General features: G+C 44.2%; 61 protein-coding genes (1 of these 61 cut by a window edge). All 61 read right to left on the bottom strand.

The window, feature by feature from the left end:
* Nucleotides 1-78: 78 nt before the first annotated feature.
* Nucleotides 79-300, bottom strand: a complete 222-nt coding sequence (locus tag QMA13_RS13250) for a YlzJ-like family protein (protein WP_282941910.1) — start codon at nt 298-300, stop codon at nt 79-81.
* Nucleotides 297-1,034 (bottom strand): ClpP family protease, encoded by a 738-nt coding sequence (locus tag QMA13_RS13245; protein WP_282941908.1) that lies wholly within the window; start codon nt 1,032-1,034, stop codon nt 297-299. The genes QMA13_RS13250 and QMA13_RS13245 overlap by 4 nt, the downstream gene beginning before the upstream one ends.
* A gap of 214 nt (nt 1,035-1,248) precedes the next feature.
* Nucleotides 1,249-2,925: a ribonuclease J gene (locus tag QMA13_RS13240; protein ID WP_282941906.1), complete on the bottom strand. Its 1,677-nt coding sequence runs from the start codon at nt 2,923-2,925 to the stop codon at nt 1,249-1,251.
* Nucleotides 2,926-3,113: 188 nt separating this feature from the next.
* Nucleotides 3,114-3,989, bottom strand: a complete 876-nt coding sequence (gene dapA / locus QMA13_RS13235) for a 4-hydroxy-tetrahydrodipicolinate synthase (protein ID WP_282941904.1) — start codon at nt 3,987-3,989, stop codon at nt 3,114-3,116.
* Between the two features lie 22 nt (nt 3,990-4,011).
* Entirely contained in the window at nt 4,012-5,229 is a 1,218-nt protein-coding gene (dapG, locus tag QMA13_RS13230; protein WP_282941902.1) for an aspartate kinase, read from the bottom strand.
* A 263-nt stretch (nt 5,230-5,492) separates the two neighbouring features.
* A complete protein-coding gene (locus QMA13_RS13225) occupies nt 5,493-6,533 on the bottom strand; it encodes an aspartate-semialdehyde dehydrogenase (protein ID WP_282941901.1) in 1,041 nt (346 codons plus the stop codon).
* Nucleotides 6,534-6,566: 33 nt separating this feature from the next.
* On the bottom strand, nt 6,567-7,160 hold the full coding sequence (locus QMA13_RS13220; protein WP_282941900.1) for a dipicolinate synthase subunit B: 594 nt from the start codon (nt 7,158-7,160) through the stop codon (nt 6,567-6,569).
* Nucleotides 7,157-8,056 carry a dipicolinate synthase subunit DpsA gene (gene dpsA, locus QMA13_RS13215; protein ID WP_282941898.1) on the bottom strand — a complete coding sequence of 300 codons (900 nt, stop codon included), beginning with the start codon at nt 8,054-8,056 and terminating at the stop codon, nt 7,157-7,159. Before dpsA ends, QMA13_RS13220 begins: the two co-directional genes overlap by 4 nt.
* Before the next feature lie 216 nt (nt 8,057-8,272).
* The gene (gene dut / locus QMA13_RS13210; RefSeq protein ID WP_282941896.1) at nt 8,273-8,719 is read right to left on the bottom strand and encodes a dUTP diphosphatase; all 447 of its coding nucleotides are present in this window, start codon (nt 8,717-8,719) and stop codon (nt 8,273-8,275) included.
* Entirely contained in the window at nt 8,712-9,962 is a 1,251-nt protein-coding gene (locus QMA13_RS13205) for a M16 family metallopeptidase (RefSeq protein ID WP_282941894.1), read from the bottom strand. Before QMA13_RS13205 ends, dut begins: the two co-directional genes overlap by 8 nt.
* Before the next feature lie 51 nt (nt 9,963-10,013).
* On the bottom strand, nt 10,014-11,063 hold the full coding sequence (locus tag QMA13_RS13200) for a polysaccharide deacetylase family protein (RefSeq protein ID WP_282941892.1): 1,050 nt from the start codon (nt 11,061-11,063) through the stop codon (nt 10,014-10,016).
* A gap of 145 nt (nt 11,064-11,208) precedes the next feature.
* Nucleotides 11,209-13,311, bottom strand: a complete 2,103-nt coding sequence (pnp, locus tag QMA13_RS13195) for a polyribonucleotide nucleotidyltransferase (RefSeq protein WP_282941890.1) — start codon at nt 13,309-13,311, stop codon at nt 11,209-11,211.
* Between the two features lie 76 nt (nt 13,312-13,387).
* Nucleotides 13,388-13,564, bottom strand: coding sequence for a hypothetical protein (locus QMA13_RS13190; RefSeq protein ID WP_282941888.1), 177 nt, complete (start codon nt 13,562-13,564; stop codon nt 13,388-13,390).
* Nucleotides 13,565-13,569: 5 nt separating this feature from the next.
* Nucleotides 13,570-13,839, bottom strand: coding sequence for a 30S ribosomal protein S15 (gene rpsO / locus QMA13_RS13185; protein WP_028550472.1), 270 nt, complete (start codon nt 13,837-13,839; stop codon nt 13,570-13,572).
* 155 nt (nt 13,840-13,994) lie between these two features.
* Nucleotides 13,995-14,945, bottom strand: a complete 951-nt coding sequence (locus QMA13_RS13180; RefSeq protein WP_282941885.1) for a bifunctional riboflavin kinase/FAD synthetase — start codon at nt 14,943-14,945, stop codon at nt 13,995-13,997.
* A gap of 37 nt (nt 14,946-14,982) precedes the next feature.
* A complete protein-coding gene (gene truB / locus QMA13_RS13175; protein ID WP_282941883.1) occupies nt 14,983-15,909 on the bottom strand; it encodes a tRNA pseudouridine(55) synthase TruB in 927 nt (308 codons plus the stop codon).
* A complete protein-coding gene (locus tag QMA13_RS13170; protein WP_282941881.1) occupies nt 15,906-16,910 on the bottom strand; it encodes a DHH family phosphoesterase in 1,005 nt (334 codons plus the stop codon). Before QMA13_RS13170 ends, truB begins: the two co-directional genes overlap by 4 nt.
* On the bottom strand, nt 16,907-17,263 hold the full coding sequence (rbfA, locus tag QMA13_RS13165; RefSeq protein ID WP_282941879.1) for a 30S ribosome-binding factor RbfA: 357 nt from the start codon (nt 17,261-17,263) through the stop codon (nt 16,907-16,909). The genes QMA13_RS13170 and rbfA overlap by 4 nt, the downstream gene beginning before the upstream one ends.
* 5 nt (nt 17,264-17,268) lie before the next feature.
* Nucleotides 17,269-20,097: a translation initiation factor IF-2 gene (infB, locus tag QMA13_RS13160; RefSeq protein ID WP_282941877.1), complete on the bottom strand. Its 2,829-nt coding sequence runs from the start codon at nt 20,095-20,097 to the stop codon at nt 17,269-17,271.
* The gene (locus tag QMA13_RS13155; protein WP_282941875.1) at nt 20,090-20,452 is read right to left on the bottom strand and encodes a YlxQ family RNA-binding protein; all 363 of its coding nucleotides are present in this window, start codon (nt 20,450-20,452) and stop codon (nt 20,090-20,092) included. The genes infB and QMA13_RS13155 overlap by 8 nt, the downstream gene beginning before the upstream one ends.
* The gene (gene rnpM, locus QMA13_RS13150; protein WP_028550466.1) at nt 20,409-20,720 is read right to left on the bottom strand and encodes an RNase P modulator RnpM; all 312 of its coding nucleotides are present in this window, start codon (nt 20,718-20,720) and stop codon (nt 20,409-20,411) included. The genes QMA13_RS13155 and rnpM overlap by 44 nt, the downstream gene beginning before the upstream one ends.
* A 34-nt stretch (nt 20,721-20,754) precedes the next feature.
* Nucleotides 20,755-21,852 carry a transcription termination factor NusA gene (nusA, locus tag QMA13_RS13145; RefSeq protein ID WP_282941872.1) on the bottom strand — a complete coding sequence of 366 codons (1,098 nt, stop codon included), beginning with the start codon at nt 21,850-21,852 and terminating at the stop codon, nt 20,755-20,757.
* A gap of 39 nt (nt 21,853-21,891) precedes the next feature.
* Nucleotides 21,892-22,368, bottom strand: coding sequence for a ribosome maturation factor RimP (gene rimP / locus QMA13_RS13140; protein WP_282941870.1), 477 nt, complete (start codon nt 22,366-22,368; stop codon nt 21,892-21,894).
* A 165-nt stretch (nt 22,369-22,533) separates the two neighbouring features.
* Nucleotides 22,534-26,838, bottom strand: coding sequence for a PolC-type DNA polymerase III (locus QMA13_RS13135; protein ID WP_282941868.1), 4,305 nt, complete (start codon nt 26,836-26,838; stop codon nt 22,534-22,536).
* 77 nt (nt 26,839-26,915) lie between these two features.
* Nucleotides 26,916-28,154: a proline--tRNA ligase gene (proS, locus tag QMA13_RS13130; protein WP_282943387.1), complete on the bottom strand. Its 1,239-nt coding sequence runs from the start codon at nt 28,152-28,154 to the stop codon at nt 26,916-26,918.
* Nucleotides 28,070-28,363 (bottom strand): class-II aminoacyl-tRNA synthetase family protein, encoded by a 294-nt coding sequence (locus QMA13_RS13125; RefSeq protein ID WP_282941866.1) that lies wholly within the window; start codon nt 28,361-28,363, stop codon nt 28,070-28,072. The genes proS and QMA13_RS13125 overlap by 85 nt, the downstream gene beginning before the upstream one ends.
* 110 nt (nt 28,364-28,473) lie before the next feature.
* Nucleotides 28,474-29,727 carry an RIP metalloprotease RseP gene (gene rseP / locus QMA13_RS13120; protein ID WP_282941864.1) on the bottom strand — a complete coding sequence of 418 codons (1,254 nt, stop codon included), beginning with the start codon at nt 29,725-29,727 and terminating at the stop codon, nt 28,474-28,476.
* 171 nt (nt 29,728-29,898) lie between these two features.
* Entirely contained in the window at nt 29,899-31,041 is a 1,143-nt protein-coding gene (locus tag QMA13_RS13115) for a 1-deoxy-D-xylulose-5-phosphate reductoisomerase (protein ID WP_282941862.1), read from the bottom strand.
* 21 nt (nt 31,042-31,062) lie between these two features.
* The gene (locus QMA13_RS13110; RefSeq protein ID WP_282941860.1) at nt 31,063-31,860 is read right to left on the bottom strand and encodes a phosphatidate cytidylyltransferase; all 798 of its coding nucleotides are present in this window, start codon (nt 31,858-31,860) and stop codon (nt 31,063-31,065) included.
* Between the two features lie 20 nt (nt 31,861-31,880).
* On the bottom strand, nt 31,881-32,648 hold the full coding sequence (locus tag QMA13_RS13105) for an undecaprenyl pyrophosphate synthase (RefSeq protein WP_282941858.1): 768 nt from the start codon (nt 32,646-32,648) through the stop codon (nt 31,881-31,883).
* A gap of 58 nt (nt 32,649-32,706) precedes the next feature.
* Nucleotides 32,707-33,261: a ribosome recycling factor gene (gene frr / locus QMA13_RS13100; protein ID WP_282941856.1), complete on the bottom strand. Its 555-nt coding sequence runs from the start codon at nt 33,259-33,261 to the stop codon at nt 32,707-32,709.
* A gap of 5 nt (nt 33,262-33,266) precedes the next feature.
* Nucleotides 33,267-33,992, bottom strand: coding sequence for a UMP kinase (gene pyrH / locus QMA13_RS13095; protein ID WP_282941854.1), 726 nt, complete (start codon nt 33,990-33,992; stop codon nt 33,267-33,269).
* 196 nt (nt 33,993-34,188) lie between these two features.
* Nucleotides 34,189-34,839: a translation elongation factor Ts gene (gene tsf, locus QMA13_RS13090; RefSeq protein WP_282941852.1), complete on the bottom strand. Its 651-nt coding sequence runs from the start codon at nt 34,837-34,839 to the stop codon at nt 34,189-34,191.
* A gap of 90 nt (nt 34,840-34,929) precedes the next feature.
* Nucleotides 34,930-35,628 carry a 30S ribosomal protein S2 gene (gene rpsB / locus QMA13_RS13085; protein WP_028550454.1) on the bottom strand — a complete coding sequence of 233 codons (699 nt, stop codon included), beginning with the start codon at nt 35,626-35,628 and terminating at the stop codon, nt 34,930-34,932.
* 205 nt (nt 35,629-35,833) lie between these two features.
* On the bottom strand, nt 35,834-36,337 hold the full coding sequence (locus tag QMA13_RS13080) for a hypothetical protein (RefSeq protein WP_282941850.1): 504 nt from the start codon (nt 36,335-36,337) through the stop codon (nt 35,834-35,836).
* The gene (locus tag QMA13_RS13075; protein WP_282941848.1) at nt 36,324-36,914 is read right to left on the bottom strand and encodes a DUF6115 domain-containing protein; all 591 of its coding nucleotides are present in this window, start codon (nt 36,912-36,914) and stop codon (nt 36,324-36,326) included. The genes QMA13_RS13080 and QMA13_RS13075 overlap by 14 nt, the downstream gene beginning before the upstream one ends.
* Nucleotides 36,915-36,956: 42 nt before the next feature.
* Nucleotides 36,957-37,223: a hypothetical protein gene (locus tag QMA13_RS13070; protein WP_282941847.1), complete on the bottom strand. Its 267-nt coding sequence runs from the start codon at nt 37,221-37,223 to the stop codon at nt 36,957-36,959.
* An 86-nt stretch (nt 37,224-37,309) separates the two neighbouring features.
* Entirely contained in the window at nt 37,310-38,716 is a 1,407-nt protein-coding gene (locus QMA13_RS13065; RefSeq protein WP_282941845.1) for a flagellar assembly protein A, read from the bottom strand.
* Nucleotides 38,717-38,740: 24 nt separating this feature from the next.
* Nucleotides 38,741-39,526, bottom strand: coding sequence for a FliA/WhiG family RNA polymerase sigma factor (locus QMA13_RS13060; RefSeq protein ID WP_282941844.1), 786 nt, complete (start codon nt 39,524-39,526; stop codon nt 38,741-38,743).
* Between the two features lie 18 nt (nt 39,527-39,544).
* Nucleotides 39,545-39,970 (bottom strand): hypothetical protein, encoded by a 426-nt coding sequence (locus tag QMA13_RS13055; RefSeq protein ID WP_282941843.1) that lies wholly within the window; start codon nt 39,968-39,970, stop codon nt 39,545-39,547.
* 3 nt (nt 39,971-39,973) lie between these two features.
* The gene (locus QMA13_RS13050; RefSeq protein ID WP_282941842.1) at nt 39,974-40,468 is read right to left on the bottom strand and encodes a chemotaxis protein CheD; all 495 of its coding nucleotides are present in this window, start codon (nt 40,466-40,468) and stop codon (nt 39,974-39,976) included.
* The gene (locus tag QMA13_RS13045) at nt 40,465-41,085 is read right to left on the bottom strand and encodes a chemotaxis protein CheC (RefSeq protein ID WP_282941840.1); all 621 of its coding nucleotides are present in this window, start codon (nt 41,083-41,085) and stop codon (nt 40,465-40,467) included. Before QMA13_RS13045 ends, QMA13_RS13050 begins: the two co-directional genes overlap by 4 nt.
* Nucleotides 41,086-41,089: 4 nt before the next feature.
* Entirely contained in the window at nt 41,090-41,551 is a 462-nt protein-coding gene (locus QMA13_RS13040; RefSeq protein WP_282941838.1) for a chemotaxis protein CheW, read from the bottom strand.
* A 54-nt stretch (nt 41,552-41,605) separates the two neighbouring features.
* Nucleotides 41,606-43,663, bottom strand: coding sequence for a chemotaxis protein CheA (locus QMA13_RS13035; RefSeq protein ID WP_282941836.1), 2,058 nt, complete (start codon nt 43,661-43,663; stop codon nt 41,606-41,608).
* Between the two features lie 57 nt (nt 43,664-43,720).
* Nucleotides 43,721-44,845 carry a protein-glutamate methylesterase/protein-glutamine glutaminase gene (locus QMA13_RS13030; protein ID WP_282941835.1) on the bottom strand — a complete coding sequence of 375 codons (1,125 nt, stop codon included), beginning with the start codon at nt 44,843-44,845 and terminating at the stop codon, nt 43,721-43,723.
* Nucleotides 44,846-44,893: 48 nt separating this feature from the next.
* A complete protein-coding gene (locus tag QMA13_RS13025) occupies nt 44,894-45,775 on the bottom strand; it encodes a MinD/ParA family protein (RefSeq protein WP_282941834.1) in 882 nt (293 codons plus the stop codon).
* Nucleotides 45,768-47,081 carry a flagellar biosynthesis GTPase FlhF gene (gene flhF / locus QMA13_RS13020; RefSeq protein ID WP_282941833.1) on the bottom strand — a complete coding sequence of 438 codons (1,314 nt, stop codon included), beginning with the start codon at nt 47,079-47,081 and terminating at the stop codon, nt 45,768-45,770. The genes QMA13_RS13025 and flhF overlap by 8 nt, the downstream gene beginning before the upstream one ends.
* Nucleotides 47,078-49,111 carry a flagellar biosynthesis protein FlhA gene (gene flhA / locus QMA13_RS13015; protein ID WP_282941832.1) on the bottom strand — a complete coding sequence of 678 codons (2,034 nt, stop codon included), beginning with the start codon at nt 49,109-49,111 and terminating at the stop codon, nt 47,078-47,080. The genes flhF and flhA overlap by 4 nt, the downstream gene beginning before the upstream one ends.
* A 23-nt stretch (nt 49,112-49,134) precedes the next feature.
* Nucleotides 49,135-50,226, bottom strand: a complete 1,092-nt coding sequence (gene flhB / locus QMA13_RS13010; RefSeq protein ID WP_282941831.1) for a flagellar biosynthesis protein FlhB — start codon at nt 50,224-50,226, stop codon at nt 49,135-49,137.
* Nucleotides 50,227-50,245: 19 nt separating this feature from the next.
* Nucleotides 50,246-51,025, bottom strand: a complete 780-nt coding sequence (gene fliR, locus QMA13_RS13005) for a flagellar biosynthetic protein FliR (RefSeq protein WP_282941830.1) — start codon at nt 51,023-51,025, stop codon at nt 50,246-50,248.
* Between the two features lie 11 nt (nt 51,026-51,036).
* A complete protein-coding gene (fliQ, locus tag QMA13_RS13000; protein ID WP_282941829.1) occupies nt 51,037-51,306 on the bottom strand; it encodes a flagellar biosynthesis protein FliQ in 270 nt (89 codons plus the stop codon).
* A 34-nt stretch (nt 51,307-51,340) separates the two neighbouring features.
* Nucleotides 51,341-52,072, bottom strand: coding sequence for a flagellar type III secretion system pore protein FliP (fliP, locus tag QMA13_RS12995; RefSeq protein ID WP_282943386.1), 732 nt, complete (start codon nt 52,070-52,072; stop codon nt 51,341-51,343).
* A gap of 26 nt (nt 52,073-52,098) precedes the next feature.
* A complete protein-coding gene (locus QMA13_RS12990; protein WP_282941828.1) occupies nt 52,099-52,740 on the bottom strand; it encodes a flagellar biosynthetic protein FliO in 642 nt (213 codons plus the stop codon).
* A gap of 46 nt (nt 52,741-52,786) precedes the next feature.
* A complete protein-coding gene (locus QMA13_RS12985) occupies nt 52,787-53,149 on the bottom strand; it encodes a response regulator (RefSeq protein WP_028550434.1) in 363 nt (120 codons plus the stop codon).
* A 29-nt stretch (nt 53,150-53,178) separates the two neighbouring features.
* A complete protein-coding gene (fliY, locus tag QMA13_RS12980) occupies nt 53,179-54,435 on the bottom strand; it encodes a flagellar motor switch phosphatase FliY (protein WP_282941825.1) in 1,257 nt (418 codons plus the stop codon).
* Nucleotides 54,425-55,423, bottom strand: a complete 999-nt coding sequence (fliM, locus tag QMA13_RS12975) for a flagellar motor switch protein FliM (RefSeq protein WP_282941823.1) — start codon at nt 55,421-55,423, stop codon at nt 54,425-54,427. Before fliM ends, fliY begins: the two co-directional genes overlap by 11 nt.
* 38 nt (nt 55,424-55,461) lie before the next feature.
* The gene (locus QMA13_RS12970) at nt 55,462-55,938 is read right to left on the bottom strand and encodes a flagellar basal body-associated FliL family protein (RefSeq protein ID WP_282941821.1); all 477 of its coding nucleotides are present in this window, start codon (nt 55,936-55,938) and stop codon (nt 55,462-55,464) included.
* Nucleotides 55,939-56,160 carry a flagellar FlbD family protein gene (locus QMA13_RS12965; protein ID WP_282941819.1) on the bottom strand — a complete coding sequence of 74 codons (222 nt, stop codon included), beginning with the start codon at nt 56,158-56,160 and terminating at the stop codon, nt 55,939-55,941.
* A gap of 61 nt (nt 56,161-56,221) precedes the next feature.
* Nucleotides 56,222-57,043 (bottom strand): flagellar basal body rod protein FlgG, encoded by an 822-nt coding sequence (gene flgG / locus QMA13_RS12960; protein ID WP_282941817.1) that lies wholly within the window; start codon nt 57,041-57,043, stop codon nt 56,222-56,224.
* Between the two features lie 90 nt (nt 57,044-57,133).
* Nucleotides 57,134-57,511: a TIGR02530 family flagellar biosynthesis protein gene (locus QMA13_RS12955; RefSeq protein ID WP_282941815.1), complete on the bottom strand. Its 378-nt coding sequence runs from the start codon at nt 57,509-57,511 to the stop codon at nt 57,134-57,136.
* On the bottom strand, nt 57,508-57,671 hold the 3' portion of the coding sequence (gene flgD, locus QMA13_RS12950) for a flagellar hook assembly protein FlgD (RefSeq protein WP_282941814.1). It continues 286 nt past the right edge of the window; 164 of the gene's 450 nt are visible here — the last part of the coding sequence; its start codon lies beyond the right edge, outside the window — the gene reads right to left on this strand; it ends in the stop codon at nt 57,508-57,510. The genes QMA13_RS12955 and flgD overlap by 4 nt, the downstream gene beginning before the upstream one ends.

The raw sequence follows: 57,671 nt of genomic DNA, 5'->3' as shown, positions 1-57,671 counted from the left end.
GCGGCTCACCCCCAAGTACAAATTATACCATACTTTGGATAGAACCTTAATATGATGGCAAAACATCAGACCTAAGAACTAGAAAACAGGTTGAAATTCAATAATTCGACCTGGTGTGTACTGCGGATTTAAATAATCCTGCGGGTTTCCGCTAATTAACCGGACAATCGTTGCTTGATTCGAATTCAACGGCTGCACCTGCATCGTAACTCCATTCACAACAATCTCCACCTGATTGGCTTCCATTTCCTCGATGCCTTCCATCACTACCTCCAAAGGCATTACGGTATAATGAATCATTGCACCATTCCCCCGCTCAGAGAGTTACGTTTCTCCTCTATCCGAAGGTTTAATTCACGGATGGCATCGCCAATTCCGCCTATGGCGTTTATTAAACCATATTTAACGGCATCAGGCCCGATAACGGTAGTCCCAATATCTCTCGTTAGCTCTCCGGTTTTAAACATCAATTCCTTCAGCTTCTCTTCAGTTACTCTAGAGTGCCTCGTAATAAATCGATTAACCCGTTCCTGCATTTTATCCAAATATTCAAAGGTTTGAGGTACACCAATAACCAATCCATTCAAACGAATGGGGTGAATCGTCATAGTCGCTGTTTCGGCAATGATGGAATAATTCGAGGAGACCGCTATTGGGACACCTATGGAGTGACCTCCACCTAAAACCAACGTTACAGTAGGCTTGGAGAGGGTTGCAATCATTTCGGCAATAGCCAGTCCTGCTTCAACGTCACCGCCAACCGTATTCAAAATAATCAGAACACCTTCAATTTTAGAGTTTTGCTCTGCTGCTACTAACTGTGGGATCAAGTGTTCGTATTTTGTCGTTTTGTTTTGCGGTGGGAGTACCAGGTGTCCCTCAACTTGTCCTATGATCGTCATGCAAAAAATATTGGATTCTGCTGCAGGTGTAACGGTTTGACCTAGTTGCTGGATGTTTTCGACCGTCGGATTTCTTTTGGCTTCGTCCGGATTTGGCTGTTGGGGCTGAGTATCTTGAGTGAAATTGTTCATATAAGGAAAATCCTCCCTATTCTATGGTTACATCATCTCCCATAGTATGGATCGAAAGGTGAAAAATATGCAGGTATGCATATATCGCACATCCCTTAATTCCAACAAAAAAAAAGACCACATAGACAAATTCTCTACGTGATCTCTTTATAGTGATCGAATGCAAACACCTGTATTAAATGAAGGTTTCAAGCTATTGACTGGTGGTTTTTGATCATACTTCCATAATAATTGGAAGGATCATAGGTCTTCTTCTGGTTTGTTCGTACAAAAATCGTCCAAGAGCATCTTTTACATGGGTTTTCAATGAAGCCCATTCATTTACATTTTCATTCATTAAACGATTCAGTGTGCTTGTCACGATCCGGTTTGCTTCATCCAGCAAGCCTTCCGATTCTCTAACATACACGAAACCTCGGGATATAATATCAGGCCCGGATAAAATGGCACCGTCTTGTTTGCTAAGCGTCACAACTACGACTAGAATACCATCTTGCGAGAGCAGCTTCCGGTCGCGAAGAACAATATTCCCTACATCACCGACTCCAAGACCATCAATTAGAATATTACCCGCTGTAACTTTGGAACCTTTACGGGCAACGCCGTCTTGAATCTCAACCGTTTCACCATTGTCCACGATAAAAATGTCTTCTTTGGCGATACCTACAGACTCGGCAAGGGTGCCGTGTTGACGCAGCATACGGTATTCACCGTGGATCGGAATAAAGTATTTAGGCTTCATGATATTTAACATAAGCTTTAATTCTTCTTGGCTTCCGTGTCCGGAAACGTGAACTCCCGTAACTGAACCAGGACCATAAATAACGTGAGCGCCAATACGCATTAATTCATCGACGGTTCTGCCCACATAACGTTCATTTCCTGGAATCGGTGTTGCCGCAATGATAACGGTATCTCCCGGTAAAATATCCACTTTACGATGTGTGGATCTTGCCATCCGCGTAAGCGCAGACATAGGCTCACCCTGACTACCTGTTGAAAGGATAACAACACGATCCGCGGCAAGCTTGTTTACTTCCTCCGGCTCGATCATCATGCCATCAGGGATACGTAAATATCCGAGCTCGTGAGCAATTCCTACGACATTGACCATACTGCGGCCAATGACGGTCATCTTTCTCCGAGTAGCTTCACAAGCATCAATGACTTGTTGAATCCGATGAATATTCGAAGCAAAAGTGGCAATGATAACACGCTGCTTTGCTTTACGGAATATTTCCTCGATTTGAATGCCTACACTTCTTTCTGAACCTGTATAGCCAGGGCGCTCTGCATTCGTGCTGTCCGAGAGAAGCGCCAATACGCCTCTTTTCCCGATAGCCGCCATACTATGCAAATCCGCATATTGTTCATTAACAGGAGTTTGATCGAATTTGAAGTCTCCCGTATGAACAACATTACCTTCCGGAGTTTCAAGGCATACACCTACGGAATCAGGAATACTATGATTTGTTTTGAAGAAGGTAGCTGTAATGGTTCCAAGCTTTAATTCGCTTTCAGAATTAATGAGAATTCGTTTTGTTTCGCCTAACAAATTCGCTTCCTTAAGCTTCGTTTCAATTAATCCGAGCGTTAGCTTGGTACCGTATACAGGAACATTCAAATGCTTGAGAACATAAGGCAATCCACCAATGTGGTCCTCGTGTCCGTGCGTTATGATAATTCCTCTGACCTTGTCCCGGTTTTCCGATAAGTACGTGATATCAGGAATGACGATATCAATACCGAGCATGTCCTCCTCAGGGAACTTCAAACCACAATCGACAACCACAATATCATTGGCATACTGAATAACATACATATTTTTTCCGATTTCGCCCACGCCGCCCAGAGCAAAGATCGAAAGCTTATCAATATTTTTCTTTGACAAAGAAATACCTCCTAATTCAAATTGACGACGAATTTTTGTATGAACTAAAAACCAAAAACCGCACCAGTCACTTGCCACCATTATACATGAAGAAAAACTGCAATTACAAGTTCACCCTTTTTTTCACCCTATTGTTACCTAAAAAAATAAAACCGATGCCAAAAAACGCACCGATTTTCTTAGACATCTCACTCAAATAACGAAGTAATGAATCGTCCTTCTTCTTCGGTTACATTTATTAACGGTAAACGAACTCCTCCGACTTCAATCCCCTTATGGTTCAAAGCAAACTTCACAGGGGCTGGGTTTGGAACACGGTGAGGACATTCGAACAGTCCTTTGAATATAGGGTGAAGTCTGGAATGGATTTGTACTGCTTCACGAACATCTCCTTGCAAATAACAGTTTATCATATTCTTCATATCTTTTCCAATCACATGACTTGCAACACTGATGATTCCATAGGCTCCAATAGAAAGAGCAGGCAGTGTCATGTTATCTTCCCCACTGTACACGAGAAAACCTGGAGCAGCGCCATGAGCAATTTGTGTAAGCTGATCAAGATCGGCGCAATCTTTTGTAGCTACGATATTCGGAATGTGCGATAAACGAATCGTCGTGTCAACATTAACGTTAACTCCGGTTCGACCTTGCACATTATATATTATGCAAGGCAGTGAAACTGCCTCGGCAATCGCTTTGTAATGCTGGAAAATGCCTTCTTGTGAAGGACGATTGTAGTAAGGAGCTACCAACAACAAGGCATCTACGCCTAACTTCTCAGCTTCCTTGGACAAATGGATGGAATGAGCCGTATCGTTGCTTCCTGTACCGGCAATAATTTTGCAGCGTCCGTTAGCATGTTTTACAGCAAATTGAAACAATTTCAGCTTCTCTTCTTCAGTCAATGTTGGCGACTCCCCGGTAGTACCGTTAATCACCAAGCTGTCGCTTGCTTGTTCTTCAATCAGATAGTCCATCAGTTTTCCAACTTGACCCCAATCAATTTCTAGGTTGGCATCAAATGGCGTAACCATTGCCGTAATGAGTCTTCCGAAATCCACGACTAACTCCTCCTACTGTCTTTTATCGATGTAATTCAAACTTCCTGTGTAATGCGCGAACGGCTCTCACCATATCAATACCTTGTACGAGTACCCATATGGTCGTGTTGGAGTCCGCCGACTGCAAAATGCTTATATCTTCTTCCGTCAACGCTTCGACAATTTGTGCCATTATCCCTGGCACTCCATTCATGCCTCCGCCGATAATCGAAACCTTGGCACAATTGGAAGTACATTGCGGTTTATATCCAAGTTCATTTAAAATATGGACGGCCCTATCCAATTCATGATCATAAACCGTATAGACGACGCCAGACGGATTTACGTTTATGAAATCTACACTGATATGGTGTTGCGCCATCGCTTTGAAAACCTGCAGCTGTAAATCATAGACGCCTTCACCTGCAGCCACTTGTATTTGTGAAGTATTCGAAAAGCTCGCGATCCCCGTAACGAAGCGGTCTTGAATCGCATTCCTGTCTTGAGTAATGGCATCAGGATGCGTTACTAGGGTTCCTTGGTCCTTACTGAAGGTAGATCGTACCCGGATAGGAATACTGGCGTTCATAGCCACTTCTACCGCACGCGGATGTATCACCTTGGCTCCATGATGAGCCATATTGCATATTTCTGAATAGGACACGATGGAAAGACGTCTGGCATCCTCGACGATTCGTGGATCTGCCGTTAATATTCCGTCCACATCCGTAAATATATCGACAACTTCCGCTTTTAATGCGGCGCCTAATGCAGTTGCAGTCGTATCGCTGCCGCCTCTGCCTAAAGTCGTGTAATCATGCGTTTTGGTCTGACCCTGGAAACCAGTCACTATAACGACTTGGCCGGCTTCTAACAGTTCCAAAATTCTCCCTGGTTGAATGGAAATGATTTGGGCATTGCCAAAATCATTATTGGTTGTAATACCTGCTTGTGCTCCGGTTAAAGCACTTGCAGGAATACCTTTTGCGCAAAGCAAGCTGCACAAAGTTGCTGCCGAGATGATTTCTCCACAGCAAAGCAGCATGTCTTTCTCACGCGGTGGCAAATGGTTGCCGTTCTGATTTATAAAATCAATCAAAGTATCTGTTGCATAGGGCTCGCCTTTTCTCCCCATTGCCGATACGACGACTACTAGCTTGTATGCTTGTGCTAAGGCATCTTCGATATGTTCTAGGACTTGTGCTCTTGCTTCGACATTGGAAAGGGACGTGCCTCCGAATTTCTGAACCAGAATTTTCATGAGGTCCCTCCTAAGGGCTTTCGAAAGAAAGCTGTCTTCGTAAGCATTTATACCGCTCTCATAAGGAAGCTGCCTTCTTCCCTGATAGCAGAAAAGGATGTGAATAACGTCTATCGACGAATTTTTAAGAGATGTATGAAGACGTTCATAAGTAGAGTTTTATCGCCAATAGCTAACGTTCATCACAACGCTAACGCTTTAACGAAGTTAATCATACCTATGATGAAATAGAAGCTAGGCTTCCGTTAGGAAGCCTGCCTCGATTAATTCTGCTCGATAGCTATATATTCTGCAATTTGCACGGCATTCCAAGCTGCACCTTTTAAAAGGTTGTCAGAAACGATCCACATATTCAAAGCACGTGGATTGCTCAAATCGCGGCGTACACGACCAACGAATGTGTCGAGCTTGCCAGCAGCATCCGTTGCAAGCGGATACTGTTGCTCGGCAGGGTTATCCTGAAGTACAATACCCGGAGCTTCAGAAATTAATTGTTTAACTTCCTCAATGTCAAAATGTTCTTTCAATTCGACATAAACCGACTCCGAATGCCCGTAAACGACAGGGATGCGCACACAAGTAGCCGTAACTTCTAGTGTATCGTCACCCATAATTTTTTTCGTTTCGTTGATCATTTTCATTTCTTCGTAAGTAAATCCATTTTCTGTAAATTTGTCGATCTGCGGAATCGCATTAAATGCGATTTGGTGTTTAACCGGCAATGCACCTACTGGCAATATTTGCGGATCAACTGGATTTCCAGCCAAAGCCTCTTTGGACTGACGCAGCATTTCATCAATAGCACGCGCTCCGGCACCAGATACTGCCTGATAGGTAGAAACAATAATACGAGTAATACCATAGCGGTCATATAATGGTTTCAAAGCAGCAACCATTTGAATCGTTGAGCAGTTAGGATTTGCAATGACCCCTTTGTGCTCATTGATTTTATCGATATTTACTTCTGGGACAACAAGCGGAGTATCAGGATCCATACGGTATGCGCTAGTATTGTCGATACAAACCGTTCCATGTTCAATGGCTTGCGGAATCAATTCAAGGCTGACACTGCCGCCAGCACTAAACAAGGCGATATCCACGCCTTTAAAGCTATCCGCTGTGGCCTCTTGAACAGTGATTTCTTGACCCTTAAATATTAGCTTTGTTCCAGCAGAACGAGCCGAAGACAATAACTTTAGTTCATGAATAGGGAAGTTGCGTTCTTCCAACAAACGAAGGATCTGCTCTCCTACTGCTCCTGTTGCTCCAACCACCGCAACGTTGAATAATTTTTGACTCGACATCTTGTTCGTCTCTCCCTATGCAAATAATCAATATCAGTAATTGAACCGTTCGATTACCATCGGTTGAAGCTGTTTTCCTTCTAATGCCTCTTCACAGGTTTCCATAATCAGATCCATACGTGCAACAAGAGAATTAGGTTTAGCTACCGGAGCATCTTGACCGAACGGGACAAAATATATGTTTTTGGTTATTAGCAGCTTGCTGATGTTCATAGCATTAAGACCTAGACCGTCATTAGTCGATATAGCCAAAACAACAGGCCGTTGATTGCGCATCTGCGCTTTCGCGGCCATTAAGACAGGACTCTCTGTCATTGCATTAGCGAGTTTGCTCGTCGTATTCCCTGTGCAAGGCGCAATGACAAGTACATCCAGCAATTTGGACGGCCCCAGTGGTTCCGCATCTACAATTGACGCAATGATATCATTCCCTGTTATCTCTTTCAATTGATTCTGCCAATTCTCAGAAGTACCAAAACGTGTATCTGTTGTAAGTATCGTAAACGAAACGATCGGAACCACTTTGGCTCCGGCGTCTACAAATCGTTGGATTTGCGGCATTACTTCAGCAAACGTACAATGCGATCCAGTTAAGGCAAAACCCACAGTCTTTCCCTGCCAATTCATTCCACATTCCTCCTCTGTCCTGCATCCTCAAGAATAATTCGGCTCAAGGTGTCGGCTATGATGCGACCGGCTGTTTTCGGCGCAACAATTCCAGGGAGTCCTGGCGCAAGCAAAGCCTTGATCCCCCGCTTCTCAGCAAAACGAAAATCCGTTCCGCCAGGCTTTGAGGCCAAGTCAATGATCACTGCACGATGTGGAATATTGGCAATAATCTGTGCTGTGATTATCATAGACGGAATTGTATTAAAAAGCAAGTCAATATTCGCCACCTGAGCATTCAAATCCTGCGTGTAAAAAGGGATGAAGCCCATTTCCCAAGCCCTTGCGTAGTATTCCGGTTTGTTAACTCCTACCCTTACTTTTGCCCCTAAACCTTGTAAAGTTCTTGCAACCGTGATACCGGTTCTGCCAAATCCGAGTACCATGGAATTAGAGCCGTGGATAGTAAAATCCGTGTTTTGAATGGCCATCATGATGGCCCCCTCAGCCGTTGGAATGGAGTTGTAGATAGCTACATCATCCCTATCGAACAGTTCGACCAGTCGGATGGAGAACTGCGAGCACAGCTTTCGCAAATAAGGCTTTGCCATTCCCGTAAATACTCTGGCATGCTTAGGCAAAGCTTTGAAATGTTCTTCTGTAAGACGTAATTCTGACGTAGAAAAAATACTTTCTACATTCCCGTGATCATCGGTACCTACAGCGGGTAGTATGATTGCATCCAATGACTCCAGAGCTTCAGGGCTAAGCTCCGTCTTGGTGATGCCGCTAAATTGATTTTGCAGATTATCAAAGCCGATCAACATAATGGAAGCATCAAGCTCAGAACATTTATGAATAACTTCAAGCTGGCGTGCATCGCCACCGATGAGAGCCACTTGAATTCCTGTAAGCATTCAATCTCACCTCTTTCTAAGTCGCTTTCGATAACTCATCTTATGCGGCCGCCTATAGATGGGTTACAGACATGAGGTTTATGCCTAGGAATAAAATAACCCCACAAAGTGGAGCCTTTAGCTTCGAAGCTACTCAGGTACTTTGTGGGGTGCCCCCGAAACTTATAAATTCTATATGTATAAAAAAACACCTCCCTTAACAGGAAGGTGTTCGCATTATTTGGTTCCAGTATGCCCAAAGCCTCCGGCGCCCCGCACGGTCTCAGACAGTTCGTCTACCTCCGACAATTGGACAGCAGGCACGACTTGAAAAACCATTTGGGCAATCCTTTCGTTTCTCTCTATCGTAAAAGGCTCTCTGCCGTGATTAATAAGAAGTACTTTCACTTCTCCGCGATAATCGGCATCAATGGTACCTGGTGAATTCAATGTAGTAATGCCATTCTTGTATGCAAGCCCGCTTCTCGGGCGAATTTGTGCTTCCAGTTCATCCGGCATCGCAAGCGCAAATCCAGTTGGTATTAGCATCCGGTCTCCCGGCTGTAATGTCACCGGTTCATTTACAGCCGCATGCAGATCGAATCCGCTTGCCAAGGACGACATCTTCTGCGGAAGCTGAATATCCTCGCTGCCTGGCAGACGCTTGATTTGAACATTAAACAAGTTGATCCCTCCTGAAGCCATCGATGACATCGTTTTTTTGTCCGACCATCGCAAGCGCGAACGGTACCGACATCATATGACGAGCCATATCTTGAATATCCGTAAGCTGTACATTTTCGATTCGTTCAATAATTTCATCCATCGTATTATGCTTACCGAGCATCAGCTCGTTTTTCCCTAATCGGTTCATCCTGCTGCTCGTGCTCTCGAGGCTCAGGATTAAGCTGCCTTTCATTTGCTCTTTCCCTTTTTTCAACTCAGCAGCCGTCAGACCCTTTTCTTTGATCTCGCTTAATATTTCCATTGTTACTTTCAGAACATCCGCTGTCTGCTTCGGTGCCGTACCCGTATAGACCGTAAACATACCGCCATCTTGATATGAAGTATGGTAAGAATAAACGGAGTACGCCATGCCTCTTTTTTCACGAATTTCCTGGAACAGCCTGGAGCTCATGCCCCCACCGATCGCATTATTCAATAATACCATGGCGTATAAACGGTCATCTTTGGCAGACAAGCCTGGTAAAGAGAGGCAAATATGGTTTTGCTCGGACTTTTTCTCATGATACATAAGGTTTCCTGCGAATGATGGGGTGACTAGCGTCTGCTCCACTCCACTGTTGTGGAATGCCCCGAAATGCTTTTCTATCAAAGTCATCAAGCTATCATCCACATTGCCAGCGATAGCAATAACTGTACGATCAATGGAGTATTGTTCCTTCATATATTGGCGGAGGGTATCCGAATTCATCGCACTTAGGTTGTCTTCCGTACCTATGATGGTGTGACCCAAGGAATGATCATCGAAAGTCGCTTTTGCAATCAAATCATGAACCATGTCATCCGGAGTATCCTCGTACATGGAAATCTCTTCGAAGATAACATTTTTCTCTTTTTCAAGCTCTGTCGGATCAAAGGAAGAACGGAAAAACATATCGGCAAGAACCTCTACCGCGATAGGTAAATGCTCATCGAGCACTTTGGCATAATAGCATGTATATTCTTTGGAAGTGAACGCGTTCACGTTCCCGCCAATGCCATCAAATATTTCAGCAATATCTTTGGCGGAATATTGGTCTGTCCCCTTGAACAGCATATGTTCGATAAAATGGGAGATTCCGTTGTTCTGCGCATCTTCATTACGCGAACCCGTCTTCACCCAAATCCCAAAAGATACGGAGCGGCACGTAGGAATCGGTTCCACGATGACCCGCAGCCCATTGTTCAATACGTATTTATTCAATGAAAGGAGCCTCCTCGGAAATTCTCTGAATGTATCTTAATGATATTACCATTATTGTGGAGCAGACTCAACTTCAGGAACACGATTCGAAGAAATTAACTCGCTAACTGTGCCCAAAACAAGCCCCTTGCTTTTGATAACTTCAATCATTTGCTGAAGCGCATTGCTTGAGGATGCCGTAGGATGCATCAAAATTAAGGAGCCTGGTTCCACTCGAGTAGATATTTTGCGGACGATAGTCATAGGCTCAGGTTTTTGCCAATCTACAGTATCCAATGTCCAGAGAATCGTGTGCAGGTTGAGCCCATGAGCAATGTTCACCGTTTCTTGATCAAAATCACCAGATGGTGGAGCAAACAGCTTGTTTTGAACTCCTAACTCTTTCTCAAGCAAAAGCTGCGTCTTTGTTATCTCTTCAGAAGCTTTAGTACTCGACAGCTCGCTCATGTTTTTATGAGAATAAGCATGATTGGACAGTTCATGGCCTTTTTCTTTTATTCGGAGTGCCGTCGGAACGTTATTTTTTAACCAGCTTCCATCAAAAAAGAACGTTGCATGCACCCTCTCCTTTTCCAGCACATCGAGCATTTTATCTACATACTCATTACCCCAAGCAACATTAATCATCAAGGAGACCATGGGCTTATTCGGATTTCCTTTATAAATCGGTTGTGCCCCGAGCTGCTCCAATCCAATAGCAGGCTTGATCTCTTTGGTTACAATTTTCAGGTTGTCCGTATTCGGCTGCTGTTCGGTCAATGCAAGCGATTGCTCCATATCGACCTCAAGCCCGTTATAACCGGGAATCGCTTTCCACACGCGGTCTATCTTGGCATTGATCGGAGCCACATAGCGCTTCTGTGCTTCCAAGCGTATCCTCTCTTCAAGGACCTCGCGCCGCTCCTGCTGCTGTTTCTTCGTCCCGCCCCAAACGGATGCTGCCGCTGATGAAATATCCCATTGATGAGGAATAGACGCAGCGGACAATGCGTTTTGAAGCTTTGCATTTTGAACAAAGAGCTGGAGATTCTCAGACTGCTGTATACCCAAAAATACGGCTGCAAAAAGTCCGGACAATACTAACACCTGAACTCGTTTCATAACCTTGCTCCTGTCGTTAGATCGTTTGTCCCATTCATATGCCTTTTCGGACAAGATTATGACAGATTGAGTTACTTTATTTAGGCAAAACAAAAAGAGACAGACGACTCTGACTCTTTATCGTTCTTGCTATGGGTAAAGTACATTAGGATTGGGCAGGCACTTGCGCTGCCAGTACAGCTTTACGAGACAGGTTGACACGGCCTTGCTGATCGATTTCGGTCACTTTTACAGTAATGGTATCCCCTACTGCTACAACGTCCTCAACCTTAGCCACTCGCTCTGTAGAAAGCTGTGAAATGTGAACCAGACCTTCTTTGCCAGGTAAAATTTCTACGAAGGCTCCGAATTTCTCAACGCGCTTCACTGTACCTAGATACGTTTCTCCAACAACGACTTCTTTCACGATACCTTCAATAATTTGACGAGCTCTATCATTCATCTGCTCATTGGAAGATGCGATAAATACTCGGCCATCTTGTTCAATATCGATTTTCACGCCGGTTTCTTCAATAATCTTGTTAATGATTTTGCCACCTGCGCCGATAACGTCGCGGATTTTATCCGGATTGATATGCATGGTAAGAATTTTCGGTGCGTAAGGAGATAACTGCGACTTAGGCTGTTGAATTCGTTCGAGCATTTTACCCAAGATGTGCATACGGCCTGTTTTCGCTTGTTCTAACGCTTGTGTCAGAATGGCACGATCAATACCGTCAATTTTGATATCCATTTGAAGTGCTGTTACTCCACTTGCAGTACCTGCTACTTTAAAGTCCATATCACCGAGGTGGTCTTCCATACCTTGAATGTCCGTCAAAATTGAGAAATGCTCTCCATCCTTAATCAGACCCATGGCAACACCGGCTACAGGAGCTTTAATAGGAACACCCGCATCCATCATGGCCAATGTACTTGCGCAAATACTTGCCTGCGAAGTAGACCCATTGGATTCCAATACCTCGGATACAAGACGAATGGTGTATGGGAAATCGGTTTCCGAAGGTATAATTGGCTCAAGTGCACGCTCTCCCAATGCTCCGTGACCAATTTCGCGGCGGCCTGGAGGACGAAGCGGTCTTGCTTCCCCTACGCTGAACGGCGGGAAATTGTAATGATGCATGAAGCGTTTGGTTTCTTCCAGATCCAAGCCATCAAGAATTTGTACATCGCCCAAAGCGCCAAGAGTACAAATGCTTAATGCTTGTGTCTGACCACGAGTGAACAATCCAGACCCGTGAGTACGAGGAAGCAGATTGATGTCGCATTCTATCGGACGAATTTCGTCAAGTCCACGACCGTCTGGTCTTACTTTATCGTGAGTAATCAAACGACGAACTTCTTCTTTAACGATGTCATACAGAGTCTCTTTAACATCCTTCAGCTTCTCAGGAGTTTCCTCATATTGCACACTAAAATGCTCTACCGTTTCAGCATTGATAGCGTCAATAGCTTCTTGTCTTGCGTGCTTTTCCGCAATTTTAACAGCTTCAACCAAGCGATCTTGTGCGTACGCACGAACATCGCGATTAACATTCTCTTCTACGCTATGTAGCTTAACTTCCATCTTCGGCTTACCAGCAAGCTGGACCAATTCTTCTTGAGTAGCGACAATCTTGCGGATTTCGTCATGACCAAACATGATAGCTTCAAGCATAACTTCTTCCGGTACTTCATCGGCACCTGCTTCAACCATCATAATAGCGTCCTTGGTTCCTGCTACTACGAGATGAATATCGCTTTTCTCTGCTTGCTCCAAAGTAGGATTGATGACGAATTGTCCATCAACACGACCCACAATAACACCGCCAACGGGTCCGTTGAACGGAACGTCGGAGATGCTAAGCGCTGCGGAAACCCCTATCATCGCAGCAATCTCAGGCGAGCATTCTTGGTCTACGCTCATGACGATAGCAACGACTTGTACATCGTTACGGAATCCTTCAGGGAATAACGGACGAATCGGACGGTCTGTCAAACGGCTTGCAAGAATCGCCTTTTCACTTGGACGCCCTTCGCGTTTAATAAATCCCCCAGGGATTTTCCCTACTGAATACAGACGCTCTTCATAGTTCACAGTCAAAGGAAAGAAATCAAGATCCTTTGGCTCCGCCGAAGCCGTAACGGTACAAAGCACTACCGTATCCCCGTAACGTACGGTTACAGCAGCATTCGCCTGTTTAGCTAAACGACCGGTTTCAAGAATGAACGGACGTCCGCCCAAATCCATTTGTACTCTTTTTTCCATAAAATCCTCCTAAGAGTTTCTGCTAAGAAACTTTCTACGTAAGCGATAGCTTCCGTTCAACTAAGAAACTTTCTTCCTACACGCTGCTGAATGGTTCTACTAACACTTCTTCATAATGCCTAGTATTTCCTTCTTTTTCGAAATAAATCTCGCTGCTGCTAAAAGAAACATACGAAAAAGCAACCGCGCTGCCTCTGTCCAAGCCCAAACTGGACTCGAACAGCAGACAACCGTGGTTGCTCCTTGAAGTCATTCCTATTATCTACGAAGACCAAGCTTCTCGATAAGGGCGCTGTAACGTTTAACGTCTTTGTTTTTCAAATAAGTTAAAAGTTTACGGCGTTGACCTACCATTTTCAAAAGACCGCGACGAGAATGGTGATCCTTCTTGTGCGTTTTCAAATGGCCAGTCAAGTTCACAATATTTTCAGTAAGAATTGCGATTTGCACTTCAGGAGATCCTGTATCGGACTCATGAGTTTTGTGCGTTTGGATCAACTCTTGCTTACGCTCTTGTGTCAATGCCATTGTTCATTCACCTCCATCATTGGATATCCCCTATGGCCCAGAGAGCGCCGGAGTACTCGATTCTCCATGCCATGGTTCATGCCGAACCCCTAGTGGTTCGACAACGTTTTATAGTATAGCACAGGTGTACTATAAAAGTAAAATAGAGAAAAGAATTATTGTTCGTTTTGCGTTAAAATGGTTCGGGCCTTGTCTGCATCCGTACGAATTTGGGTAACCAATTCATCCACTGACCCGAATTTTCGTTCGGGACGAAGAAAGGTAATAAACTCTACAGAAACTGCGCTTCCGTAAATCGAACGGGAGAAATCAAACAGATGGGCTTCCAACGTAGGCTTTTCCAAATCCTCAACAAACGTAGGCTTCTTTCCTACATTCATTACTGCGTTATAAACTTCGCCATCCACAGTAACCTTAACGGCATATACGCCTAGCGCCGGAATGACAAAGGATTCCGACATTTCAATATTAGCCGTTGGAAAACCAATCGTACGGCCTCGACCATCACCTGTGACAACAGTTCCTGTGATGGTGTAAGGACGTCCCAGCAGGCGGTTAGCTTCTTCTAATTTTGCATTTTGCAGACACTCTCGGACAAGCGTGCTGCTTACCTTGCAGCCATTTAGCTGAAACGGTCTTATCACTTCTACTGCAAACCGTCCAGCTGCAAGCTCGCATAATGTATCTGGTGTTCCAGCACCTCGAAAGCCAAAGGTGAAATCAAAACCTACGATCACGGTGTTCACATTCATAGGAATCAACATATTCTCAACAAATTCTTCGGGTGTCACCTTCATAAAATCGGAGTCAAAAGCTATAAGATAGCTTTTATCCAATCCCATTTCGGAAAGCACCTGCTCCTTTTGCTTGGAAGGAGTAAGCAGTTGAGTATATTTTTGTTGTCCCAGCACTTCTTTGGGATGCGGATGAAATGTCATGATCGAAGCGGGAATGTGCATTCGTTGTGCCGTCTGCAGCGCCCGTCTGATCACTTCCTGATGACCGAGATGAATCCCGTCAAATTCCCCGATCGCCAGCACTTGCGGCCCCATCGCTTTCGTATCTTTACCTTCAACTATGGGGTAGTTCAAATGTATAGATTGCATCGAATATGTCACCTGCATTCTTTTCAGACGAAGCTTGCTACGAAAATACTTTAACAGGCTGCAGTTCCCGTTTATCGCGATCCCATTGAAATATCCCAATAAATTGAGAGGTTTCACTATACACCGCATAATTAAGCTCGGCAGCGTCCATCAAAGCCGTCTGCTCCGAAGGAGTCAAGGTCAGTTTTTGCCCAAGCAAAGCCTTGCGAGTCTGCTCTTCACTCAAACGCACCGTAGGCATGTGAGCTAATGCAATCTCGGCAGGAATCAGCTTGTCCGATACCCCACCCTGCTGTTGAAGCAGCTCCAGCTGCTCCAAGGTAAGGCATTGCTCCCGTCCCATGCTGCCTGTGGAAGTACGCACTAGCTCCGACATCACTGCCGGATATCCGAGTGCTTTTCCTACGTCCACACATAAAGTGCGGATATAGGTTCCTTTGGAGCATTGCACACGGAAGCGAATTTCCGGGTGGTCCATAGTAAGATCCATATCCAGGATCTCAATATTGTATATTGTCACCTTACGTGATTTGCGCTCTACTTCAATCCCTTGACGGGCTAACTCATATAGGCGCTTACCATCCACTTTAACTGCCGAGTACATGGGTGGGACTTGCTCGATGTCACCAACAAAGGATTCCAGTGTTTCTCGCACTTGAGCTTCTGTCAAATGAACTTGATCCACTTGTTCAATCACTTGACCGCCAGCATCTTCCGTGTCGGTAGCAAGTCCGATTTTCAAGGTAGCCTCGTACTCCTTAGGAAGCTCCTGGATATACTCTACAAGCCTCGTTGCCCGCCCTATGCAAAGCGGTAGTACGCCGGTTACCTGAGGATCCAAGGTACCCGTGTGACCGATTCTTTTAATTCGAAGAATACGCCTGGCTTTGGCCACCACATCATGGGATGTAAATCCAACAGGCTTCCAAATAGGGAGTATTCCTTCCAACATTTCATTTGTCATGCAAGCGCCAAACCTACTTCCTTAACGACACGTTCAATAGCTTCGTTCAATGTTCCTTTAACGGCACATCCTGCTGCTCGCATATGACCTCCGCCGCCAAACGATTTGGCAACTTGAGCGACATCCACTTTTCCATTGGAGCGCAAGCTCACCTTCACGATATCTTCCCGTTCCTTGAACAAAATGCCAACCTCTACACCCTCTACATTTCTAGGGTAGTTGACCAATCCGTCCAAATCCTCATTGCTCGCACCGCTCTGCTCAAGCTCCGATAAAGTAACGGAAACCCAAGCCACTTGGTTTTGATGAGCAAAGGATAACGTAGACAAGCTGCTTTTAATGAGTGAGATTTGTGGATGCGACAGCTTCTCCAACAAATGCTCAGCCAGTTCATGGCCTTTAACTCCACGCTGCAGCATATCCGCTGCAATGCGCATCACCTTAGGTGAGGCATTGGAGTAGCGGAATCCGCCCGTATCTGTCAACAATCCCGAATAAATGCAGACATTAAGCTCATGTGTAAAAGGAATATCCATTGCAGAACACAGATCGTATAATACTTCAACCGTTGCCGCGGCATCATCTACTACAAGATTGCAGCTGCCAAAGCGATCGTTCGTTGCGTGATGATCAATATTCAGCAATTGTACACCCTCAGCAAACAGCTTGCTGACGCTGCCCATTCGGGAAAAGTCAGCACAATCCACACTAATAACATGTGTAAATTGATCTTTCATCGTACTTGCAGAAGCTTCGTAATCGATAATCGGCAGCTTCCCGGCAGCCATATACCTGTATTTCTCAGGCATGCTGCCTTCGTTGATAAGAGTGAACTTTTTGCCTAAAGAGGTCAGCAACCATCCTACGGCAAATGTAGAGCCGGCGGCATCCCCATCCGGATGAATATGGGATACCACCAGAAAATCATCATTAGCATGAATGAAGTGTGCTGCTGCATTCAATTGAACAGCATAATCATCCTGCTTGGAAAATGCCGTCATGGTTGCGCATTCTCCCCATTGATTTGGCTCAACAATTTCTCGATATGACTACCATAATCGATAGATGCATCGAAACGGAAGATCAGATCTGGAATTTTGCGCAAGCGAATTCTTTTGCCAAGCTCCGAACGAATAAACCCGCTTCCGCGACCCAGCGCTTTAAGCGTTTCTTCCTTTTGCTCGTCCGTACCCAAAACACTCAGGTAAATCTTGGCTTGAGACAAATCATTCGTTACCTCAACACCTGTAACCGTAATAAATCCGATACGAGGGTCTTTCAGCTCTGACTGAATGATTTGACTTAGTTCTTTTTTAATTTGTTCTCCGACTCTACCTACGCGAATGCGCGCCATTCAAATCACCTCTCAACAGTCTCCATTACGAAGGCTTCGATAATATCCCCTTCTTTAATATCGTTGTATTTTTCTAGAGATATACCACATTCGTAACCTTGAGCCACTTCCTTGGCATCGTCCTTGAAACGTTTGAGGGAATCGATATTGCCTTCGAACACTACGATTCCGCTGCGGATCAGACGCATTTTGGCATTGCGGGCAATTTTACCGGAAATGACCATGCAACCAGCAATAACGCCGATTTTGGAGACTTTGAAGATGTTACGGACTTCAGCTTGCCCGATAACCACTTCTTTAAAGACAGGATCAAGCATCCCTTTCATGGCTTGCTCGATTTCTTCGATAACTTTGTAAATGATACTATGCAGACGAATGTCCACTTTCTCTTGATCCGCAGTGTTTTTAGCTTGCGGCTCAGGGCGAACATTAAAGCCGATAACGATAGCATTAGATGCTGAAGCCAAAATTACGTCGGATTCAGTAATCGCGCCTACGCCGTTATGCAAGATTTTAACGCGAACGCCTTCGATATCGATTTTCTCAAGAGAACCGCGCAGCGCTTCAACCGATCCTTGAACGTCCCCTTTAATGATCACGTTCAAATCTTTGATTTCGCCGTCTTTAATATGTTTATACAGATCGTCCAAGGTTACGCGAACATTCGCTCCCATTTCCGATTGTCTCAAGGTAATAGCACGTTTTTCGGCAATAGCTCTTGCTTTACGTTCGTCCTCGAAACAAATGAACGGATCGCCTGCTTGAGGAACTTCGGTCAAGCCCGTAATTTCTACAGGAGTAGATGGACCCGCTTCCTTCAGCTTTTTACCTTTGTCATTGACCATAGCGCGAACGCGGCCAAAGCATACGCCGGCTACGAAGCTGTCTCCAACTTTAAGCGTACCATGCTGAATAAGAACGCGTGCAACCGGACCTTTACCTTTGTCCAGCTCCGCTTCAATAACGGTACCTCTAGCACGTTTATTCGGGTTCGCTTTAAGCTCTTGAACCTCGGCTACAAGCAGAATCATATCAAGCAGGTTTTCAAGCCCGATGCGCTGTTTTGCGGAAATGTTGCAGAAGATAGTATCTCCGCCCCATTCTTCAGGTACCAGTTCATACTCGGTAAGCTCTTGCTTGATTTTATCCGGATTAGAGTCCGGTTTATCTACCTTGTTAACCGCTACGATAATAGGTACTTTTGCCGCTTTAGCATGGTTAATCGCTTCAACGGTTTGTGGCATAACGCCGTCGTCTGCTGCAACTACGATGATCGTGATGTCAGTTACTTGCGCGCCGCGGGCACGCATCGATGTGAACGCCTCGTGACCAGGAGTATCCAGGAACGTAATTTTCTTGTTGTGAATTTCTACTTGGTACGCACCGATATGCTGGGTAATTCCCCCTGCTTCACCTTCGGTTACACTCGTTTTGCGAATCGCATCAAGCAATGTCGTTTTACCATGGTCAACGTGACCCATAATCGTAACAACCGGAGGACGTTCAAGCAGATCTGCTTCATCGTCTTTCTCTTCGAATTGCTCGAACTTGTCTTCCTCAACCGGAATTTTCAGTTCAACCTCAACGTTATAATCACCTGCGAGCAGTTGAATTGCGTCCAGATCAAGCTCTTGGTTGATCGTTGCCATAGTGCCCAAGAACAACAGCTTTTTAATAACTTCCGAAGCATCCTTATGCAGAGCTTTAGCCAGTTCGCCAACCGTCATCGTACCGCGTACGATAATTTTCTTAGGGGTGTTATCCACTTTTTCTTTCTTAACTGGTTCTTGTTGGTATCTGCCTCGTTGATTGCGGTTATTTCCTCTGTTGTTTTGCGGTCCTCTGGAAGAACTTACTTTATTATCATCAAAACGTTTTTGATTCGGTTTGGTCTTCTTAGTCGTCTTACCTTTGCTCGCTGCATCATCTTGGTCCACATCTACAGGTGTATTAGACCTCGCAGGCCCAGCACCAACGGACTTGTTAAACGAGTTGGAAGCTCCTTGACCAGCACCCCGTTGCTCGAACGGCTTGCGTTGCTCGAACCCGCCTTGCGGACGAGCTGGACGTTGGTCTCCGGAACGGTTACCGTTGTTGTTACTGCTCGGTGCACCAGTGCGATTGCCTTGTCCTTGGCTGTAGCCACCGCTTGGACGGCTTTGGCCTTGACCACCCTGGCCTCCGCCTTGTTGACCGCCACGGTTCTGGTTGTAGCCTCCGCCTTGTTGACTTCCACCACGGTTTTGATTATAGCTTCCGCCTTGTTGGTTGCCGCTGCGCTGCTGGTTGTTATACCCGCCGCCCTGGGAGCCTTGTCCTTGCGGTCTGCGATCACCATATTGCCCACGATTACCGCCACCTTGACCTTGTTGGTCAGGTCTACGGTCGCCTGTGCGTGGTCCGCTGTTGGATTGGCCAGAGCTTTGACCGTGCTGACTGCCACTAGGTCTTTGTTGATTGCTCGATTGGCCTTGTGGATTACTCGACTGGCCTTGTGGAGCTTGAGGCTTAGTTTCTGTTTTAGGCTGTTGTCCAGCTTGCGTTTGTGCTTGTGCGTTTGCGTCTTTGTTCACTGTATTTGTACTCGTATTCGTACTGATAGAAGCATTCCCCGTTTCATTAGTTCCTCGTTTGGCTGCTGCATTTGCTTTTACATCTTTAAAAAATTTTTCCACACTCTCCACTGTATCGTTCTCCATTACGCTCATATGATTGTTAACCGGAATACTTAATCTTTTAAGGATGGTAATGATCTCTTTACTGCTCATATTTAAAGACTTGGCATATTCATATACTCTGAGTTTATTATCCTTATTATTCTCTTGTTTACTCAATACTGTCCACCTCCGTACGATTTTCCAGACTCTTCTTCAGCATTTTCGCAAATCCAGCATCGATTACGGCTATAACAACCCGCGTTTCTTTTCCGATACTTGCTCCTAATTGCTCACGGCTGCCGTACTGATGTAGGGGAACCCGATACGTACTGCATTTATCGCTCACTTTTTTCAAAGTGTTGGGGGAGGCATCTTCCGCTACAATAACTAACTTGGCTTCGCCCTTACGAACAGAATCAATGACGGAGTCTTCCCCCGTAATCACCTTGCCTGCTCTCATGGCCAATCCCAGGTGGTTAAACCATTTATTATTCATCATCCACCGCCGCTTCTTTGCCAGCAATGAACTCATCTTCTACTTTAATGAAATCCTGTTCCAAGGCATCGTAAATCTCTGCGCTGACCGAATGCTTCAACGCACGGTCCAATGCTCGGCTCTTTTTGGCCAATCTGAAGCAAGACAGCTTTCCACACAAATAAGCTCCACGTCCCGCTTTTTTACCCGTTAAGTCGATGATGATTTCGTCATTCGGTGTTTTCACGACACGAATCAGTTCTTTTTTGGGCATCATTTGCTGGCATGCTACACATTTGCGAAGAGGGATTTTCTTTTGCTTCATCTTAGATCACCTTCTACTTTGTCAGCTGCTTACACTAATCAATACTGACCGAATCCTGGTGCATTTCCTCGGTGTACGTTTTAGGACGGCCGTATTCTTGTTCTGCTTGAGTCTCGCTTTTGATATCAATTTTCCAGCCAGTCAGCTTCGCAGCTAATCTAGCGTTTTGCCCTTTTATCCCGATAGCAAGAGAGAGCTGATAATCAGGTACGATAACACGAGCCATTTTCTCGTTCTCAAATACATTCACTTCAAGCACCTTGGAAGGACTGAGTGCGTTAGCTACGTATTCATCCACATTTTCGACCCAACGCACGATATCGATCTTCTCGCCTTTTAGCTCGTTAACGATCGTTTGAACGCGCATTCCTTTAGGTCCCACACAAGAGCCGACTGGATCCACTTCCGCATTGCGTGAAAAAACAGCAATTTTGGAACGAAACCCGGCTTCGCGCGCAACGGAACGAATCTCAACGACACCGTCGAAAATTTCCGGTACTTCAAGCTCGAATAAACGTTTTAAAAGACCCGGGTGCGTACGCGACAAAATAATTTGTGGGCCTTTAGTCGTATTTTCAACTTTAGTAATATAAGCTTTGACGCGGTCGCTTTGTTTAAACTTATCTGTCGGCATAAGCTCGGTTAAAGGCAGCGCCGCTTCGATTTTGCCCAAATCGATATAAATATTGCGCAAATCCTGTCTTTGCACAATACCGGTCACAATATCCTCTTCTTTATCGACAAAGGCGTTATAAATCAATCCGCGCTCCGCTTCGCGAATGCGCTGAGTAACGACCTGCTTAGCTGTCTGTGCTGCGATACGACCAAAATCTCTAGGTGTAACCTCAATTTCAACAATATCGTTCAGTTGATAATTTTGGTTTATTTCACGAGCCGCAAACAGCGAAATTTCCAAACGAGGGTCCAAAACATCCTCTACCACCGTTTTACGAGCATACACTTTAATCAATCCGGTGTGACGGTTAATGTCCACGCGAACGTTTTGTGCAGTATTAAAATTACGTTTATAGCTGGAGATCAGTGCCGCTTCAATAGCATCAATCAGCACTTCTTTGGCGATTCCTTTTTCCCTTTCGATTTCCAACAATGCTTCAATAAAATCCATATTCATTTGAACGGAGCTCCCCCTCTCATAAAATCCACCACTGTTTTAGAACACGATAGCCAGTCTAGCGCTAGCTACTTTATTGTACGGAATCTCGTGTTTTTTCTTTCCGATCTCTACGACCACGGTTTGCTCGTCAAATGACAGCAGCGTACCTTCGAACTCTTTTAGCCCGTCTAGTGGCTCATAGGTAGTAACAAACACATGTTGTCCTACTGCTTTATAATAATCCTGCACCTTTTTCAACGGACGCTCGGCCCCTGGAGAGGATACTTCCAAGAAGTAAGCTGTAGGAATCGGATCATTTTCATCCAATTTTTCACTAAGGAATTCACTAATTCGGCCGCAATCGTCGATATCGATGCCGCCTTCTTTGTCTACATAAACTCGCAGAAACCAATTGCTGCCTTCTTTTACATACTCAACATCCACTAATTCAAAGCTGTTTTCGTCCAAAAAAGGCTGAAGAAGTGATTCAACTATAGGTTTAATTTGCGAAATCAACCTGCAACCTCCTATCATCAAATGGAAAGCCTAATGCTTTCATCTCTGTAACAAAATGTAAAGAGTGGGTTTCCCCACTCTCTAAGATCCGAACTTATAACGGTTGTTACCAAAGAAGATTATACCATAAGCCTTATAGGTATGCAATATGAGGACGGCTTGCTTCATTGAAAGATACAATGCCTAGAAAAGCGAAAGTTGGTTGGATTCCGGCAAACCGCGGAAGCAGCCCATGGAGCCTAACAGCTCAACAATCGTTTTTGATGCTTTACTACGTGTTTGGAAGTCTTCTATTGAGAGAAATGGTCCGCCATCTTTAGCAGCGGCAATATTTTTAGCGGCATTCACCCCTATCCCCCCAATAGCGGAGAATGGAGGAATCAATGAATCGCCATCAACCAAAAATTTAGTTGCATCTGATTTATACAGATCGATACTTTTGAAAGAGAACCCTCTTGCCGTCATTTCAAGAGCCATTTCAAGGATTGAGATCATTGCCTTTTCTTTAGGAGTCGCCTGGAATGCTTTCTCCTCAATTTCGATCAACCTGCGGAGTATCGCATCATAGCCTTGGCAGAGCAAATCAAGCTCGAAGTCCTCCGCACGAACCGTGTAATAGGTCGCATAGTAAGCAATCGGATGGTACAGTTTAAAGTAAGCGGTGCGAACCGCAGATATAACATATGCAGCAGCATGCGCCTTCGGAAACATGTACTCGATCCTCTCGCAAGACTCGATGTACCATGCAGGTACTTTATGCTTCTTCATATCTTCTTTCCACTCCGGGGTCAAACCTTTACCTTTACGAACGCTCTCCGTAATTTTAAAAGCGAGTCCTGCATCCATACCCGCCTTATAGATCAAGTAGAGCATGATCTCATCACGACAACCAATAACGGTCTTGATCGTGCATGTGCCTTTCTTAATTAGTTCCTGCGCATTGCCTAGCCAAACACCTGTTCCGTGTGACAATCCGGATATTTGGAGTAAGTCGGCAAAAGACGAAGGTTGCGTCTCATCAAGCATTTGACGAACAAATTTTGTCCCCATTTCGGGTACGCCATAAGTCGCAACTGTGCTGCGTATTTGCTGTGGGGAGACACCCAGCGATTTAGTTGAGTTAAACATGCTCATAACCTTCGGATCATTCATAGGAATTGTCGTAGGATCGACACCCGTCAAATCCTGAAGCATCCGCATCATGGTCGGATCATCATGACCGAGTATATCGAGCTTCAACAAGTTCGCATCAAAAGCATGGTAGTCAAAGTGTGTTGTCTTCCACTCAGCATTCACATCATCCGCAGGGAATTGAACTGGAGTTATGTCATCTACGTCAATATAGTCCGGCACAACGACGATACCGCCGGGATGCTGTCCTGTACTTCTTTTTACCCCGGTACAACCGGAAGCAAGTCTGCTTACTTCTGCCCCGCGCCATTTTTTTCCCTGTTCCTCTTCAAACTTCTTCACATAACCAAAAGCAGTTTTTTCGGCAATCGTACCGATGGTTCCTGCCCGGAATACATTTTTAGGCCCAAACAGTTCCTTCGTATAGTTATGAGCAACAGGCTGATATTCACCGGAGAAATTCAAGTCTATATCGGGAACCTTGTCCCCTTTAAAGCCAAGGAACGTTTCAAAAGGAATATCCTGGCCTTCTCCCTTGAGTTTACTGCCGCAATTCGGACAATCCTTGTCTGGAAGATCAAATCCGCTTGGAATGCTTCCGTCGAGGATCCATTCATTATACTGGCAGGACCGACAAACATAATGCGGAGGCAGCGGATTAACTTCGGAAATGCCAAGGAAAGTTGCAACGACAGACGAACCTACTGAACCACGGGAACCTACCAAATAACCGTCTTGGTTGGATTTCTTAACAAGACGCTCTGAAACTAAATAGTTCGCCGAGAACTCGTATTTGATAATAGGTACTAGTTCCTTTTCCAATCGTGCCGTGACTACTTCCGGAATCGGTTCACCGTAAATACGTTTGGCCGTGTCATAGCATTTGGTTCGGATTTCTTCATCCGCTCCATCAATGATCGGAGCAAATAATTTATCCGGGAACAACTCCAATTCCTCGAACTGATCAGCCAGGTCGCTCGTATTTTTCACTACGACATCGAACGCGGTTTCTTCACCTAGAAACTGAAATTCTGCCAGCATTTCTTTCGTTGTTCTGAAGTGTACATCCGGCTTTTTCATATCCTTCAATGGGCTAAAACCGGTAATACCATTAATTGTAATATCGCGGCAAATTTTATCACGAGGCTGCAAATAGTGAACATTTCCGGTTGCAATAACCGGTTTATTCAGCTTGCGTCCGATATCCAGCACTCTTCGGGTGGCACCTTCCAACTGTTCCTTACTCCCTACAAGGCCTTTATCCACCAAATGCATATTAACCCCTGTAGGTTGAATTTCCAGTATGTCGTAAAATTGCGCAACTTCCTCTGCCTCTTCCACGGACTTGTTCAATACGGCTTCAAAGAACTCGCCTTTCTCACAGCCTGAAGTGATAATTAATCCTTCCCTCATGCTAGCAAGCAAACTCTTGGGAATACATGCCACTCTATGAAAATATTCGGTATGAGATAAGGAAACCAAGGTATATAAATTTTTCTTACCAATCATGTTCGTAGCATAAATGCAGCAATGGAACGGCCGGGTATTTTTCAAATTTTTGCCGACATTATCATTCAAACGTTCCAAATCGGTAATACCGCGTTCATTTGCCTCTTTGATAAGATGAAATAATATATAGCCCAGTGCAATAGAGTCGTCAATCGCACGGTGATGATTATCAAGACCGACTTTGAATTTATCAGCAAGAGTATTCAGTCGGTGATTTTTCATTGTAGGGAATAAAAGTCTTGCCAGCTCTAATGTATCAAGAGAAGGGTTTGTAACAACCGGTAGCCCTAGCTGCTTGCAATTGGCCTGAATAAAGCCCATATCGAATCTCGCGTTGTGCGCTACAAGTACGCAGTCACCGACAAAATCGATGAATTTGGGAAGCATCTCTGTAAGTTCAGGCGCATCCTTCACCATATCGTCCGTAATATTAGTCAACTGTTGAATGTTGTAGGGTATGCGCTCGTGAGGATTGATGAATGTAGCAAAACGATCAACCTCTTTGCCATCCTTCATTTTCACACCGGCAATTTCAATAATTCGGTTGTTGACAATTGACAATCCCGTCGTCTCGATGTCGAAAATAACGTATTCGATATCTTTCAATTCCATCGATCGTGCGTTCTCAACTACAGGCACTCCATCGTTAACTACATTGGCTTCAAGACCATAAATCATTTTAATCCCATGCTTCTTCGCTGCCTTGTTTGCATCGGGATAGCATTGAATACCACTATGATCGGTAACCGCAATGGCCTTATGTCCCCATTTGGCCGCCATTTTGACATATTGATCAATCGGCGTAATAGCGTCCATGGTACTCATCGTCGTATGCAGATGAAACTCAACCCGCTTTTCCGCTGCATCGTCTTTACGATCCGGAGGTGCCATCACTTCATTGACATCATTCGGGATCAAGACCAGCTCAGGAATTTGCATAAATCGGTCATATTCCACTTTTCCGCGGACTTTAACCCATGTCCCATTTTGAATCAAACTAAAAATTTTAACGTCCTCTTTTGTTTTCGCGAACGCTTTGATCATCATCGAATCGGTAAAGTCTGTTATATTAAACGTAAACAAGGTGCTGCCGTTTCTTAGCTCCTTCATATCCAATCCAAATACGGCGCCCTGCAGCGTAACTTTCTTTTCTTCATCTTGAATCATCTGAATCGGTACCGGAGGGTCTTTAATCTCATAACCCACCATAAGTTTAAGATCAGCTTCAGGAAGAGATTCCGATTCCTCTACTTCGATTGAAGTCATAATCTCTTGTGTAACAACCTTCTCTTCTTCTTCAATCTTCTTGGCGAATTTCTCGAATTCAGCTTCCCGATTCTCATCCACCGCATAACGAACCTGGAACTCTACTCCAAAAAAATCGGAGAAATACGTTTGGACCCACTGACCGATATTTTTCTTCTTAGCAAGCTCCAGACCTATGGAATCCAGCAGCATAAGGGTTAGTTGGTGCCCCTGCACATCAATCTTAGCTCTGCTCATCCAGCCATTCACCGATGTTGCTTCCCGCTGCACCCATTCGATAAACATTCCCCAATATTCTCGAGCTACTAGGGCCGGTTCAACCTCGTCCGTATATTTCAACATAAACTTAGTCGCAGCAATATGAGCGAACTTGTCCCGGATCATTTTGCAAAAAGCTCGATAAACATCATGGGGAACGATCGTGCTTTTCACGATATAAAACGTCCATTCCCTATTCTTGCGGGTTGTTTCGACTCTATCGATATATCCATCCTGAAAAAAAGAGTTCACTACATCCGCAGGCACATGGGCCTGCTGCATCAGCATTTCAAATCGTTCTCTTTTCACTGCCGTACTGCTCATGAACTTCCTCCCCCGTAAAACATACAAAGGGCAAACAGGAGATGTTGCTTTCCGATTTGCCCTTAATATCCTTGCAATTAATACGCTCTACCAAATACGACGGTATGTTTGGCTGCTTCTCCGCAAGCTATACACGTAGTCTTATGCTCACCCGGTTCAAACGGGATATTGCGGCTTGTTGCGCCTGTTTCTTCCTTAACCTGTGCTTCACAAGCATCTGACCCACACCATCCTGCAAGGGCAAAACCGCGCTTTTGCTCCAGGAACGATTTGAATTCATCTAGACTATCCACCGAGGTGAAATTCTCGTCACGGAACTGCTTAGCTCTATCATACATTTGTTGATGGATTTCTGCCAGCATATTTTGCACTTCTTCGACAAAATGATCCTGCTGCACCACTCGTTTTTCCCCGGAAATTCTCGAAACAAGTACAACTTGGCCGTTTTCCATATCACGAGGGCCGAGTTCAACACGAATCGGAACGCCGCGCATCTCATACTCATTGAACTTCCAACCTGGACTTTGATCTGGACGATCGTCTACTTTAACGCGAACGCCAGCTTGTTTCAACTGAGCATATAATTCGTCCACACGTCCAACGACTTGCTCTCTCGTTTTAGGAGGGCCGATTGGAATCATGATAACCTGCGTTGGAGCAACCTTAGGAGGTAAAGCCAAACCTCTGTCGTCTCCGTGCACCATAATCAAGGCACCGATAAGACGGGTACTTACGCCCCAAGACGTCGTATGGCAAAATGTATGCTGGTTCTCGCGATCCAAGTATTTAATATCGAACGCTACCGCAAAGTTGGTACCCAAGTAGTGAGAAGTTCCCGCTTGTACTGCTTTGCCGTCCTTCATCATCGCTTCGATAGAATAAGTGTCCACTGCACCGGCAAACTTCTCCGATGGAGTCTTTTGTCCCACGATAACTGGAATAGCAAGGAAGTTTTCGGCAAAATCACGATACGTTTCTAGCATTTGCATTGTTTCGCGACGCGCATCCGCTTCGTCTTCATGTGCCGTGTGGCCTTCCTGCCACAAAAACTCGCTTGTCCGCAGGAACGGCTGAGTCCGTTTTTCCCAACGAACGACGTTAGCCCATTGATTAATCAACAGCGGAAGATCACGATAAGAGTTAATCCATTCCGAGTACATGTGACCGATCATGGTCTCCGAAGTCGGACGAATAGCAAGACGTTCCTCCAGCTTTTCGCCGCCTGCTTCCGTTACCCAAGGCAGTTCAGGGTTAAAGCCCTCGACATGCTCTTTCTCTTTTGAAAAAAGCTTTCTGGGATGAAAATAGGAAAATATGCATTGCGGTGACCTGTTTCTTTGAATCTGGCATCTAATTCCCGTTGGATATTTTCCCAGATTTCGTAGCTGTCAGGTTTAAATACAATACATCCACGGACGGGAGAGTAGCTCATCAGATCCGCTTTTTTAATGACATCAATATACCATCTGGAGAAATCCTCGCTTTGAGGGGTGATCTCCTTTACAAACTGCTTGTCTTTGGACATTTGGATGTGTCTCTCCTTCTACAAGCTTTGCTTCTGCAAAGCTACTTCGTAAGCATAATTTAAAACAGAAACATAGCCCTGCATCAGCAAGGCTATGACTTTAGCGTAAACTAGCCTTTAATCAGTCGTAAAATATCGTTATAGGTCACGGCAATCATGAGCAGCATCAGCATCGCGAACCCGACAAAGTGCACTATACTTTCTCTTCCCGGGTCTACCGGTTTACCGCGGAGCGCTTCAAAGCCTAAGAACACTAATCGGCTGCCATCGAGTGCAGGGAACGGCAGCAAGTTAAACATGCCGAGGTATAAGCTCATTATAGCCGCCCAGAACGTATATTGAGGCAAACCTGCGCTGGCTTGCTCACTAGTGAATTCCACTATACGGACAGGTCCGCCCAGATCGTCCATTTTCACCTGCAGAGTGACAAGTTTCCCGAAGCTGTCCAGTATAGAGACTGTGGCCGCTGATAAACTGCTCCATCCGTTACTCACTGCATCTGTAAACGAAGCTTTTCGGTTCTCCGAGATAAGGCTTACTCCTACTAGCCCGCCACCCTTATCTTCCGGAGTCACTTCTTTGCGGATCTGCTCCTTATTACGTTCAATAATCCAAATCATTTGCTTATTGACCGACTGCTTGATTAAGGAAGTCAATTTGTTGCGGTCAGATCCAATCGGCTCATTATTGACCGAAATAATAATGTCATTTGCCACAAGTCCCGCTTTTTCCGCAGGTGAGCCTGCAACGGTACTTTGAATTTTCACTTTATCCGGCACGCCTGCCATGAATGCAACAGTAATGAACAAAACTAACGCCAAAATAAAATTCATCAACGGACCAGCAAAAATAGACATTGCACGCTGTCCAACTGTCTTACTGCCGAATTGGCGGTCCCAAGGTGCGATTTGAGTTTCTTTGTCTTTACTCACCATCATCGCTTGAGGGTGCACGGAAAACTGTTTAATTTCTCCATCCATATCCAGCTTAATGAAGAGACGACGTTCCAGGTCGATATCCTCAACAATACCAACAACGGAATCGGAGCGATCATCAAAATCATTCAAATAAATATGGGTCACTTCATTACCATTCAGTGCCAAGGCAAGACGCTGTCCCGGATTGATTTGTACAATTTCAGGATCTTCTCCCGCCATACGGACGAATCCGCCGATAGGCAGCAAACGTAGCGTATAGCGAGTCTCCCCTTTTTTAAAGGAAAGCAGCTTGGGTCCAAAACCGATGGCAAATTCCCTTACCAGGATGCCAGCTCTTTTGGCAAAATAAAAATGTCCCCACTCATGTATCGTCACCAGTACAAAAAATAACAGAACAATTTGAAACGCAATTTGCAATGTAGCCAAATCGAACGTCCTCCCTTTAAGCATCGCGATTAGTCAAAGACCAGTTCCATGGTTGGGCTCATACTTTTCATTAAGATTAACATTATTTGCGATATGAATACAAGCCGAGCCATGTTATGAACATATTATCTTGTCAATGAAATGATGCTAGGGAATTCACATTTATCCATATTAACTTCCCATTCGTGCTATTTGTCTAGCCCAAGTATCCGCGGCTGTTATTTGTTCCAAATTTGGATTAGAAACCGTCTCATGTTTATCCAATGCCGTTGCTATAATGTCCTCGATTTGCAAAAACCCGATTTCACCCTTCAAAAAGCGATCGACTGCGACTTCATTAGCCGCATTGAATACAGTCGGTGCTGTACCGCCCGCTTTGCCGCTATCAAACGCCATTTTCAAGCAAGGAAACCGTTCGTAATCCATTTCCCGGAACGTTAATTTCCCAATAGCAGCCAAATTCAAAGGTTGAGATGGTGTTTGCATCCGGTTCGGATAAGTCAATGCATATTGGATAGGGACACGCATGTCAGGATTGCCCAGCTGGGCAATAATGCTGCAATCAGCAAATTCAACGTAGGAATGAATAATACTTTCCGGATGGATTAGCACCTCAATTTGCTCGTAAGGAAGATTAAACAACCAGTGAGCCTCAATGACTTCCAGCCCCTTATTGACCATAGTGGCGGAGTCTATTGTAATTTTGGCGCCCATAGACCAGTTAGGATGCTTTAAAGCCTGCTCTACCGTAACATCCTTCAGCTGATCTCGCGTGAGATCCCGAAAAGATCCTCCCGAAGCGGTAATCATAATTTTTTTAATGTCTTTCTTCGATTCACCGTTCAAGCACTGAAAGATAGCCGAATGCTCACTATCAATAGGAATCAGCTTAACGCCATAACGTTCTGCTTCAGCAGTAACCAAGTGTCCTGCACTGACCAAAGTTTCTTTATTAGCCAGCCCGATATTTTTACCCGCTTGTATCGCTGCAAGAGTAGGTTGAAGCCCCTGGCTCCCAACAACTGCCGTCACGACATCTGTAGCTTCAGTACCCGCAGCGATTTCCAATAGACCTTGCTCTCCGTAAAACACCTGTGTACCTGCCGGTACGTGAAGTTTAATTTCTTCGGCAAGCTCTTTGGTTGCTACTGAAACCTTAGAAGGACGAAATTGGTTAACCTGTTCCACAAACAGCTTAACATTATGCCCCCCTGCCAGACCAACAACTTTAAATTGATCCGGATAATGTGAGATCACGTCCAGCGTTTGCGTTCCAATTGAACCCGTAGAACCAAGAATGGAAATATGCTTCATGTTTCACCTCAAACAATCGATTTATACGTGGGGAATTAACGACAGCAGATGAACTATCGGAAACACGATCAACCAGCTATCGCACCGGTCGAGCACACCGCCATGGCCTGGCAAAATAGCCCCCGTATCTTTAATGCCTTTCACGCGTTTATAAGCGGATTGGATTAGATCCCCCATTTGTCCGACAATAGCGATAATGACACCAAGCAGCAGCGCTTGCTTCCATGAGAGCAGCTCTGGTGAAACAAGTGAGAAACAAATAGCTACTACAATGGAGAGAATGGCACCGCCAATTGCGCCCTCAATCGATTTCTTAGGACTAATCGTTGGCCAAAGCGGATGCTTCCCGATTGCAGATCCTGTGAAGTAAGCCCCTGAATCCGTTGCCCAGATACAAAAAAAGACAAGAAGCGTCCAGAACATACCGTTTTCCATAACTCGAGTCTCAATCATGTAATGAAAACCAATACCTACGTATACCATCCCTAAGAACATCATAACTACATGATCAATAGTTACTTTATTCTTGGAAACCACGGTAGCACATAATAAAATGAACATAAATAACCATATCAAACGGTCCATGGAGCCAACTGATGCCAGTTCAAATGAAGCCCAGGGTATCGTTAAGCACGCTGTACCTATGTATCCAAAAAGGGCCGTTATCTTGTTATTCGTCAGCCCGTTCATTCGCAAAAATTCGTTGAAACCGATCAGAGACAGAATGACAATCAATCCGGCAAACCAATAAGTGCCCAGATACAATAGAATCATAAAGCCTAACCCGGCCACGACTCCAGTAATGATTCGCTGTTTCAAATTCATTCCTCCAATAGCTGCTACAATCCACCATATCGACGAGCGCGTCGTTGGTACTCCTGAATCGCCTCATAAAAATGCGACTCCGAAAACTCAGGCCAACACAAATCCGTAAACCATAATTCCGAATAAGCCAACTGCCACATCATAAAATTGCTAATGCGAAGCTCGCCGCTCGTACGAATCAATAAGTCAGGATCTGGCAGTGGATGGGTTAACAAGTATTGACCAAATTTTGATTCGTCTACCTCATCTAATGAGATTCTTCCGGAGACAACATCTTCCGTAAGCTTCTTGACGCCCGATAACATTTCTTTGCGGCTACCATAGTTCAATGCAAAATTTAATATAAGGCCCGTATTGTCCTTCGTTTGCTCGATAGCTTTCTGAATCGCATCTAACGTATAGTTCGGCAGCCCCTCTTGCCATCCCGTCATTCGGATTTGCACATTATTTGCGATAAGCTCATCAATCTCTTTAGGAAAAAACTCAAGCGGAAGCTTCATCAAATATTCGACTTCTTCCTTCGGTCTTTTCCAATTTTCCGTTGAAAATGCATATAAAGTTAACACTTTTACGCCGATTGAATTCGCTGCCATTGTAATTTTCTTCACATTTTTCATTCCCGAATGATGCCCTGCAATGCGCGGCAAACCACGCTTCTGAGCCCATCGTCCATTGCCATCCATGATAACCGCAACATGGTTCGGAATATTATCGGCGTCTATACGTTCTATCCATTCGTCATTCTGAGCCTTGCTTCCAAACCATTTTTTGAAAGGCATCATTTCTTTTTCCTCCAATAAGGAAAGTGTAAAAGCCCCCTCGAAAGGGGGTCTTCTATCATTATACTTCCATGATTTCTTTTTCTTTAGCTGCCAGTACTTTTTCAACTTCACCAATAAATTTATCCGTAAACTTCTGAATATCTTCCTGATGCTTACGGGATTCATCCTCAGAAATGCCGGCTTTTTCAAGCTTTTTAATATCGTCATTCGCATCACGGCGAACGTTACGAATAGCGACTTTAGCTTCTTCACCGAATTTACGAGTCATTTTGACCAATTCGGAACGACGCTCTTCAGTCAAAGCTGGAATAACAATTCGGATCATTGAACCGTCGTTAGAAGGCGTGAGACCCAGATCGGATTTCATGATGGCCTTCTCAATTGCGCTAACGGAACTTTTATCCCAAGGCTGTATCATAAGAGTACGGGAGTCCGGTGTATTGATATTAGCCAATTGGTTAACAGGCGTCATCGATCCATAGTATTCCACTTGCACACGGTCCAACAAGGCCGGAGTTGCCCTGCCAGCTCTAAGGCTGGACAATTCTTTTCTTAACGAGCCGATAGCTTTTTCCATGCGGTCTTCCGCATTCTTTTTAATGGATTGTGGCATAATCGTTAAACACTCCCTTTTACAATCGTACCTATTTTTTCTCCGAGAACAACTTTTTTAATGTTGCCGCTCTCGGTAATGGAAAACACGATTAACGGAATATTATTGTCCATACAAAGAGAAGAAGCCGTGGAATCCATTACACCTAGATTGTTGCTCAAAACTTCCATATAAGTCAACGTTTCGAACTTTTGTGCTGTAGCATCCTTGAAAGGATCCGCGGAGTAAACTCCATCCACTTTATTTTTAGCCATTAGAATAACTTCCGCTTCAATCTCAGCCGCTCTTAAAGCAGCAGTTGTATCAGTCGAGAAATATGGATTTCCCGTACCAGCTGCAAATATAACAACCCGACCTTTTTCCAGATGGCGAATTGCTCTTCTGCGGATATAGGGCTCTGCTACCTGCTGCATTGTAATGGATGTTTGTACTCGAGTTGGTACATCGATGGTCTCCAATGCATCCTGAAGCGCCAAGGAATTCATTACGGTTGCCAGCATGCCCATATAGTCTGCTGTAGCCCGGTCAATCCCTTTTGCGCTACCGGCGATTCCTCTCCAAATGTTTCCGCCGCCAACAACAATAGCGACCTCTACATTCAATTCAACAACCTCTTTTACTTGCGCTGCGATGGAGGAAATCATATCGGAATCAATTCCGTACCCTTGTTGACCTGCCAGTGCTTCACCGCTCAGTTTCAATATGACTCTTTTAAAGATTGGCTGTACCAAGCTTTACTACCCCCGTTCGTAAATCAGCTGTCTTGCCTGTTTATGTTTAAAAAAAGAAGGAACACTAAGTGTTCCCACGTTTTACTTTTCCGTATTTATGTACGGTAAATGATAACTTTCCGTTTCGGCGGCAACTTATCATTTACCGTAAGTATATCCAAATAAGCAAAGATACGTTCTTAACGAAGCATCTTGATTATTTTTTCACTTGAGCCATTACTTCTTCAGCAAAGTTCTCTTGTTTTTTCTCCAAGCCTTCGCCTAGTTCGAAACGAGCGAAACGACGGATCGTGATGTTCTCACCGATTGTTGCTACTTTTTCATTAACCAATTGACTGATAGTTTTGTCTGGATCTTTAACGAAAGGCTGCTCCATCAAGCAGTACTCTTCGTAGTATTTGCCAAGACGGCCTTCTACCATTTTTTGAACGATGTTAGCTGGTTTGCCTTCGTTCAAAGCTTGTGCAGTCAAAATTTCACGTTCTTTATCCAAAGCATCTTGAGGAACTTCTTCACGACGAACAAACAGCGGGCTCGAAGCTGCGATATGCATAGCAACGTCTCTAACAAATTCACGGAATTGATCCGTTTTACCAACGAAGTCTGTTTCACAGTTAACTTCTACCAATACGCCGATACGGCCGCCAGCGTGTATGTAGGATTCTACAGTGCCTTCAGTAGCGATACGACCTGCTTTGTTAGCCGCTGCGGACAAGCCTTTCTCACGAAGGATATCAGCTGCTTTGGACAAATCACCATTAGCCTCTTCCAACGCTTTTTTACAATCGAGCATTCCTGCTCCTGTTCTCTCGCGCAATTCTTTTACCGATGCTGCATTAACCGCCATGATTTGGCCTCCTTATATTTTGTCTATGACCCTAAAAAAAGGGCGGTGAAAGGATTTTGCACCTTTGAACCACCCTTTCCTATTCAGCAATTAAGCTGTTGTTTGTTCACCTTGATGTGCTTCGATAACTGCGTCAGCAATTTTAGCTGTCAACAATTTCACCGCACGGATTGCATCGTCGTTACCAGGGATAACATAATCGATTTCGTCCGGATCACAGTTAGTATCAACGATACCAACGATTGGGATTCCCAATTTGCGAGCTTCTGCAACTGCAATGCGCTCTTTACGAGGGTCAATTACGAACAATGCGCTCGGAAGACCTTTCATATTCTTAATTCCGCCAAGGAATTTTTCCAAACGGTCTTTTTCCTTGCGAAGAATAATAACTTCTTTCTTAGGCAGCACTTCGAATGTGCCATCTTCTTCCCACTTCTCAAGCTGTTTCAAGCGATCGATACGCTTTTGGATAGTTTGGAAGTTAGTCAGTGTACCACCCAACCAACGTTGGTTGATGTAGTACATACCGCAACGCTCAGCTTCTTCCGCAACGGAATCTTGAGCTTGCTTTTTGGTACCTACGAACAAAATCGTGCCGTTTTCGTCAGCAACGGATTTTACGAAGTTGTAAGCTTCTTCCACTTTCTTGACCGTTTTTTGTAGGTCGATAATATAAATTCCGTTTCTTTCAGTGAAGATGTAACGATCCATTTTTGGATTCCAACGACGGGTTTGATGACCGAAGTGTACCCCAGCTTCCAAAAGCTGCTTCATGGAGATTACTGCCATCTTCACACACCTCCTCTAAATTGGTTTTTTGGGTCTCCTCCGCAAGGTCGCATTTTCGACATAAAACTACCGGAATCGGCAGCACCATTACGCGAATTGACCTGCGTGCGTTTTAACACCGTCAATAAATATACCACAACTGATTATCGTATGCAACATCTTCTATTATTAGAACAAAAGCCTAACCTCATACAAGGTTAGACTCTTATTGTGAAGTTAAATTCGTAAGCACTTGTGTCAGATCCTGAGGGACTTTGAAAACATGAACTCCCGCTACGATCTTATCATTAAGCTGCTGCTTATACATAGCATCCTCAAATGCTTTACGATCTGCTATAACCCCACTCTGCTGCAGCAAATCGGCTACATTGCCTGCTGTGAGGCCTTTGGATATAAAGATGTAGGTTTCCTTCACCGAATCTTTGGCTGTCTGTGCTGGAGCCGCTGCAGCTTGTTTATATTTCTCCTCCTTCAGCTTTTGCTGAATAAGAGCGTCCGTCTGTGCCTGGTTATATAGTTTTTGATCCAGCTCATTCACTTGATAGTATTTAGACGCAGCTTCCTTCAGCTTCTGCTTGTCCATCTCCTGTAGTTCTATCCCTTTAGCCTGCGACTCAGATGATACGGCAACATTCATGACCTGCAGCAGCAAGGCACCAGCTATGAGTCCAGTACCCAATCCCAGAAGCAATGATCTATTTTTGAGCATTCAACTGTTCCTCCTGCCTGGCTAGTTGAAGGATCAGATTGACCTCACCTTTGTTCATGTTCATTTTTTTCGCTATACTATCAATCGATTTGCCTTGCTCGTACAGCTCAAACAGTTCTGCATATCTGCTTCGAATATTCATTCCTGATTCTTCATGCTGTATCTCTGCATCCTCAGTAGTCTGATCCTGCATATCCTCTTGCTGAGCAGCTGCAGATTCACGAAAGCCACTTATCCCCGTATCCATTCGTTGATCAAGCTTTTTTTGGAGCTCCTCGTATGCCAGCCCAAGCTTCAGAAATTCTTGATTGGAATGTGCAAACTGATATTCCAAAGCTTCAATTCTAGAAGACAGCCTGGCATGGTGAACTTCGTTATCTTTTTTTATGTCGGCTAATTGGCGAATTAATGCCTCGTTTTGTTCTTCCAATTCTCCTGCAAAATGCTCCATGGTTTGTTCTATTTCATTGATGCTGGGTGCTGCCTTACTGCTGGATGTGCTCACTTTTGGCACAAGTGTGGCATAAACAATGAACACCAAACCAACGAGCACAATGTATACCCAAGGTTGATACATAACAACCACCTTTTTCTGCTAGTCAGGATTCATCTGAGCTGTTTAAAGAGAATAATCGATGTGCTTTCCTTTAAAAGGATGCTCGTTCATTTCTGAATGAGCAGGTATCTCGGCAGCGCTCTCTTTTTTTCTTGGAGACTTTTTGTTTTGCTGCTCTGATTTTTCTTTATCTTTTTCAAAAAGTGTTGCTTTGTGGGTATTCTCGCTTTTCCCAGTCACATGCCTATCTTTCTCCGTATGCTTCAACGCATCATCGGCAAGTAAAGCTTGATCTTGAACCGGTTTGTGATTCAATTGGTTTTGTTTCAAACCGGCCTCATCGTTTTTATGTAAAACAAATTGCAGCTCTACGGGCCTCAAGCTCATCGCAATCCCTCCCTAAGCTCTTTATGTATTTATGTAATAGGTAACATGGCAATGTCCCCGTTCGACAATTGAAACTTTACGTGGGACACATGATCTTTTATAAATTTGGTGTATCTTCCTATAACAATTTTAACTCCACTATATATAGTAGAAACAACTTCTACCTTGGCTTTATCCGAGTCTTCGAGCGAGCGTTCGATCTCGAATATACGTTCTCTGCAGTTGGTCTGTTCTTCACCAATTTGTTTTTTAGTATTATTCAGTTTGATACGCATAGCCACTTTATCCGGACTAAGCTGTCCTACTGCCGCTAATTGATCGAGTAATGCTAACGCTTTCTCTGTTTTGTCAAAGTTCTCATTTACCGACCTTAATTGCGCACGAAGTTGTACCAGTTCATTCCGCAATTCAGGCAGTACTCCAACTTCAATAACGGTTGCAGTGGACATGGAATTTCCAATCGTTCGTGCTATGACATTCTCGCCTGACTGAATGACCCCACCGACGATCAACCCTTTTGTCCCTTTGCAAACAACATTTTTGGATGCGCGAATATTGGAATGCATTATGCTTTGAGTCACTAAAACTTCTTCCGCAATGACTGTTGCATCTTGAATGAAAGAGCTTTTAACTCTTATTCCAGCACGAATCATAGCCTTATTATGACCCAGTATGCCGGCATTGATTTCAATTGAGCCTTCCGCTTCCAGGTCGGCGCCTTCCACGCTTCCAGTAATCCGTATATCTCCGGACGCCTTAATTTTAAAACCGCTTAATACGTTACCGCGAATAACGACAGAGCCCACAAAGTCAATGTTACCTACGTTGTAATCCACATCGCCATTGACTTCAAAAATAGGAAACACGTTAATTTTATCGCGCTCCGTTTTAACTATCATGCCATCAATAGCTGCGTATAGCGCCTTTTGTTCCGGGTCTGCAACCACATTTTTACCGATTTTCAGGCGAGCTTCTTTACCTTCCTTGGCAGTCAGCACCTCACCGGTAACTGCTTTTCCGGGAATCCCAACGGTCGCAGGCATCTTCTGGGCTAACAGCTGGCCTTTGCGAACATTGCTGATAGTCGTTATCTCTCTAAAATCGACTTTACCACTTTCAAGTTCGGCAGGTTTTTTCGAATCATTAGTAACCTCATATGAAAGCTTAATATATCCGTCTGTTCCTGCTACAGGCGAACTTCCTCTCGCAACGATAGTTTTAGCTTGAAAGTAAGCTTTTGGATTGCGGGCAATTGAGGCAAGCATGTCCAAATCAATGCCATGAACAACTTTATATGAATTTAGCAATTCTTCCAACTGGGTTAATGAAACAGCCAACCCTTCTTCAATTTGCTTAAAGTGTAAAAAAGCTTGCGCCTTATCATCCGACAATGAAATTTCTGCATAATAACTTAGCGGAATTGAAGGTTCACTCATTATTCTCCCCCACTTTCTTTCCGATCAAGTTTCTTGAAACAATTGTGTCTTAAAACGGCCTAATGAGCCCCGAAGACGTAGAATCGCTTTGGAATGAAGTTGTGAGATTCGTGATGGTGATAAACTCATGACTTCCGCTATTTCGCTTAATGAGAGCTCCTCATAATAAAACAAGGAGACCACCGTTCGTTCCTTTTCCGTTAGACGTTCTATCGCCTTTGATAAAGTCTCTTTTAAGTAAAATTCATTGACCTTATATTCTGGATTTTTGGCCTTCTCATCAATCAACAGTGAAAGCCGGGTCTCAGAATCCTCTTCACGTATAGGATCATCAATCGAGCAAACGGTTGTAATCGCAATCTCCTGAACCATCTGATGAAATTCATTTTCGCTTACCTGCAAATAGGAGCTTATTTCCGCGTCCGTAACTGAACGCAAATACTGCTGCTCTAGCATCTGGTACGCTTCTTCTATTTTTTTGGACTTTTCTCTAATGGAACGCGGTACCCAATCGCCTTGACGCAATCCGTCTATAATAGCGCCGCGAATCCTCCAAGATGCATAGGTCTCAAACTGCAGCCCACGTTCATAATCAAACTTTTCGATTGCATCGATTAGACCCATTACACCGTAGCTGGCCAAATCGTCTTTTGATACATTTTTGGGTAGACCAATAGACAGACGGTTCGATACATATTCGACCAGTGGCAAATAATTCTCAATCAGTGACTGTTTTGCTTCAATTACACCGAGTTCCTTCCACTGTTTCCATACATCGATATTCGGTAAATGAGATTTTTGCTGAATCATAGCCGGTTGTCACCACCCTTATTCTTCCGTCATACGACGTACCGCTTGTGCCATCTCTCCTGGTTCCATGCTGTTAGTCTTGCTGGACAGCTTCGGTGGATTCAACGGTGCAAATCCTGAATCCATCGCGGGTGCTTTCGGATCAAGCGTATCCTTTAACATTTGATGAATCGATGCATCGTCGTCCGGTGTCTGAGCGTCAAAAGCTGTACCTTTGCTCTCATCGTCTACAGACGTTTTCTTCGAGTCCGTATTCAACTGATTAAGACCCCCGATCGTCCCAAGAACCCACCGGAACAAAAAGACGAGGATAAACACTATAAAAAAGCTGTATATACTCCTAAGTAAGCTCGTCATCCAAATATTTGTTGAGATTGAGCTTATAAACGTAATTACTAATGAAATAAGGCCGATAATAAAGTTCCAACGAATTGTTCCAATCATAAGCTAAAGCTCCTTCACTCCCTGTTGAACACTTCGAATGACCAAGGTGCCTGTTTCACAATTAAACTCAATCGTCCTACCGTAGTTGCCGCCTGTATCTTCGGCCTTCAAAGGAATTAAATAATGCTTTAACATTTCTTTGCAGGACTCTACATTTCTCGGTCCGATCCTCATGGTGTCGGAACTCCCGCCAAATGCGAACATTTGTGAACCACCGGCCATTTTGGCTTCCATTCTTTTTATAGAAGCGCCTAGGCTTTCCATCCTCTGAATCATTTCAGGAACGGCCGTATCCGCATACTTGGCAATGTTGAGCTTTCCCTCTCTTGCAATTTCTGAGGTTGGCAGCATAACATGAGCCATGCCCGCTACTTTCGCTTTAGAATCATAAAGAGTAAGTCCCACGCAGGACCCCAAACCCGTCGTCTTCAACACTCCGGTCAAGTGAGTAACATTCAGATCTGCCATGCCTACCTTGATAAAATTATCCTGGATCATAGAGAATCTACTCCCAGGGCTTTAAAAATTTTACCGAACGATTCCGGATCAGGAATTAAAAAGAAGTGACCCTTTACTTCTTCATTACCATCCAAAAACTTCGTATCAATTAATAATGCATGGTCGCCCATTTGACCGAATTGAAGGAGACCAAAGCTCAGAATAGCTCCTGCCATATCAATGGCAATGGATGGAACGGTTGGCGACATCGCCAATTGCGTGAAATCAGCAAGCGAGGATAAATAGGACCCCGCCAAAATATTGCCAATCTCACATAAAGCAGAAAGTTCCATCTCTGTATAATTTTCGTCATGAGTCGCCATAATTCCTACTAAACTGCGCAATAATTTTTTGGCGGACTCCATCGTCATGATAAAAAAGAGATTCCCCGGTGTTTCTCCTTCAACTCGAAGGAAAATGGCAATAACCACTTCTTCCGCACCGCCAACGCTATCGGCGATTTCTTCAAAAGCAACTACCCGGACTTTCGGGACAAGCATATCAACGGGCTTATCCAAAAGCTTGGATAAAGCCGTTGCCGCATGCCCCGCACCTATGTTGCCGACTTCCTTCAGCACATCCATTTGAAAATCTGCCAGTCGGTTGAATAATTCCACGTGATTACTCCTCTAGGCTTTCTAGTTGGATTATTTCACTCTTATTCAATACTTCATGCAGGTTCAACAGAATCAACAATCTGCTCTCGCCAACCTTAGCAATCCCCTGCAAATACTTAGCTTTAATGCCTCCAACAATTTCCGGCGGATCCTCAATGTTGTCCGTATCCACATCAATAACATCATTAGCGGAATCTACGATCAAACCAACTTCGATATCGTTTACGGCAACAATGATGATTCTTGAACTGTCTGTAAATTCGCTTTCTGGGAACCCGAATCTGCCCCTAAGATCAATAACTGGCGTTACGACACCGCGCAAGTTAATAACCCCTCTTACAAATTCAGGTGTCTTAGGTACTCTTGTCATCGGCTGCATCCGTTCGATGGTACGTACCTTTTCTACCTCTACACCATATTCCTCATGTGCCAGAGCAAAAACAATGACTTTGATTTCTTCTCCCATATTCCTTGCCTCCCTTAAAATGTGTACAGAATAGGAAACGCTGTGACTTATAAATTACTTTATTAATGCATTGGTATCGATGATTAGCGCCACTTGGCCGTCTCCTAAAATCGTAGCACCGGAAATGGCGAACAAGTTCGTTAAATATTTGCCGAGAGATTTCAACACAATCTCCTGCTGTCCGATAAACTCGTCAACAACAAGAGCAGCAAGTTTCTCACCTTTGCGGATCACGACGATTTGCGTCTCGCCTTCAGCATTTTCTACCGTATTGGGTACATCGAACAGCTTGCCTAGTGAAACCAATGGAATAACACTATTACGGTAGTTAACCATTCTATTTCCGTGTACAACTCGAATTTGATCCTGCTTGATCGCAGCTGTTTCTACAATGGAGGATAAAGGTATTGCGTACTTCTCATTGCTCAATCGGATTAGCATTGCGGAAATGATAGACAGCGTGAGCGGAAGCTGTACAGAGAACTTAGAGCCTTTGCCCCATTTCGATTCAACTTGTACGGTTCCCCCTAAGCTTTCGATCTTCGTCTTTACAACGTCCAGACCTACACCACGACCGGATATATCTGATATTTTATCTGCTGTGCTGAACCCGGATGCAAATAAAAGCATGTACACTTCTTCATCCGTCATTTTGGATGCCTGGTCTTGTGGAATGACACCGTTTTTCACAGCAATGCTGAGCACTTTTTCACGATTGATGCCTCGGCCGTCATCCTCAATTTCAATAAAGACGTGATTACCGCTATGAAAAGCTCGCAATTGAATCGCTCCAGTCTCTGACTTGCCGGCACTGATTCGATCGCTCACAGGCTCGACGCCATGGTCAACAGAGTTTCTCAGCAAGTGCACCAACGGATCACCGATTTCATCAATTACGGTACGATCCAGTTCGGTATCAGCCCCGGTAATGATCAGATCCACTTTTTTATTCAAAGTTTTTGCCACATCACGAATCATGCGCGGGAACCGGTTAAATACCGTATCGATAGGAACCATTCGAAGCTTCAATACAATATTTTGTAAGTCGCTGCTAACCCTACTCATATGCTCTACGGTTTCAGTTAAATCGCTTCTTTTCACTTCACTTGCTAGCTGCTCCAAGCGAACGCGATCGATCAGCAATTCACTGAACAAATTCATTAAAGTATCCAGACGCTCAATATCGACCCGGATTGTCCGGTTCGCAACAGGGGCATTGGCAGGTGCCGCCGGCTTTTTGACTTCCGTATTAGCGGGTACTGATGGATTAGCTGCTGGTTCTGCTGGAGCAGCCGCAGCCGCAACCTCCATTTGAACTTGCTGCACAGGAAGTTTCATTAAATCATCCAGCTTCGCTTGATCTAACAAAGTGACGGTCGCCTTATCAATCTCCGATACGCTGGCCACTTGCTTTTCCAGGCTATCCTTATCAATATGGGAAATATAAAATACGGAGAATTGGTTATCAAATCGTTCCTGCTCGATGTCTTCAACAGAAGGAGAACATTTAATGACTTCCCCGTTCTGCTCCAAAATATTGAACACCATATAAGCTCTGGCTGCTTTAAGAACGCAATCCTCGCGAACTCCTACCTCAACAAGACAAACCGATAAGCCAGCTTCAATCGATTGTTGAATAATGGATAATTGAAACTCATCCAATGCGGCCTCTTGCGATGCTTCTTGCTTGGCAGTAGAAGACGTTGAGGCTGCTGCTCCAGCTTTCAGATAGTCACCGCTGACGATAGACTTAAGCGAAGCCACAATCTCTTGAACATCCAGCTTGCCGGTTCCGCCTTGAATAATATCCTCAACCATAGCCTCCAGAGCATCCAAACTCTTAAAGGTACAATCAAAAATAAAGGAGTCCATCTTCAACTTATGATTACGAACCAAATCCAGCACATTTTCCATTTCATGGGTCAAAGACGCTAGGTCCTCAAAGCCCATCGTAGCTGACATTCCTTTTAGCGTATGCGCCGAACGAAAAATATGATGTACGATGCTTACATCCTCTGGACTATTTTCCAAGCTAAGCAAATTGTCGTTCATCGCCTGCAGATGTTCTCTGGATTCATCAATAAACATCGATAAGTATTGATTTAATTCCATAACCACACACCTCCGTCAATATAATCCAATCCTATATGTACACCCACAGTACATCGGCTAATGAATTACAGCCTGTGTTAACTGTTGGGCTATTTCCTGTTGAGGCAATATATGTGTAACGCATTGAAGCTCTATCGCAGCCCTCGGCATACCATAGACAATGCAAGTTTCTTCTGACTCAGCAATCGTGGTTATGGCTCCCGCCTGTTTCAAGGAAAGCATTCCTTTAGCACCGTCCGATCCCATTCCAGTCATCAAAACGACATGACGCTTCAGTTCCTTCAAAGGTAGAAGAGACTCGAACAATACATCAACCGATGGTCGATGCCCATTCCTTGGGTCTTCCTTGCTCAAATAAATTTTATACATTCCAGGGCCATTGCGAGCAACCATCATATGATATCCACCTGGTGCGATATAAGCACATCCATTATTTAAAACCATGCCATTCTCTGCTTCCACTACATGCAGCGCCGAGACCGAATCAAGTCTTTGAGCTAATGATTTGGTGAAATTAGGAGGCATGTGCTGAACAATAACGACAGGAGCGGGAAAATCAGCCGGGATATTCGAGATGACCTGATGCAGAGCACGTGGTCCCCCAGTCGAAGTCCCAATCGCAACCAATTGCTGAACTTGGCTAGGAGCTGCGGTTACGGGTTTTGCTGGATTCGGAAGCTCTGCTAACGCAGCTGTTTCCTGCTTCGCAATAATTTCTTTAGCTGCCCTGAGTTTTTCAAATATCGTTGATCTTATCGGATTAGCTGAAAACTTGGCAGCGTTAGTCTTCACTGCAATGTGAAGCTTTTCTAATAACAAGACTTTAACCTTGTGTAGATCTAACGAGATGGAACCTGAAGGCTTACCAACAAAATCGACAGCGCCTCGTTCTAAAGCAATAATCGTTTCTCTGGCTCCCTCTTGCGTTAAACTGCTTAACATAATTACAGGAGTAGGCTGCTCTGACATGATTTTCTTCAGTGCATCGAGCCCATTCATCAATGGCATTTCAATATCCATGGTTACGGCATCCGGCTTGAGCGTCTTTACCATCTCTACCGCTTCGATGCCATTCTTGGCAGTTGCCACGACTCGGAATTGAGGGTCCTCAGAGATCAGATCTGTGATGATTTTCCTCATAAAAATCGAATCATCGACAACTAGTATGTTATAGGTTCTCATATGAAGTCATTCCCCCCACAGGTTGTCTGATTTGTTAGTAAGAGGATGCTATTGTCTCAAATATTTCATCATTTTTGACATGAAGCTCTTCACAGCACCCTCTTGCTGCTCTGATTGCGACTGTCTGGATATATAATCATCCGCCAATCTGCTTATCGATTGCGAGGCAGCGCAGGTAGGAAATTGGACTGTAAAAGGTACTTGCTTCTTGACGGCTTTGGATACATTGCTGTCATCATAAACAAAGCCTAAAGTTGGAATATCCAATTTCAGAAATTGTTTTGCGACCATGCTAATCTTATCCGCTGTTTGTCTTCCTTCCTTCCAATCAGACACGCGGTTCACTAGCAATTTAAATCGAATGGAGTGCTCCATCGAACTTACCATTTTAATGATGGCATAAGCATCCGTAATGGATGTTGGCTCGGGAGTCGTTACAACAATCGTCTCTTCCGCTGATAGAATAAACTTCAACGTTTCTTTGGACAAGCCCGCACCTGTATCGAAGATAATAAAGTCAACCGTTCCATTTAACTGCATTACCTGCTCGGCAAAATAGTCAAGCTGCTCTTCCGTTAATCGAATTAAATCCTGAAAGCCGGAGCCTCCTGCAATAAACTGCAATCCACCCGGGCCACGCTCAATGATTTCCCAAATCGTTTTTTCTTTTTTCAGCAGATGATACAGGCTGTACTTGGCTGTGACGCCCATCAACACATCTATATTGGCTAAACCAATGTCAGCATCGAAAACAAGAACCTTAAATCCTTTTTTTTGTAAGGTTAATGCGAAATTCAACGTAAAATTCGATTTACCCACTCCCCCTTTACCACTGGTAACTGTGAGGATACGAGTCGAAGTTGAATCACGCTGCTTCTGCTGATGCTGATGGAGAATTAGATTCCTGAGCCCCTGCGCCTGATCATTCATCCTGGATGACCCCCAATATCTGGTCAATGATCTGCTGCTCATTCAGCTCTGTAATATCTTCTGGAACGCTCTGCCCATGAGTCACGTAAGACATTTGAAGCTGAAAATCATTGACCAAATTGATGATGGAGCCATAGGTATCCGTCTCATCCATTTTTGTAAACAACACTTTATCTAGCTTAAACTTCGTAAAGTTCTCGGCGATAGCTTTCATATCCTTATACTTGGTCGTCAAGCTCAGTACAAGAAACGTTTCATTCTTTCCTTCTGACTGTAGCAAGGCATTTAGTTCGGAAACATACATTTCGTTTCGAAAATTACGTCCAGCCGTATCCATGAAAATGATGTCACGATCTTTCATTTGCTCAAAGGCTCTCGGCAGATCCTGTGGAGAAAAAACAACCTCCAATGGAACGTTGAGAATGGTACCGTATGTCTTCAATTGCTCTACTGCGGCAATTCGATACGTATCGGAAGTGATAAATCCGACCTTACGGTGATATTTAAGCACTTGCTCTGCAGCTAGCTTGGCAATGGTGGTTGTCTTACCAACACCAGTAGGACCAACAAAATGAGCTACTTTTGTATCGTGATCGAGCCGTTTGTTCGTTCCTGGTACAAACAGTTCCTGTAATTGTGTTTCTAATGAACGTCGAACCTCACGTTCCGTAAAGGGAGTACCGTCGACTCCAGCTTCTTCTGCGGCTCTTGCCATCAAGCGCTCTACGATCTCAGGCTCGATTTCCTGATCCAACAGACGCTGCTGCATTCGTTCTAGTATAGGATCCACCGATAAAGCTTGGTTTCCTTGAACAGATAGCTGATGCATATACTGCTTCATTTGTTTTATTTCCTGTAGCAGCATATCATCTCTGGTTTGCGAAGCGTGTGTCTGAATCGGGTTCTGAGCTGAAGTTTGGGAAATGAGCTTCGGTTCAGGAGCTGCTTCTGGCACAAGCACATCAGGTACCTCAGGAAAAGCTAAGTTTGTTTTATCCTCAGAAATGGGACTCACTTTCTTCGGCGTCGGTCTGGCATAGGTTATAACTTCTGAAGCATTAGGAGCAGCTTGTTTTGAAAGCGGTACGACAGGTTCGCTAAACCCCTTAGTTATCGTAGGAGCAGCTGCTGCTGCAGCGGAATCTGTCGCTGCAATAACTTCAATCTTTTTCTTAGAGAACATGCCTAGAAATCCGCCGGAGCGAATTTCTTTGGTGTTCAATATGACAGCATCTTTACCGAGGTCAGTCCGTATTTTTTGCAGCGCATCCGGCATGGAATCAACGACATAACGCTTCACTCTCATAGATTAACGACCCCCATGCTTTGAATTTCGACGTTGGGCTCGAGTTCACTGTATGACAGGACCGGAATGTCTTGCATCGTTCTTTCAAGCAGCTGTCTCAAATACATCCGAATGGTTGGTGATGTGAGGACGATAGGCTGCTGACCTGATTGAATAAGTCTTGTAACTTGATCCGTTATCCGTTGGTAAATCATTTGAGTAGATGAAGGATCTAGCGCTAAGTAGCTTCCTTGGTCTGATTGCTGTACCGACTCGGCAATTTTCTTCTCCAACGAAGGGCCTACGGTAATTACCTTCAACGAATCGCTGCCTGTTGCAAATTGCTGCGTGATTTGTCTTGACAAGGATTGTCTAACGTATTCCGTTAATATTTCCGGATCTTTAGTGTATGTACCGTAATCGGCCAACGTTTCCAATATAGTGACCAGATCACGAATTGAAATTTTTTCACGAAGCAGCTTGACCAGCACCTTTTGAACATCGCCTATTGATAATACGTTTGGAATCAAGTCATCCACAAGAGCTGAATAACTCTCTCTGACATTTTCGATAAGCGACTTCGTCTCTTGGCGCCCTAACAGCTCGTGAGCATGTTTCTTAATCACTTCCGTCAAATGAGTTGCGACGACAGAAGGCGGATCAACCACCGTATAGCCAGATAGTTCTGCACGTTCCTTCATGGCTTCATCAATCCACAATGCCGGCAATCCAAAGGCAGGCTCCAACGTATCGATACCTGTTATGGAATCATCATCAAAGCCTGGACTCATTGCTAAATAATGATTCAATAGCAGCTCGCCTCGAGCAACCGTATTCCCTTTAATTTTAATTACATATTCGTTTGGTTTTAATTGAATGTTATCGCGAATACGAATGACCGGAACGACTAGCCCCAATTCAAGAGCACACTGCCGACGGATCAGGATGATGCGGTCAAGAAGGTCCCCACCTTGTTGTGTATCTGCTAATGGAATTAAGCCATAACCGAATTCAAATTCAATAGGATCAACCTGGAGTAAGCTAATAACACTTTCGGGACTGCGTACTTCTTCGATCTGCTGCTCCTCCTCCATCTGGTCCTCTTGTGCTTGTTTAAGCACCAGATTGCGCTGCATTTTCATTGCTGCATAGGCTAGAAGAGCTGCAATTGGCAAGGTTGTCCACAAGTGAATCGGTGTAAAAATACCTAATAAAGTAATGGTTCCTGCAACAATATACAGCAGCTTAGGATACGATAAAATTTGAGAGGTCAAATCGTGAGCAAGGTTCCCCTCGGAGGATGCGCGAGTTACAATCAAGCCTGCCGCGGTAGAAATTAACAATGCGGGAATTTGGCTGACCAATCCATCACCGATTGTTAAGATCGAGTAAATGGACCCAGCTTCTTTAATGTCCATCCCTTTCATAGTCATCCCAATAATGAGACCACCCAAAATGTTAATGATTAGAATGATGATCCCTGCGATGGCATCACCTTTCACAAATTTACTGGCACCGTCCATCGCCCCGTAAAAATCCGCTTCTCGTGATATTTTCTCACGACGTTCTTTTGCTTGTTGTTCGTTAATCAGTCCTGCATTCAAATCAGCATCGATACTCATTTGCTTACCGGGCATAGCGTCCAATGTAAATCGAGCAGCTACCTCGGCAACGCGCTCAGAACCTTTGGTAATGACAATAAACTGGACGAGCACAAGGATAATAAATACGACGAAGCCTACAACTATGTTCCCTTGGGCAACGAAAGAACCAAAGGTTTTGACCACATTACCGGCCTCAGCGTTCGCAAGAATATTGCGGGTTGTCGAGACGTTAAGCGCCAATCGGAATAGTGTGGTAATGAGCAATAAAGAGGGAAATATGGAAAACTGCAGCGCATCCTGAGTATTCATTCCTACCAGGATAATCATCAGCGCTATCGAAATGTTAATGATCAGCAGGACATCTAACAACCATATGGGTACAGGTACAACCATCATAAGTATGATACCGATGATGCCAATCAACACAACTAGGTCTTTCATTTTCATTGCAGATGTCCTCCTTTCCTCCATTAGTTTGCCTTGCCTTTAACCTTATACACATATGCTAAAACTTCGGCCACAGCCTGGAATAGATCCGCTGGAATGCTTTCTCCGATTTCTACCTGAGCATACAGCGCCCGGGCCAAAGGCTTATTTTCCATCGTAATAATCTGGTGTTCCTTTGCAACTTGCCTTATTTTCAAAGCGATGTAATCCGTTCCTTTCGCTATGACAGTAGGTGCTTGCATGTTTTTGGCATCATAGCGCAGTGCAACTGCAAAGTGAGTCGGGTTAGTAATAATTACGTCCGCCTTGGGCACGTCTTGCATCATGCGCTGCAAAGCCATTCTTCTTTGCTTTTCACGAATCTTCCCTTTAATTAGAGGGTCACCCTCCGTTTTTTTGTATTCATCCTTGATGTCTTGCTTGGACATGCGAATGCTTTTTTCAAATTCATACTTCTGGTACATGTAATCGAGGAGTGCCAGAACGACGAGTACAAGCCCGATCTTAATTCCTAATTTCAAAGTGACGGAAGAAGTAAATAGGACAACATTTTCTAATGGCAATCTTGCCAGATCCATCAGTTGGCTCTTCTCCGCCCAAAGCGTTGAATATACGATGTAACCGATAATCGACATCTTCAAAATCGATTTAATGAAGTCAACCAAAGCTCGAAGTGCAAATAATTTTTTAGCACCCTCTATAGGATTGATTTTGTTAAATTTCATCATTAAAGGATCGCCTGTCAAAATAAAACCGATCTGCAAGTAGTTACTGAAAATCGCAGTCACTACTGTGACCAACAATATGGGGGTTATAATCAACATACTCTGCATGAACAATTGCCTGAAAAGCACCCAAATGTTCTCCATCGTAATATCCCATGTCAAGTAATCATAGAAGATGGAACGAAATACATGAACGAGCTGATCTTTCATATAACCGCCAAAGATGTAGAACGAAAGAAAGGCAAAGAACAAGATAAATGCAGCAGGCAATTCCATGCTTTTGGCAACTTGCCCTTTTTGCTTGGATTCCTGCCGCTTTTTCGGGGTGGCCGGTTCCGTTTTTTCTTGGGAAAACAATTGTAAATCCAGCTTCAAACGAAAGGTTTCCAAGTCGTTCCAGTCCTCCCGATTATCCTGTTAGCAAGCCAATAAATTTTTGCATGGAGTCCAGCATCGACGTAAACATGTCCGTATAAACGTAACGGTAGCCAGAGAACAGCAAGGTGAACAAGATAAAACCAATGATGATTTTCAGTGGCATACCCACTACAAAAATATTGAACTGAGGTGCTACTCTAGCAAGAAAGCCAAGCCCCACATCCGTAAGGAAAAAAGCTACGACTAACGGTGCTGCCATTTGAAAGCTGATTCTGAACACGCTTGTAAACGTTCTGATCATGAACTCAGCGATGTCTCCACTGTACATTTTGGTGAACAGCGAATTGGATAACGGAATCCAATCATAGCTTTCCATAATGGCTTTTAGTAACAAATGATGACCATTAAAGGACAAAAACAACAGAATTGCTATCATGTACTTCAAGTTTCCCATAACCGGGCTCTGAGCCCCAGTCATCGGATCAATGACGTTAGCAATACCGAACCCCATCTGGATATCGATAAATGCTCCTGCAATAAGTACGATCTGAAAGAACATATAGGCGATAAACCCTAGCAAAAGACCGACTAATATTTCTCTTATGACCGATAGCATGTACAACGAATCGAAAGTTGCCGGATTGTTCATCCCAAACAAAGTAAAAGCCATCAAAGTTACAAAAAATGCAATCCCGATTTTAAAATGCTGTGGTACGTTCCTGGCCGAAAATATAGGAACCACGACAAAAAACGAGGCAATACGACAAAAAAACAGCATAAAACCTGGTAAATATAGTGTCACCCATTCCATTTACTCACAGCCTAGCCGATAAATTTATATAAGTTACTCAACAGGTTATAAGTAAAATCAACCAGCGTTGTAAGAATCCAAGGCCCAAAAATCAAGAACGATACCAACACAGCAACGATCTTAGGAACGAAAGCCAGCGTCTGCTCTTGAATTTGAGTGGTTGCTTGAAAAATACTAATGATCAAACCTACAACTAAACCGATTAATAGCATGGGGGCGCTGGCTTTCAAGACCGTATAGACAGCCTCACCGGCCAATCGAATGACAAACTCGGAACTCACGATTATTCTCCTCCTGCACGGCCAAATGTAGTGATCATGTATTGTAGCTAAGCAGCAAGGATCTCACAACAAGATACCAGCCATCAACCAATATGAAGAGTAAAATTTTAAAGGGCAGCGAGATCATGACCGGTGGCAGCATCATCATCCCCATGGCCATTAATGTACTGGCAACGACCATATCGATAACCAGGAATGGAATGAAGATCATAAAGCCCATCTGGAACGCCGTCTTCAGCTCGCTGATGGCATAAGCAGGAACCAATGCTGTCAATGGAGTATCCTCTACCCCGCTAGGCGGTGCCGCTTTGGAATAATCCAGAAATAGCTTCAGATCCTTTTGTCTCGTATATTGAAACATAAACTTTTTCATCGAGACCGAAGCTTTGTCCAATGCAGCGGTTTGCGAAATTTCTCCCTTTATGTATGGCTGTAAAGCATTTTGATTCACGTCACCCAAAGTTGGTGCCATGATGAAAAAAGTTAAGAATAAAGCCAAGCCTACCAATACCTGGTTAGGAGGCATTTGCTGCGTTCCCAATGATGTACGAACGAATCCAAGAACAATAATAATTCTTGTGAAACTTGTCATGAGAATGAGAATAGCTGGTGCTATACTCAGTACGGTCAGCAACAAAATGATATTGATGGTATTGGAAGCTCCCGTGGTGCTGTTGGAGCCGCCAATATCAATGTTGATTCCTGGAATCGGATCAGCCGCATAAGCTTGGGTGGTGCACAAAATGCTAATTGCTAACAAGGACATGATAGTAAATGCCAATGCCTTTAATTTCATGGTTTATCATTCAACCGATCTTTGTTATTATCATCCATCAGCAGTTCATCGACCCTCTTTTTGCGATCGGACAGATGCTGCATCTTATCGTGGAACACTTGCTGGAAAGAAGCCGTAATATCTTCATCCTCAGGCTGCTCCTGCTTGTTCCTCAGCTTATTCCACCAACCGCTCAAGGATTCAAAATTAGGAGTTCCAATGGAGTTATTCGTCAGCATGTTCGTTATGTAGGTAGCTTCTTCCTCGTCATCAATCTTTTCGATGAGCTGGACATTATCCCCGACACCGACAATATAGAGTGAACGTCCGATTTCTACGACTTGAATCGATTTGTTTTGTCCTAGCGGTACTCCTCCAAGCGTACGGAGGGACCGCCCGAACAAAGATTTATTTTTTTGAGAAAGAAACTTAACAATTACTAAAAAGATTCCGATAATAACAATAAGGAAGAAAACAACTTTAACGACCATCCACAGCGTGCCAGCTGTATCCGCTCCGGGATATGCAAAATCAGGCGCGTCTTTAGACGAATGATCTGATGGAGTGCCGGGTTCCCCGTAACAAACGATCGAGAAACCGGCTAATTGAATCATCCCCATAATAAAGAACGATGTGAATCTGGTTAAGAGTCTGTTCAAGTTTCACATTCCTTTCGGCTTATGTAAGACTCTCCCCTATGTATCATTATCCCAGCGTCTTTTTAATTGCTTCTATAACGCGGTCCGCTTGGAAAGGTTTTACGATAAAATCTTTTGCTCCTGCTTGAATGGCATCAATAACCATCGCCTGCTGGCCCATAGCGGAACACATGATGACTTTTGCATTAGCATCAATTTTTTTAATTTCCTTCAATGCTGCAATACCGTCCATTTCAGGCATTGTGATATCCATTGTAATTAAGTCAGGACGCAATTCTTTAAACTTCTCAATGGCTTGTGCACCATCGTTAGCTTCTCCTACAACCTCGTATCCATTCTTGGATAAAATGTCTCGGATCATCATTCTCATAAAAGCTGCATCGTCTACAATCAAAATTCGGTTTGCCATGGGTGAACAGTCCTCCTAGTGTATGTTTGTTATTGTAATTTCTGAATGCGATCCCATTGATTCACAATGTCTGTAACACGAACCCCGAAGTTTTCATCTATGACGACAACTTCACCTTTAGCAATAAGCTTATTGTTTACTAAAATATCGACAGGCTCACCAGCTAGTTTATCCAACTCAATAATGGAGCCTTGAGAGAGCTCAAGTATGTCCTTAATCACCTTATGGGTTCTTCCAAGCTCAACAGTAACCTTGAGAGGAATATCCAATAACAGATTCAGATTTGTATCCTCAGCAGGCGATAGACTCATCGGTGTAAAGTTAGAAAATTGCGCAGGTTGTACATTCACATTGCGATTAGGTCCCGTTCCGTATGCAGCTGGCTGTTGTTGATACATAGGCTGCTGTGGCGGTACCATGGGCTGTTGATACATGGGCTGCTGCGGTTGCATTGTCGGTTGTTGATACATAGGCTGCGCATAGGGATCCTGTGCCGGTGGGGCCACTTGCTGCTGAGGAGCAGGAGCAGGTTCCACTACCGGTGGAGCAGGAATAGGCGCAGGTGCTGCTGCAGCTGCTGATTCTTCTTGGCTGTCTCCCCCTCCCATCAATGTTGAAACCATGTCCCTCGCGAAATTTACCGGAAGTAACTGCATAATCGTGGAGTCGATTAAGTCGCCGATTGTCAAACGGAAGGAGATTTTGATAAATACATCTTCGGGAGGAAGCGACGAAGTTCCTCCTTCTTCCGCTAAATTTAGTATATCAATACCTGGAGGTGAAATGTTCACGAAACGGTTAAATATTGTTGACATTGATGTCGCGGAAGATCCCATCATCTGATTCATCGCTTCTTGAACGGCGCTAATATGAATTTCTGTAAGCTCTCCCTCAGGCGCAGTGCCTTCTCCGCCCATCATAAGGTCGGCAATAACTTGAGCGTCACGAGTTTTAATAACTAAAAGGTTAATTCCATGAAATCCATCTACATAGTTTACATGGACGGCAACGTGTGGTTTTGGAAATTCATCAATCAACGCCTCTTTCGCAACAATCGACACTTGAGGTGTTGTAATATCGACTTTTTTCCCCAACAGAGTCGACAAAGCTGTCGCTGCGCTGCCGAAAGTAATATTTCCTATCTCGCCAAGCGCGTCCTGCTCCAGTGAAGATAAATAATCTTCAACAACGACCTCGGTGCTCGGGCTTGCTGAACTATCACCGGAGGATTGTCTTAACAATGCGTCAATTTCCTCTTGAGACAAATAATCTTTACTATTCGTCATTTTCCTCAGCTCCTTCATCAACAATATCGGTAATTTGCAATGCTAATTTCCCACGAGTCGTTCCCGGCGTTCCGTAAAATTTCAGCTTCTCGCCAATACGAATCTTCAGTAATTCATCCACCGGTTTTTGCAATGAAATCACATCACCGACATTTAAATTCAGGAATTCTCCAACGGAAATTTGTGACTCGCCAAGTTCCGCGATAATAGGAAGCTTAGCTTTGTGAAGTCTGGATTGCAGCGCTTGGACTTCCTCTGGCGCACTTGTTTTCTTCTGAGACACGAACCAGTGATGAACCGAAAGCCTTGGCATAATTGGCTCGATAACGACGTGAGGGATACAAAGATTGATCATCCCTGTTGTGTCACCTATTTTGGTGCTTAACGATATCAAAGCAATCGTTTCGTTCGGTGAAACTATTTGCATAAACTGTGGATTGGTCTCCAATGCTTCCATACGAGGTGAAAGATCAATGACCGTTTTCCACGCTTCCTGCAAGCTCTCGAACGCTCTGCTGAAAATGCGCTCCATGACAATCGTTTCTATTTCCGTAAGGGCGTTAATTTTCGATGGTGTCGTTCCTGTCCCGCCTAAGAGACGATCCAGCATCGCAAATGCAACGTTAGGATGAACTTCGAGAACCATTCTTCCTTCCAATGGCTCGGCCTCAAAAATATTGAGGATGGTCATTTTGGGAATGGACCGAATGAACTCATCGTAGGGCAGCTGCTCCACCTGCACGACATTGATTTGTACAAAAGTCCTTAGCTGCGCTGAAAAATAGGTTGTTAAATAACGGGCAAAGTTCTCATGAATTCTTGTTAAGCTGCGAATGTGATCCTTAGAAAATCGTACGGCTCTTTTAAAATCATAAGCACGAACCTTTTTCTGAGTCTCTTCCTTCTTTAGTTCTTCCGCATCCATTTCACCCGAGGATAACGCAGCCAATAAGGCGTCAATTTCGTTTTGTGAAAGTACATCAACCATAAGCGTCACCTCCTGTACGAGTGTCTATTGCCTCCTACTTACTGGAGCACATTGTCCGTGATCCAAATTTGTTTGATTTTTCCGGAGGATAGTAGTGGATTCATTTTATTCATAAGGACCGAAGTCAGATTGTCGAAGCCTTTACTTCCCTGAACCTGATCAGGTGACATATCGGCTAGCGTTTGTACGATGATGGCTTTCATTTTGAAATCCAGCTTCTCGAACTCTTCCTTGGCCTTCTTATTTTCCATCTCAAAGGCAAAGCTCGCTTTAATAAATCGATTGTTCGCTGCGAGGTTTGTCAAAATATCTTTCATGATCACAGTGTTTTCTTTGGTTTCATCTGGTGACACTTTTTTGCTTGGTTTCACTTGATTAGCAGAGCTAATCGCTTGGTCTTGCGAGTTTTGATTTCCCTTATCCATATAATTCCACAAAATGAAGGCAGCCGTTAAAATTAAGGTTATAGCTATAAGTATGGCAACGACCAACAGGAAAATTCGACTTTTTAACAACTACAACCCCTCCGAATCCAAACTCTTGATGGTTCCAACGATCGACCCTATGGACTGCATATACTGCGTCACAAGTTGTACGACATCGGTAACAGGTTCCAATACGGTTATTTTTTTGCCGGTCGTTAAAGTGATCATCGTATCCGGCGTATCTTCTATACTTTCAATCAATATGGCATTAACGATAATGTGCTTGCCATTGAGTCGAGTAAGTTGAATCATAAACAGCCTCCGATAGAAGAGTTAGGGGGAGTGAAGCTAAGTACGCTCCCCCTTGAATTAGTTATCGTTTGAGATTAACAACCTCTTGAAGGATCTCATCGGATGTAGTAATGATTCTTGAGTTCGATTGGAATCCGCGTTGTGCGACGATCATCTCAGTAAACTCAGATGTTAGGTCAACGTTAGACATTTCCAATTGTCCAGCAACAATGGCACCAGTGCCGGTAGCGGGATCATTTGGAATGGATGTACCCAAATCAATATCATCGATATGAGAGTTCGCGGTTTTACGATATAAGTTACCCCCAACCTTTTCCAAACCGGCAGGGTTTGGAACCTTGGTTACCGCAATCACGTTAGCAGCACTTGTTGTACCATCCGCTTTGGTTGTGATCACTTCACCATTTTGTGAAATGGAGAATGCTGTATCGTCATCTTCCAGAGCAATAATGCCGCCTTGAGTATTCAATACAAACATACCATCCGAAGTAACCAATTGACGGTTTGCATCAATAGTAAAATTACCGGCACGGGTTAAGAACATATTATCCGTTGTTCCGTCGGGTGATACGGCGAAGAATCCATCACCGTCAATACGTAAATCGGTAGGTACGTTAGTCGTCATTGCGCTACCAGGTGTATGTACGGTATCGATGGAGCTGATCGCAACACCTAAGCCGATTTGCTTCGCATTCACGCCGCCTTTTGCTCCAGCCTCTGGAGCCGTAACACCTGCAACGGATTGGCTAAGAATATCTTTGAACATAACTCTTCCCGCTTTAAAACCGATAGTGTTAACATTAGCGATGTTGTTACCAATTACATCCAGCTTCGTTTGAAACCCTCTCATACCGGAAACGCCTGAGTAAAGAGATCTTAACATGCAACGTTGCCTCCCAATTTGTTGGTTTGATTATTTCGGTTGCTTCGATCGTTCCACAACCGAGGGCCCCCTCTCGGTCCAGCCCGTTATTTAAGAAATAATGACTGCACTATCGATTTGGGTAAATAAATTATCTTTCATCGAAGCGCCATCGACGGCAGTGACTACCGTTCTATTTTTAATGTTAACGATTAGAGCCGTGTCATTAATCAGCATCAGAGAATCCTTGGCGCCTTTGGCAGCTGCCTTGTCAATCGCGGATTGAATCTTGGCCAACTGCTCTGGCTTAAATTCGATCCCTCGTTGTTGAAGTCTCTCCTCTGCATGATGACTGAATCGAACCATCTGGTTTTGCAATACAGTCTGGAATGAATTCGCCTTTGCGGGCGACTGCAATTCCGTTCTCTGGAGTCTAGAGGTTCTTATGCTACCGGGATATAATTGTCCGACAGATATTCGATCGGTCATTGTTTCTCCTCCGGATTAGCAATTTGAGTCACTTGATCCAGAGCAATTTTTTCTTTATCTACGACTGCAAACTGTGCTCCGTCTTTAACGACAATAGAATCTACGACACCGGTTTTCGGAACAGTCTCGCCTTTCTCATTTGTCGTATTCCAAGTAATCG

The organism is Paenibacillus sp. RC67, assembly GCF_030020805.1.
Taxonomy (GTDB): Bacteria; Bacillota; Bacilli; order Paenibacillales; family NBRC-103111; genus Paenibacillus_S.
This window is presented reverse-complemented; position numbering and strand designations above follow the sequence as displayed.

Bases quoted from the DNA above. Each gene is read 5' to 3' on its own strand.
- QMA13_RS13250 (WP_282941910.1), bottom strand. From the start codon at position 300: ATGATTCATTATACCGTAATGCCTTTGGAGGTAGTGATGGAAGGCATC.
- QMA13_RS13245 (WP_282941908.1), bottom strand. From the start codon at position 1,034: ATGAACAATTTCACTCAAGATACTCAGCCCCAACAGCCAAATCCGGAC.
- dapG (WP_282941902.1), bottom strand. From the start codon at position 5,229: ATGAAAATTCTGGTTCAGAAATTCGGAGGCACGTCCCTTTCCAATGTC.
- QMA13_RS13225 (WP_282941901.1), bottom strand. From the start codon at position 6,533: ATGTCGAGTCAAAAATTATTCAACGTTGCGGTGGTTGGAGCAACAGGA.
- QMA13_RS13220 (WP_282941900.1), bottom strand. From the start codon at position 7,160: ATGAATTGGCAGGGAAAGACTGTGGGTTTTGCCTTAACTGGATCGCAT.
- dpsA (WP_282941898.1), bottom strand. From the start codon at position 8,056: ATGCTTACAGGAATTCAAGTGGCTCTCATCGGTGGCGATGCACGCCAG.
- QMA13_RS13200 (WP_282941892.1), bottom strand. From the start codon at position 11,063: ATGAAACGAGTTCAGGTGTTAGTATTGTCCGGACTTTTTGCAGCCGTA.
- pnp (WP_282941890.1), bottom strand. From the start codon at position 13,311: ATGGAAAAAAGAGTACAAATGGATTTGGGCGGACGTCCGTTCATTCTT.
- QMA13_RS13190 (WP_282941888.1), bottom strand. From the start codon at position 13,564: ATGACTTCAAGGAGCAACCACGGTTGTCTGCTGTTCGAGTCCAGTTTG.
- rpsO (WP_028550472.1), bottom strand. From the start codon at position 13,839: ATGGCATTGACACAAGAGCGTAAGCAAGAGTTGATCCAAACGCACAAA.
- QMA13_RS13180 (WP_282941885.1), bottom strand. From the start codon at position 14,945: ATGCAATCTATACATTTGAACTACCCCATAGTTGAAGGTAAAGATACG.
- truB (WP_282941883.1), bottom strand. From the start codon at position 15,909: ATGACAAATGAAATGTTGGAAGGAATACTCCCTATTTGGAAGCCTGTT.
- QMA13_RS13170 (WP_282941881.1), bottom strand. From the start codon at position 16,910: ATGACGGCATTTTCCAAGCAGGATGATTATGCTGTTCAATTGAATGCA.
- rbfA (WP_282941879.1), bottom strand. From the start codon at position 17,263: ATGGCGCGCATTCGCGTAGGTAGAGTCGGAGAACAAATTAAAAAAGAA.
- QMA13_RS13155 (WP_282941875.1), bottom strand. From the start codon at position 20,452: ATGAGTTCATTGCTGGCAAAGAAGCGGCGGTGGATGATGAATAATAAA.
- rnpM (WP_028550466.1), bottom strand. From the start codon at position 20,720: ATGAAGCAAAAGAAAATCCCTCTTCGCAAATGTGTAGCATGCCAGCAA.
- nusA (WP_282941872.1), bottom strand. From the start codon at position 21,852: ATGAATATGGATTTTATTGAAGCATTGTTGGAAATCGAAAGGGAAAAA.
- rimP (WP_282941870.1), bottom strand. From the start codon at position 22,368: ATGATAGGAGGTTGCAGGTTGATTTCGCAAATTAAACCTATAGTTGAA.
- QMA13_RS13135 (WP_282941868.1), bottom strand. From the start codon at position 26,838: ATGAGCAGTACGGCAGTGAAAAGAGAACGATTTGAAATGCTGATGCAG.
- QMA13_RS13125 (WP_282941866.1), bottom strand. From the start codon at position 28,363: ATGTCCAAAGACAAGCAGTTTGTAAAGGAGATCACCCCTCAAAGCGAG.
- QMA13_RS13115 (WP_282941862.1), bottom strand. From the start codon at position 31,041: ATGAAGCATATTTCCATTCTTGGTTCTACGGGTTCAATTGGAACGCAA.
- QMA13_RS13105 (WP_282941858.1), bottom strand. From the start codon at position 32,648: ATGATGCCTTTCAAAAAATGGTTTGGAAGCAAGGCTCAGAATGACGAA.
- frr (WP_282941856.1), bottom strand. From the start codon at position 33,261: ATGCCACAATCCATTAAAAAGAATGCGGAAGACCGCATGGAAAAAGCT.
- tsf (WP_282941852.1), bottom strand. From the start codon at position 34,839: ATGGCGGTTAATGCAGCATCGGTAAAAGAATTGCGCGAGAGAACAGGA.
- rpsB (WP_028550454.1), bottom strand. From the start codon at position 35,628: ATGGCAGTAATCTCCATGAAGCAGCTTTTGGAAGCTGGGGTACACTTC.
- QMA13_RS13080 (WP_282941850.1), bottom strand. From the start codon at position 36,337: ATGCTCAAAAATAGATCATTGCTTCTGGGATTGGGTACTGGACTCATA.
- QMA13_RS13075 (WP_282941848.1), bottom strand. From the start codon at position 36,914: ATGTATCAACCTTGGGTATACATTGTGCTCGTTGGTTTGGTGTTCATT.
- QMA13_RS13065 (WP_282941845.1), bottom strand. From the start codon at position 38,716: ATGAGTGAACCTTCAATTCCGCTAAGTTATTATGCAGAAATTTCATTG.
- QMA13_RS13060 (WP_282941844.1), bottom strand. From the start codon at position 39,526: ATGATTCAGCAAAAATCTCATTTACCGAATATCGATGTATGGAAACAG.
- QMA13_RS13055 (WP_282941843.1), bottom strand. From the start codon at position 39,970: ATGATTGGAACAATTCGTTGGAACTTTATTATCGGCCTTATTTCATTA.
- QMA13_RS13050 (WP_282941842.1), bottom strand. From the start codon at position 40,468: ATGATCCAGGATAATTTTATCAAGGTAGGCATGGCAGATCTGAATGTT.
- QMA13_RS13040 (WP_282941838.1), bottom strand. From the start codon at position 41,551: ATGGGAGAAGAAATCAAAGTCATTGTTTTTGCTCTGGCACATGAGGAA.
- QMA13_RS13035 (WP_282941836.1), bottom strand. From the start codon at position 43,663: ATGGAATTAAATCAATACTTATCGATGTTTATTGATGAATCCAGAGAA.
- QMA13_RS13030 (WP_282941835.1), bottom strand. From the start codon at position 44,845: ATGAGAACCTATAACATACTAGTTGTCGATGATTCGATTTTTATGAGG.
- QMA13_RS13025 (WP_282941834.1), bottom strand. From the start codon at position 45,775: ATGAATGATCAGGCGCAGGGGCTCAGGAATCTAATTCTCCATCAGCAT.
- flhF (WP_282941833.1), bottom strand. From the start codon at position 47,081: ATGAGAGTGAAGCGTTATGTCGTTGATTCCATGCCGGATGCGCTGCAA.
- flhA (WP_282941832.1), bottom strand. From the start codon at position 49,111: ATGAAAATGAAAGACCTAGTTGTGTTGATTGGCATCATCGGTATCATA.
- fliR (WP_282941830.1), bottom strand. From the start codon at position 51,025: ATGGAATGGGTGACACTATATTTACCAGGTTTTATGCTGTTTTTTTGT.
- fliP (WP_282943386.1), bottom strand. From the start codon at position 52,072: ATGTCCTTGTTAGCAATTAGCATTTTGTGCACCACCCAAGCTTATGCG.
- QMA13_RS12985 (WP_028550434.1), bottom strand. From the start codon at position 53,149: ATGGCAAACCGAATTTTGATTGTAGACGATGCAGCTTTTATGAGAATG.
- fliY (WP_282941825.1), bottom strand. From the start codon at position 54,435: ATGACGAATAGTAAAGATTATTTGTCTCAAGAGGAAATTGACGCATTG.
- fliM (WP_282941823.1), bottom strand. From the start codon at position 55,423: ATGGTTGATGTACTTTCACAAAACGAAATTGACGCCTTATTGGCTGCG.
- QMA13_RS12965 (WP_282941819.1), bottom strand. From the start codon at position 56,160: ATGATTCAACTTACTCGACTCAATGGCAAGCACATTATCGTTAATGCC.
- flgG (WP_282941817.1), bottom strand. From the start codon at position 57,043: ATGTTAAGATCTCTTTACTCAGGCGTTTCCGGTATGAGAGGGTTTCAA.
- QMA13_RS12955 (WP_282941815.1), bottom strand. From the start codon at position 57,511: ATGACCGATCGAATATCTGTCGGACAATTATATCCCGGTAGCATAAGA.